Source organism: Mycobacterium timonense (assembly GCF_025821985.1).
In the GTDB taxonomy this organism is placed as follows: domain Bacteria; phylum Actinomycetota; class Actinomycetes; order Mycobacteriales; family Mycobacteriaceae; genus Mycobacterium; species Mycobacterium avium.
In genome coordinates, this window is sequence record NZ_JACKSY010000114.1 from 1 (window position 1) to 57,310 (window position 57,310).

The window sequence follows — 57,310 nt, forward strand, 5'->3', positions numbered from 1 at the left end:
CCTCGACGTTTCATGAATTGGCTGGTGACGCGGGCCCTGTAATGCACGGAAGTGCCTGTCCTGCTTGAGAACATTGACTTGCTGAGGGTCAAGGTTTCATCAAGTGGAAAGGCACTCCGTAGGTGAAGCGTAGCGCGGTGTGTTCGGTGGTGGTGGATTCGGCACGCGATTCGCTGGTGTCGTCGGCCGGCGGGCTCTTGTTGTCCCAGACACTGCGCTGTTCGGGACTGGATAGGGCCATGTCGGCGGCGTTGGCGCCGTGGCGGGCACCACGGTCGGTGCATGATCCGGCCAAGGTGCTGATCGATGTAGCGATCGCGGTGGCCCTCGGTGGCGACTGTGCCGCTGATATCGCGGTGGTGCGGGCCCAGCCTGAGTTGTTCGGGGCGGTGGCCTCCGATGCGACGGTGTCGCGGCTGATCACTACGTTGGCCGCCGACGTGGACGCCGTCCTGGCCGCGATCCGGACCGCACGGGCTGCGGCCCGATCCCGGGTGTGGGCTCGGCGACGGCCCGTCGGCGCGGTGGCGGGCAGTCAAGTGATCGTCGATCTGGATGCCACCCTGCTCACCGCTCATAGCGAGAAGGAAGGTGCGACACCGACATTCAAGTACGGGTACGGCTTTCACCCCATGTTGGCTTTCGTTGACCACGGCGAACACGGATCCGGTGAAGCCCTCGCCGGGCTGCTGCGCCCAGGATCAGCGGGGTCCAACAACGCCGCCGACCACATCGCGGTCCTGGATGCCGCGCTGGCCCAACTCCCCGAACACGAACGAGCCCAGGTGGTGGTGCGTACCGACACCGGCGGTGGGGTCAAAGACTTCCTGCACCACATCACCGACCTGAAACTGCAGTACAGCGTCGGTTTCTACGGCATGCCCCCGATCGTGCAGGCCTTATCGAAAGTGCCGCGGCAGGCCTGGCGCGCTGCCCTCGACGGGGACGGCGCACCCCGTGAGGGCGCCCAGGTGGCCGAGTTGACCCGCTATCTGCCCGACACGCTGAAGGGTTGGCCCGCCGGGATGCGGGTCATCGCCCGCCGCGAACGCCCCCATCCTGGTGCCCAGTTGCGCCTCACCGACGATAACGGGTGGCGGATCACCTGTTTTGCGACCAACACCATCGGATGGTCGATCGCGGATCTGGAAGTGCGCCACCGTCAACGCGCTCGTGCCGAAGACCGAATCCGCAACCTCAAAGACACCGGCCTGACCAACCTGCCGTTCCACCGGTTCGATCAGAATCAGATCTGGCTGCAGATCACCCTGCTCGCCGCTGACCTGCTGGTCTGGACCCAAGTCCTGGCATTCACCAGCGGGCCCGCCAGGCGCTGGGAACCCAAACGACTACGCCTGCGGATCCTGGCGGTGGCCGGACGCATCATCAGCACCGGACGGCGCCACTACCTACGCCTGCCCCGCGGCTGGCCCTGGAGTGACCTGATCGAAACCGGCTGGACCGCACTACGAACCGCTTGACTCACAACCACCACTCCAGCGACCAAGGACCAGGAGCGCCGGCGAGAAGCAACGCCGGAAACCCCTGCCGCCCAACGACTTATCCACCAACCAACGAGCCGCCATCAACCCCAACACCACCCACATGAAAGATNACCACTCCAGCGACCAAGGACCAGGAGCGCCGGCGAGAAGCAACGCCGGAAACCCCTGCCGCCCAACGACTTATCCACCAACCAACGAGCCGCCATCAACCCCAACACCACCCACATGAAAGATCGAGGCTAGTGGGCGACGAACGCCGGCGGCGCGGGTTCGGTGAACTGTAAGTCCAACAACATGCTCCACGAATACGTCGCATCGGCCAACGCCCGCAACGCAACTGGGTTCCGCAACGCCATCGCCGCCTCAGTCGCATACGCCTGCGCCAGCAACCGCCGGCACGCGCCACCCTCGGTGTCGACCTGTCCGACGGGCACATCGCGCACATCCACACGGGCCGCGCGCTCCTGGACGCAGAGCTGGTGATGCTCCTCTTCTAGCTGCTCCCATGGCAACGACGCCACCCACCGCGGATTGTCGATGCGCCGCAACTGATCACGAAAGATCGACAACATCCGCCGCCGAGCCTCCGAAGACCCAGCCTTTTCATCGGCGTTGAAAGCCAACCACAACACCTGCTCGCGCTGCTTCACCGAATCGGTGATGTGCTTGACCGCGCGTCGCCGTTCGGTCGACACCTGCAACTCGAAGCGGGTCACCACCGGCCCGCTAAGCAGCTCGGGATGCGCCCGGTCGGTCCCATCTACCAGCGCCCACGGGACGCCCGCCGCGGCGGCGGGAGCGCTCGAGAATGTCGTCGCCAGCGCAGTCAACTGCGAGTCAGACGCCGCCGCAAACTCGACGATTACACGGGCCGGATCAATCAACCCCTCCCAGCGCGACGAGTCCTCATGCGACCACGGACTCATTACGTCCGCGGGCAAGAAAGACTCGGCGGGGACCCAACCACGGCCGCGATCGGATGTCACCACGACCTGTCGCCGACCACTGCTCACCAACATGCCGGCAGCCCAATGCACGTGCGCCGCACCACCCGCGGCCTCAACCACCGCACGCACCGCTGCCAAATCCTGATCACCAAACGCCACTAGGGGATTCGCCGGCGGGGCGAGCACAGCCGGCACGATCAACGGATCGTTACCCGTGAGCGGCGCAATGATCGGGCCCACTGCACCGCCACCAGAAGGACCAGACGACGAAGGCGCAATCGGATCCTGATTATGCTGCTGCTGCGACGAATTGGACACCGGCGTCGACGACTGCGCCACAGTATGCGCACTCGGAACAGGCCCAGGCGAAGGTGCGTGACTGGGCCCAGGCACAGGAGCCGGCGCAGGCCCCGGTGTCGCCGCCGCTGGCACATTAGCCACGGTCGCAGGCGGAGGTGTGACCATCGTCGGAGGCGGCGGCACAGCACTACTCGGCCCCACTGGCGATAACGCCGAGACCGGCGGAGGAGGAGGCGTTGGCGGAGGAGCAGGAACAGCGCCAGTCGCCGCCGAGGCCAGCGGCGCCGCCGCAGCACTCAACGGAGCAGCAGACAACGGCGCAGACGCCGCCGTGGGCGCAGCAGCAGCCGGCCCGGCGGCACTCGCTGCAACCGGCGCCGCCTCAATCCCCGGCACAGCGGAATGAACACCAGCCGCAGGTACCGCGCCGGGCCCCTGAGCCGCAGGAGCCTGAGCTGACGCATGCGAAATCGGCTCTGCTGTGGGTGTTGGCGAGGCGGGAGTGGCGCTGCCTGCGCCACCACTGTTCGCTCCTGCCGCACCCGTGCCGGACCCGCCTACGTTGGTCCCGGTGCCAGGGGCAGGCGCTCCGGATGTTGCGCCCGAGGGTGCAGTAGTGGTCGGCGTGTGTCCCCCAGCGCCGGGAACTGCATTGCCACCACCTGGCGCGCCGCCCGGCGCGGAGGCCCCGCCCGGCGCGGAGGCTGCATTGGGCACCCCACCCGAATGGGGATTAGCGAGAGCTTGACCGGGCCCGGATGCGCCAGCGCCACCGGTGGTGTGGCCTGCCGGCGAGGCCGTCCGCTGACCAGGTGCCGATGCTCCGCCGCTGCCGTGGGCCGTATGGCTTGTCGGAGAGGCGGCGGGCTGGCCGGGCCCGGATGCGCCACCGCCGCCACGGCCACCTGCGTGGCGTCCTGGAGAGCCTGCGGGCTCGCCAGGCCCAGATGCGCCGCCGCTTCCTTTCCCGGGCGATGCACCTTGACCAGGCCCCGGCATCCCAGGCTTTTGCATGGCACCGGGAACGCTCCCTGCCCAGCTGGGTACCGCGGCGAGTTCGCCCATGGCGGCACCTGAGATTGCCTGTATCTGCGTTTTGGCTTCTTGCTTGACTTGCTCGATCAGCTGGTCGACGTCCACGCCCGCGGCTTCCTCTGCGACACGGGCTGCCTCAAAGGCCTCAATGGCGGATTCGGCCCACGCGACGACTGTGTCCATTTGGGTCAGCATTGCGCCGAGTGTGGTCGCCCATGCACTCAGGCAAGCGGCCGCCTGACCGACCTGAGCGCCGACAACACCCACAGTGAGGAAGTACTTCGTCCAGGTACCCGAGATCACCTCAGCCAGGTCGCCCTGACCATAGTTGAGCAGCCGTACTGCGTCGACCTGACCATCCTGCGCGGCGGCGACGAGCTGACCGGAGAGCTTCGTCATCTCCAGCGAGCGCCGCATCAACTCGCCAGGCTCAAGTGAGTCCTCCCAGTAATTCTGGAGAATCTCAGATGCGTGCGGGGTTGTCGGCTTTGGCGGCAACGGGTCCTACTTTGTCGAGCAGATCTGGTCCAACTGCGCGTAGGCTGCGTTGACCGTGACCGCATCAGCCGAGGTAAAACTCCGATCGGCAAGCATACGAACCTCATCCCGCTTAGCCGCGACGTAACCCCGGGCGGCCGCAGCAACATCTGCAGGAGTATCGGAGATCTTGGGCTCGAACAGGTTGAGCGCCTTGGTGATCGCCGCATTGCGATTTGAGATATACGTGTTGATATTTGGCGTATTCCAGTCCCAGCCATCCGGTAGCGCGGGAATGGCGTCGAGAGCGGGCTTGGTCGATTGCCAGGCCTTGCAAGTCGAGCTGTCGACAGCGACGTTTGCCGGCGCGGGGGCGCTCGCCACCGCGGTTGGGGCGGGGGCTGCAGGGGCGGCGGTGTTGGGACTGCGCGAAAGGACGACGGCGCCGATCACGGCTGCGGCGAGGATGATGGCCGCGACGATGATCGCGACAGGGAGCCACCGCCGTGCCGGCTGGGCAGGCGGGTAGTAGGGCGGCCACGGGGCGGGAGGCTCGGGCGGTGCGCTGACTGGCGGCAGATTTCCCTCCATAGGTGAATGGTAGCTGTCCCAGTTTGCGACGTCACTGGTGAATAGGGCGTCGAGCTGTGCGTTTTGTGCCATTGCGGGCCTCCTCTCAGGGATGGCAGGGCCGGGTAGCGCTACGTCCGCTAGCACAATGCTAGCACGTTGCTAGCATTGTGCAACGGGCGTTGTTTGGGTGCGGTCAGTTCGAGACCTCGGCTTTTGGTGGCACATCGCCGTCGGCGGTCTGGATGGTGCGGGTCAATCGGTCGAGCAAGTCGCATAACTCCTGTTCAACCTCCTGGTCAAGGGCTCGGCGGTCCAGAACGCCGGTGTCGGGCGGCAGGCCGAACTCGAGTCGTATCCAGCGGTCCTCGACGTCGAGGCGCAGGATCTCGCGGTACGCGACGAGGTGATCGGCACGACCGTTGAGGACGCGGGCGTATTCGGTGAGTGTGTCGATGGCCGCGAGGAGATCAGCCCATCCGGTGGGATCGGTGGCACCGACATGCAGATGAGTGTCGGCGTGGGTGCGCCAGAGGCGGTGGGCGGCCGTGACGATCCGCGTGAGGCGGGCATCGACGTCGATGCGGGCGCGGCAGGCGTCGAGCAGTTCGGTTTTCCAGAGTCGGCTGTGACGAGCGGACTCGGCTGATCGGTAGGCCGCGATGACAGCGTTGGGTTCACGCCAGACAAGGGCGGCGGCGCCGCGGTGGGTGTAGTCGCTGTCGCCGAAGCGGGCATCCCACTCGGCCTCGAGAATGTCTGCGTTGGCGTAACTGGCGAGATCTTCGCGTGCGGTCGGCCACGCGATGGTGGCTGCCCGCAGTGCGCGGCGTTCGGATCGGGTGTAGCACCAACCCGGGTGCGTGGTGAAGTGTCGCCAGTCGATCGGCGGATACGTGGTGTGTTGGCGGCCGCGGCTGCGCCGTTTTGCGGCCAGTTGGGTGGGGAGTGCGTCCTCGTCGATGGTGCCGGGCGGGGTGGCAAGGGATAGGAAGTCGGCGGCGTCGTGGTCGCGATATGGCCAGTCGACGTCGAAGTCGGCAATGTTTCGGCGGCGATCTTGTGCCGCGGCTGCGTTCGGCCAGTCCATCGATCCGAGCCTAGGTGTGGGCCGACTGCGTTGCGGTGTGCCAACTCTCGCGAATTCTAGGGACATGTCGTTTGCCCATCTTGCGGGCTGTGTTACTCCGGGCACACCGGTAGCCGCACCCAGGCGGCCCGCCGTCCGTGCAGCTATCGCGCGGTTTACCGATGGAGACCTCGAGCCGCGCTGTTAGCCCATTGTGGGAAAATGGGCTAACGTGGCTTCTGTGAGTGAACCTGCCCTCGTCGAGACCGACGCCCGCAGCCGAGCGGTTCTGCCTGGAAGGCCCAACCAGCGGTTCGTGATGCGTGAAAATCCCGATGGCAGTTTGCTTTTGCAGCCAGCAAGGCTGGTCACGGAGGCCCAGCATGAGTTCGACTCCGATCCAGAACTGCGTGAGCTGTTAGCGCGCGCAGCGGCGTCGCCCACGGTGCGTAGGGCCCGAGCGCGACGCACGTGAGTGTGGAGGGCGACTACTCCGAGGTCGCCGATGCTCAGCTCGACGAGCTTGAAGCGGGCGCCGATGCGGACCTCTACAACGCGGTGCTGGACACGGTGGAGCTGATTTTCCGGCTTCCCGGTCAGGCCCAGTCGCTGTCGACGGCCATTACGACGCCGGCCGGTATCCGAATGCGGCTGCCAGTCATCGGGCATCCGCCTTACAAGGTGTTCTGGTCGACTGATGGCCCGCGTATCGAGGCAATCTTCCCGCATCCGTAGGAGGCCTGGTCGAGGCGGGGCGCTGGTGCCGGCCTCGTCGAACGACGAGGCGGCTGGGCGGATCCGTCAGTTACGGGGGCAAGCAGGGGACCCGTGTTGCATTCTGCTAGCATTGTGCGACATGGGGACGGTGTACCTCCGGAACGTGCCAGCCGACGTGGTCGAACGCCTCGAGCGGCTCGCTGCCCGTGAGCGCGTCTCGGTGAACACCTATGCGGTGCGGGAGCTGGCTGAAGCGGCACGTCGTGCCGACAACGCCGACCTGTTGGCCGCGTTACCCAACCTCAGCGTGGACACTGCCGACATCGTTGCCGCGGTCGATGAAGGCCGTTCGCCGAAGTGATCGTCGTGGACGCCTCCGCTGCGCTGGCCGGGCTGCTCAACGAAGGGCAGGCCCGCAAGGTCTTGGCCGGCGATCGGGTGTGGGCCCCGGACGTGATCGACGTCGAGGTGGTCAACGGGTTGCGCCGCTGCCTGACCGGTGGGCACCTCGACGCCAAAACCGCGCAGGCGGCGGTAAGCACCTGGCGGAATCTTGGGGTCCGGCGGGTCAGCGAGCTCGGACTGCTCTCCCGGGTGTGGGAACTGCGCGAGGTCCTCGACGCCGGCGCGGCAAGCTACGTGGCGCTGGCCGAAGCGCTGGACTGCACGGTCGTGACCGCCGACCCCGCACTCGAAACCGCGGCAGGCATCCAATGTCCAGTGATGGTTGTGGCGAACTGAAGAGAGGTGAGACAAATGCTGCTGAACATACTGCAACGCAACGTGATTCGTGGCTGCCTAGACGATGGGATGAGCCCTGAGGAGATCGCCGACTACCTGGGGCGGGTGAACGACCTGGGCCCGCTGGACGTGGTCACCATCCGGTCGGCCGCCTACGACATGCTCGACGAGCAGACACCGGCAGGGCCGGCCGCCTCGTGTGGAAAACCGATACTGACGCTGATCAGAGGCGGCGCCGCCTGACGTTATCGCCGGCAAGCCTCCCGATAGTTACATAACACGTATAGTACTTTACGAGTTATGAAAACGTCCGCGTTGTTGCCCATCCTGCGGTCACAGCTGCAGGGCGAACTACTGGCGCTCCTGTACCTACACCCCGACATCGAGTACAGCCTCAGCGATGCCGCCCGGCACATCGGTGCGACCGTCCGAGCGGTCCACCATGAGGTCGAGCGCCTGGCCGCCGCAGGCTTCGTCCAGGAGCGCCGTTTCGGGAACATGCGGCTGATCAAAGCGGCCGAAACGCGCTTGGCCCGACCGTTGACTGAATTGCTATCGCTCACCTACGGACCGCTGTCGGTGCTGCCGAATGAACTGGCCCAGGTGGACGGCGTTCTCCAGGCATTCGTGTTCGGTTCCTGGGCGCGGCGCTACGTCGGTGAGCCCGGGCCGCCGCCTGCAGACGTCGACGTGCTGGTCGTGGGCAATGCAGACCTCGACGACCTCGATGAGGCTGCCCGCCGAGCCGAAGAGTTGCTGCACTTTCCAGTGCACATCGCCCGGGTCCTGCCGGATCGCTGGGCGAGTGAAACCCAAGACGACGGCTTCCTTGCTGACGTGCGGAATAAGCCACGAGTACCGATCGAGCTGGACCGCACGGCATGAGGTGGAACCAAGGCCGGAGCAAGATTGACGCGCTGATCGCTGACGGCGCGATCGAGCGCGTACAGCCGGATCGTGCGGCTGCCGACCAGCTGCTCGCCGAGGCTCGCCTGGCGTGCGCCTGCCGAATGAACATCCCTAACCCGATGTGAAGGAGAACCGCTGGTGTACTTCGGGATTCAGGAAGGGCCGTTCTCCTGGAAGCTGAGCGTGGGCCCTTCTCAATCCGGCCAACACCGAGTTCCTCGCCGGCGAGGACATCATCGACCCCGACGATGGTGAGCTGGCCGCCGGCTTGGAGGACTGGCTGTCGCGGGTGCATCACGCAGCCGAACACATTGTCAAGCACTACGACGTCGGCCTGGTGGCCGACTTCAAGAGCGGAACGAAGTTCGAAATCCAGGTCAGTAAGAGCGCAGCCACCCGCTCGGCGTAGCGACAACGGACCGGCGGGAAAGCCGGACGCGTCCTGAGCAGCACCGATGGCACGGCCCCCTTGGCTGGAGTCTCAATTCATCGAAGGCGTGAAAGCCCCCGACCTGGCCTGATGGCAGCGCCCAGTTCCATGCGCCTGAACCGGGCGTGGGCGGACCACAATTGAGCTGGCCCAGATATCCCGCCGGAGGGAAGCAACATGCCCAGTGACGACACGACGCCCGTGTACGGAATGCCGTTGGAGCAAGCGCTGATTCACGTTTGGTTCGACGGATTCACCTCCGGCGCGTCTACGGGCTGCAACCTTTTTCTGCCGGCGGAGACGGCCGACGCGAAGGCCGACGATCTGGTTGCCGCCGCGGTCGGCTCGCCTGAGCTTCAGGCGCAGGTGAGGGTTGAGGTTCGTGAGCGCATGGCGGAGCTGATGCAACAGGTCATGGCCAAAGGTCCGCTCCCTGGTGTCACGAAGGCGGACATCCGCGCCGCGGCCGACGCGGCCGATACGGACGGGGCCAACTGATGGCGCGGCTGATGGAGGTGGCGCACACCGCGCTCCTCGTACGGAACCGAGTCAAGACGGTGACTCGGCGCGCGGGCTGGCAGATGTTGAAGCCCGGAGACCAGCTCACGTTGTGTCCGAAGGTGCGCGGTCGCCGCCCGGGCGAGGAGCTCGAGCGGATCGTCACGGTCGACGTCATCTCAGTGACGCGTGAACGCCTGGGCGCCATCACGGCTGGCGACGTCGCCGACGAAGGCTTCCCGGAGATGACCGTTGCCGAGTTCGTCGAGTTCTTCTGCGCCACCCACAAAGGCGTCACCGCGGACGACCAGGTGACCCGCATCCAGTGGCGGTAACCGCGAATCTGCCGCGGCTGCGGGTGCACCGAATACGCGCTTTCCGGGCCGTGCGCGTGGACGGTCACCTTCGACGACAACACCGGAATGTGCACGGCCTGCCCAGTGCCGGGGCGCTCGATAAGGGCCGGCACCGGGCGATGAGGCAGTGCCGGGCGGAGCTGTGCCCGATGTGGGCCTGGCGACGGATGCACCTGTGTCCTCTTCGGGTTGGATCACAACGCTCTAGCGAGAGATGACACCTTCACGGTCGTCCTCCCCGATCCGGAGTGGGATTAGCGGCGGCGCCGGCGCTCTTCGTCGAGGTCGACGACAGGGCCGGCCATGGGGCCGGGGGCCGGGATGTTGGTGGCGCGGTGCTCGGCGACGGCCACGGCGATCCGGTCGGCCATCGCGCTGATCGTGTCGTCGGTGATGTACATCTTGGCGGCCTGGCGGCCGATGCGCATCAGCCGAGCGACGTGGTCGAGATCGTCGGAAATGTCCTGGCGGGCGGTGTCGAGGCTGACTGTCAGGCCGTGGCGTTCAGCGAGCAGCGTGATGAGCAGGTTGGCGCGGGCGTCGAGCCATGGCGAGGACCGGGCGTTGGTCATGACTAGTGCCGGGGATCCTGCACGGAATCTATTGGCGCGGTTTTAGGCGTAGGCGCAGTGCGTCGGGTTTGAGGGTGAGGGTTTCGGACACCTTGAGGGTGTAGCCGGGTTCGGGTTGCAGGTCGAATTGGTGCAGGACGGCGGCCAGGGTGAGCATGATTTCGTGGAGTGCGAATTGGCGGCCGATGCAGGCGCGGGCTCCGGTGCCGAAGGGCTTGTAGACGTAGCGGGGCAGGCTGCGCAGATTCTCGGGTAGGAAGCGGTCGGGGCGGAACTGATCGGCGTCGGGGCCCCAGGTGTTGGGGTCGCGGTGGGCGGCTAGGAGGAGAACGAAAACCCAGTCGCCCGTTGCGAAGTGGTATTTGCCGTCACCAATGGTGGTGTCGGTCTTGGCTTGGCGGAAGTAGCCGGGGGCCACGGGCCATAGGCGCAGGGTTTCGTCGACGACGCGGCGTAGGTAGCGCAGGCGGGCGACGTCGTCGAAGGCGATGTCGGGGAAGTCGCGGCTGGGCCAGCGTTGGTCGATTTCGGTGCGGGCGGCCGCGGCGATGTCGGGGTGGTGGGCGAGGAAGTGCAGGGCGAATCCGATTGCGTTGGCGGAGGTTTCGCTGCCGGCGACGAGCAGGGTCAGGATTTGGTTGGTGATGTTGGCGTCGTCGAGGTGCTCGCCGCTGTCGGGGTCGGCGGTGTTGAGCATGTAGTCGAGCATGTCGCGGGTCTCGGTGTGGGGGCCGGTGTTGCGGCGGTCGTTGATGATGGTGGCGACCTGCTCGCGTAACCAGGCTTTGTCCTGTTGGTGCTGGCGGCGTTGGGCCTGGCCGAAGAACTTCTCGTAGAACGGGATGGCGTCGGTGCGGCGGTTTGCGTATTTGAGCTCGCGCAGGACGGTGGTGATGAAGGGGTCTTCGTTGGTGTCGTCGAGTTTGTTGAAGGAGTGGCCGATGCCGGCGCGGGCGACGATTTCGGTGGTGAGGCGGTTGGCTTCGGCGGGGATGTCGATCCAGGAGTTGTCGGCGGCCCGCGTGGTCCAGGCGTCTGTGAGTTCGCGAACGGTGGCGGTCATGGTGGGGTGGTAGGACTCCATGGCCGCCTTGGTGAACGCGGGCATGAGGATGTTGTGGGCCTTTTGCCAGTTCGGTTCGTGGTTGTAGGCGGTGAACAGGCCGTCGCCGGCGACGGGGCGAAGTTTGCGCAGCGAGTGGCCGACGTGCTTTTCCCAGGCGGCTTCGTTGTTGACGTCGTCGATGAGGCCGGCGTCGGACAAGACGATGACGGGGACGTCGAAGATGCGTTGTTCGACGATGCCGCCGCGGGCGACGTTGTCTTTGGCCAGGCCTTGGCAGGGGTTGGCGAGGTCGATGGTGAGCAGGTCGCCGATGATCGGCAGGCGCCAGCGGGGGTGGGGGAGCGTGGCAGAAGTGTTGGTAGGCATCGCTATTGGCTCATTTCCGTAGTGCTGCTGTGGGGCTGGGCGTCCTGTTGGGCTTGGGGCCACCAGCGGGCCAGCTGTAGTAGTTCAGCGGTCTCTTCCTCGAGGTTGGTGGATCTGGACTTGAGGATGACGGTGGTGTTGAGGGGGGCGGGGGTGGCGCCGGCGGCCTTGGTTTGGACGGCGTTGGCCAGTTGCAGCGCGGCCAGAGCGGGCTCGCGCTGGCGGGCGGGAATCGAGTAGCGGTGGTAGTAGCGGTCGGCCTGGGCGGGGTCGACGTCGTGGAAGTAGCCGCGCAGCTGCAGGATCGCGTCGCGGATCTGGACGGTGGTTTGGTGCAAGTCCAACGGGGTCTTCTGGCGGCGGGTGCTGGGATGGCCTAGCTCGAACGCGATGGCGGGGACGGCATGGATCATGGCAGCGCGCAGGGGCTGCAGTTGGCGCCAGTGGCGGCTGGTGGCGTCGAGGCCGATGCGTGCGGTGAGGGCTTTGGCGGCCGGGACTGCGGCGATGAAGCTGACGCCCACGGTTTCCCAGAAGATGTTTGAACCGTGCAGGTTCAGCCGGAAGGCGATGGTGTGCATCCAGCCGAGTTGTTCGAGGGTGGCGAGGATGACGGCGTCGATGCTCGTGCTGGCGACAGCGATGCCGATGACGAAGCCGCCGGCGGACAGAAGGCGCTCGCGGGGTTTGGCGTCGGGGCGCAGTAGCTCGCTGATTGCCATGCGCAGCAGGCGGTAGGCCAAGGCGATGAAGATGCTGGTGAGCAACGCCCAGGCAAGCACGCTGGACCAGCCGCCGAACTCTTCGAGGGTCTGTCCGGCGCGGCGGGCGGGGGTGGCGGCGGCGAGGAAGCCGAGGGCCAGTGCCGCGGCGGCGCCACGGTGGCAGCGGTGCCGACGCCGGGTCTGATCCGGGGAGCGGCCCGACCAGAGGGTGACAAAGCCGATGAACTCTGCCGCGGCGAAGATCATGACCGCCAGTGAAAGTTGTTGGGCCGCAGTGATCGACAGGAGGTGGTGGTCGGTGAGGGCTGTCTCGATGACGCGTTCGCGCAGGAGGTTGGAGGTGACCATCAGGGCCAGAGTGTGGTTGAGATAGGTCTCGTAGGCGCTGCTGTTGAAGAACAGGTAGCGAGTCGCGACGACGATGACCATGAAGACCAGCAGCGGCCAGGTCAGGTAGGCCGGGACTGAGGTGGTCACCTCGATCGAAAGAACACGCTGCGCATCATCGACTCGTGATTGGCACGTTCGGCTGCGGCGATCATGAGGATGTTGGCGAACATCTCCGCGTCGCGTTCCTGGTCGCCGGCGAAGTCGGTGCGGCCCAGGACTGCGTTGACCACGGCGGGGTCGATGTTGGGCATCACCAACCGGCATATCTCGATCTCGCGGTCGCGGTCGGCGCCGAAGGCGCGGGTGCGGCCGTGACCGAGCATCATGTGCCCGATCTCGTGGCAGACAATCTGGTCGACGTGGTAGTCGGAGGTGCCGACCTCGTGCAGGATTAGGTCATCCTTGTCGCGGGTGAGCCACAATCCGCAGGGACTGTCGATCAGGGCGGCGGTGTCGGTGGGGATCAGGGTGATCGGGCGGCCGCGCATCTCGGCGATGTTGTCGATGAACAGGTCGCGGTCCCAGGGGACGGGAATGGGAAGCTCGCGCGCCATCGCGAGCATGTCTTCGTTCGAGATCGCCACTATGGCTCCCTGTCCCCGGATACGTCCACAGGCGGCAACCGCTCGAGTTGCCGTGCATGATCGACCATAGCTCGTAGGCTGTCGATGGCCTCAGGGGTGAGCCCGTTGGCGCGTAAGGCGAGGTCACGGATGCCGGCGTCGCGCAGTGCTGCCAGCAGGTCGAGCTGCTCGTCGATCTTGGGGTCGATACCGGGGTCGATCAGGTAGGACGGTGTGACGCCGAAGAACTCGGCGATCGCACGCAGGTGGGCGACGGTGGGGTTGTTCTTGATGCCTTGGCGTAGTTGCCAGAGGTATGCCGCGCTGATCGAGACGCCGGTTTGGCGGGTGATGGCTTCGGCGGCTGCGGCATTAGATAGGGTCGGTTCGGAGGGCTTGCGCATCGTCTGGAAGAGCTTGTTGAGCTTGATCGACAGCTCAGAGGGTTGTTCGGTCACGGGCATCGATTCACTCAATGTACTCTCGTTTCTGTGTCGGGCCCGGGGCGTGTACTGATGTTACTACAGAGTTCGGTTTCCGCTATTGGTGCAGCTAGGGGTGTAGGGGCGCCCCTGGCGAGCGGTGGATGGCGGGCGGGTGGACGGGTGTCAAGCACGCATCCACCGTGCCACATTCACCTGAGTACACGTTGCGCGCTAAGAAGTTTACCGATATAAACAACGGCATGGTCAGTAGAGCGCCGCACCCATCCCTCGCATCGCACCCTGTCGGCCGAGCGATCGGGACCTGTACCCAGCTACCGACGACCGACTCCGACATCGCGTTGGTGCGCGGGTACTCCCGCGAGTTGAAGATCGCATGCGACGAACTGCACGACGACCCGTTCAACCCCAACGCCCGCGCACAGCTGATGCGGCTGATCCTGCACGACAGCAAGAATGCCGACGCGGCCCAGCAGCGCCTGCAGCGGCACCAGGTGCTGCTGGGCCGCCACTAACAGCTCGTCGCCACGCCTCGGGGCGGCTTACAAGCACCATGGGGACGTGGCATCACCGCTGGTGCGGCAACGTTTCACGGACCGCATCCCCGCAGAAGATCACCACCAGTGGAGAAGTTTCTCCTAGCAATACTCAAAAAATGCAGGCAGCGGCCACATTCAGCAACCATTTGCCGAGTTACGATTCGCGGCATGCGAACCCCGCCACCCCCGTCGACGATGGTCTCGACAGCGGCTCCGCTGGCCCGCCGTCCGCGGACAGCCAAGGCAGGTGCGGGCAATGTCCTTGCCGATGTCGGCGTGCGGGCAATCACCGTTCAGCAGCCCTGGGCCTGGGCGATCGTGTCGGCCGACAAGAACGTCGAAAACCGCTCCCAGATGTGGAGCTACCGGGGCCGACTACTCATTCACGCCGGGGCGCGGTGGTCGCAGCGCGGTGACCAGTCGCCGTTGATAAGGCGGGCCGCCCAGGGGCGGTCGCTGGCCAGCGCCGTCGACATGTCGGCCGTCATCGGGACCGCGGTCCTGGTCGACTGCCATCTCGACGTCGGGTGCTGCAAGCCGTGGGGCGAGTCGGCCTACGTCGAGCGCGGTGGCCGAAAGCGGCGCCGCGTCGTGCATCTGGTCCTCGAAGACCGCGAGCCCCTGCCCGAGCCGATCCCTTGCCCCGGAGCGCTCGGATTGTGGATCCCGCCCGTCGACGTCGCGGAACGCGCCGGGGTCGCGCAGTGACCGGCGGCGGCGCCGACACCGCCACGGCGCCTGTGGCTGACCAGTTCGGCATCGGGTCCGGCCGGCATCACAGCCGCGCCGTGATCGTGGGACCCGACGAAAGGAGCTCTCGATGACCCAGCAGCAACACATGGTGCACTTCGATCCGCTCGACCCTCGCCTGGCCGAGCCGTACCACCGCATTAGTGCCCAAATCCGCGACGAGTGCCCGGTCGCGTTCAGCGACGGACACTGGTCCCCGGACAAGACCGGGTTCTGGCTGGTCACCGGGTATCCCGAGACCAATGAGATCGCCCGCGACCCGAGGCGGTTCATCAACGGCGACGGCGCGACGCCGGTGCAGTTCGACCTCGACGTCGTGCGGCTCATCCCGCTCGAAAACGACGAGCCGGTGCACAAACAAATCCGTTTGAAGCTCAACCCATTTTTCACCCCGGCGGCGATCGACAAGGTGGAGGGCGGCGTGCAGCGCATCATCGACGAGATCCTCGAGGATTGCCTCTGGCAGGACCCCTGCGACATGATCGTTGATTTCGCGACCATCCTGCCGCCGCGGGCGTACTTCGAGCTGTTCCTTCATCAACAGCTCGATGACGTGCGGCACATCCTCGAAGCCGTTGACATCATGCAGACACAGCCCGAGCGCGCCACGGAGATCACACCGGTGCTGTTCGAGTGGTGCGCACAGTTGCTGACGGCCGCGCGAGACGAGGGCCGGACGAGTGACATCATCGGCGCCGTCGCACATATGGGGTTGGAGGAGTCGCATGACGGCCTCGCGCTGACCGAGTCCGAACGCATCCAGATGATGTATCTGATGATCGTCGCCGGCATCGACACCACCCAGTCGGCTCTCGGCTGCATGTTCCACGAACTGGCGATCAACCCCTCGCTGCGTACACAGATCCGCGACATGGACGACACCAAGCTGGCCCACGCCGTCGAGGAGCTGTTGCGCTACGTCTCGCCGGTGACACTCGCCGGGCGCACCGTCGGAGAAGACACCGAAGTCGCGGGCTGCCCGATGGCCAAGGGCTCCCGCGTCAACCTGAGCTGGATCGCGGCCAACCGTGACCCGCGCGTGTTCGCCGATCCGGACACAATCGACTTCGATCGACCCAACGCGCGACGCCACGTCGCCTTCGGCGCCGGAATCCACCTTTGCATCGGCAACAATCTGGCCCGCCGCGAACTCCGCCTGGCCCTACGGGCGGTGTCGGGCTTGTCACGCTTTGAGCTCGCCGCCGGCGAGACGCCCGAGTACCGTGCCGGATTCACCCGCGGTCCGATCAGACTGCCGATGCACCTGGCACGCTAGGCGGCGAGGTGCAATGTGCGTCGACGGCAGCGGCCGCCGCCAGACACCTGATGCCGCTACTTCAACCCGAACCGCTGCGCGCCGTCGATGCGGATGGTCTCGCCGTTGACGTAATCGTTGCGCACCAGGAAAGCGACCAGGTCGGCGTACTCGTCGGGTCTGCCCATCCGCTTCGGGAAGGGCACGATACCGCCCCATTTGGCCTGCGCCTCGTCTTCAGGCAGGCCGAACGCCGGTGTGAAGAAGGTGCCGGGCGCGATGGTGTTGACCCGGATTCCGACGGCCGACAAGTCGCGCGCGGCGACCAAACTCAGGCTCACCACGCCGCCCTTGGCCGCCGCATAATCCGATTGACCAACCTGGCCCTCGAATGCGGCGATCGAGGCCGTATTGACGATCAACCCTCGTACGCCCGAGTCCAGGGGCGCGAGTCTGGCCATTGCGGCGGCGCCCTGGCGCATGACATTGAAGGTGCCCGACAGATACACGCGCAGCGTCCGGTCGAACAGCTCCTGCGGCATCGGCGCGCCGTCGCGGCCGACCAAGCGCTGTGAGGCCACGGGCCCGCCGTGCGCGCACACGACGGTACGCAGCTCGCCAAGTTCACCGGCGCGGACCAGTGTCGCAGCCACCGAGGCGTCGTCGGTGACGTCGGTGCGCACATACTCGACCGCGTCACCGAGCTGCTCCACGAGCTCCTGCGCCCGGTCGTCAGCGAGGTCGGCCACGACGACCGTCGCGCCTTCGGTGACCAGCCGCCGCACGGTGGCCTCGCCCAGCCCGCCGGCGCCGCCGGTGACCACACAAACCTTGCCCTTGATATCCATGCGCCCTCTCTGATTACTCGCGGCGCCACTGTGGCGCGCGCTTCTCGACAAATGCACGCGGACCTTCCTGCGCGTCGGCGGTGCGCAGTAGGGTGTCGAACTCGCGGCGGGTCTGGTCCCACAACTGCCGCTCGGAGGTGCGCTCCCCGTCGTGCACGCCGTAGGCAATGCGCTTGGTCGCCTCGACGGCGAGCGGCGCGTTCGCGCTGATCTGGAGGGCCAGGTCACGCGCCGCGGCCAGCGCCCGACCGCCGGGAACCACCTCGTTGATCAACCCCCACCGCAGGGCGTCTGCGGCTGTCATCGACTCACCGGTCAGGAGCAGACGCATGGCTACCCGTCGCGGCAGCTGGTCGAGGAGGCGGAAGACCCCGCCGCCGGCGGGGATCAGCCCGCGTCTGACTTCGGGCAGGCTAAACGTCGCCGCCTCGACAGCCACCACCAGGTCGCACGACAGCGCGAGCTCGGTGCCACCACCGAGCGCGTTGCCGTTAACCGCCGCGATCGTCGGCTTGGAGGTGAAGTGGTTGGCGAATCCGGCGAAGCTCCAGTGCTCCATACCCTTGGGTATGCGCATTTCGCCGCGGGCGATGGCCTTGAGATCGGCGCCGGCGCTGAACGCCTTTTCGCCGGCTCCGGTGACGATGATCGCCCGGACTGCGGGGTCGCGGTCGGCGTCCTCCAGAGCGTTGCCGATCAGCCAGCACACATCGTGGTCGGCGGCGTTGCGCGCCTCGGGCCGGTTAAGCGTGATCGTCAAGACGCCGCCGTCACGCTCGAAGAGCACCTTGGTGTGGTCGACGTGTGCTCCCGGATCGCTCACAGCAGCTCGTAGATGGTGGCGTTGGCCTGCCCACCGCCCTCGCACATCGACTGCAGGCCGTAGCGGATCCCGTTGTCCCGCATGTGATGCACCAGCGTGGTCGCCAGCCGCGCTCCCGAGCCGCCGACCGGGTGACCCAGCGCGATCGCGCCGCCGAGAGGGTTGAGCACCTTGTCGTCGGCCTGCAGCTCGGACATCCAGACCAGTGGCACCGGCGCGAACGCTTCGTTGATCTCGAACGCGCCGAAGTCGGCGAGTTTCAGGCCGGAGCGGGCCAGCGCTTTTTTGGTGGCTGCGATGGGGCCGGCGAGCATGATGATCGGGTCGTCGCCGACGACCACGGCGGTGTGCACGCGCGCGATCGGTCTCCAGCCTTGGCTGTTCGCGAACTCACTGGTCGTAATGAGCAGCGCGGCAGCCCCGTCGGAGATCTGCGAGGCATTGGCCGCGGTGATCACACCGTCCTCTCGAAAGACGGTCTTGAGCGCGCCCAGCGACTCGAGGTTGCCACCGCGGCGGATGCCCGCGTCGCGGTCGAACGATCCGTCGGGCGTCCTAATCGGCACGATCTGCGCGTCGAAGGCGCCGCTGTCCTGCGCGAGCGCCGCGCGTTCGTGCGAGCGCAGCGAGTATTCGTCGAGCTGGGCGCGGCTAAGGTTCCAGCGTTGCGCCATCATCTCCGCACCCTGGCCTTGGTCGGGGTCAATTCCGTGGAAGCGCGTGCTGAAGCCCTGACCGCCGTAGGGGTTGCCGCCGATCGTGAACGACAGGCCCATCGGGATGCGCGACATGTTCTCCACGCCACCGGCCACCACGACGTCGGCCTGCCCAGAGGCGACAACGGCGGCCGCAAAGCTGATCGCCTGCTGCGACGAGCCGCACGCTCGGTCGACGCTCACCCCGGGCACAGTCTGCGGCCAGCCGGCCGACAAGGCGGTGGTGCGGCCGATGTCGCCGGCCTGCTCACCGACCTGTCCGACGCAGCCCCAGATCACATCATCGACGATCATCGGGTCGAAACCCACCCGGTCGACCAGTGCGGTCAGCGTCTGGGCGCCGAGGTCCGCGGGGTGTACTGCAGCCAGTGCGCCGCCACGCTTGCCCAGTGGGGACCGGACGGCTTCGACAATGACGGCGTCACGCATAAACAGGACACTACAATATGGTCATTGGTGACGCCAAACACTGGAAGATTCACAGGCCCATGTTCCTGGCGATAATCACCTTCATGACTTCGTTCGAGCCGGCGTAGATGCGTGAGACCCGGGCGTCGACGTATGCCTTCGCGATCGGATATTCGAGCATGTAGCCATATCCGCCGTGCAGCTGCAGGCAGCGGTCGACGACCCGGCCCTGCAGTTCGGTGCAGTAGAGCTTGACCACTGCGGCGTCGGCCGGAGTGAGTGTGCCGGCCTCGTGAGCGAGCAGCGCGTTGTCGAGAAGGGCCTGGCCGGCATCGGTCTCGGCGCGGCACGCCGCCAGCTCGAACTTGGTGTTCTGGAACCCGGACACCGTCGTCCCGAAGGCGGTCCGGTTGGACGCGTAGTCCAGCGTGGTGCGGATCGCCGCCTCCGCGGCAGCCTGGCTGTTGACGGCGATCGACAGTCTTTCCTGCCCTAGATTGGCGGTGAGCTGACCGAACCCGGCGCCCTCCTCGCCGAGACGGTTTGCGACGGGCACCCGCACGTTGTCGAAGTAAAGATCGCACAAGTCCTGCGCCTTGAGCCCGATTTTGTCCATGTTGGTACCCCGGGCCAGGCCGGGGGAGTCGCCCTCGATCACCAGCAGACTTAGCCCATCGCGTCCCGCGTCCGGGTCGGTCTTGACTGCGGTGACGATGAGGTCGGCCGCCGACCCGTTGGAGATGAACGTCTTCGTGCCTGTGACGAGGTAGGAGTCGCCGTCGCGCACGGCTCGCGTCGTGAAGGCCTTGACGTCTGAACCCGCCCCCGGCTCAGACATCGCAAGCGCCGCCACGGCCTCGCCGCTCACCAGATGCGACACCCACCTCGCCCGTTGGTCCTCCGTTGCCAGCCTGAGGAAGTAGGGCATGCAGATATCGGTGTGCACGCGCAGCCCACCGAGTGCCAGGCCGGCGAACTGTGCCTCCTCGGTCATGATCGCATTGAACAAGAAGCTCGTCATGCCGCCCCCGCCGCACTCCTCGGGTGCGGTCACGCCCAGCAGCCCGAGCTCCCCGGCGCGCTTCCAGAAGTGTCGCGGCGGTGCGCCGGTGAGTTCCCACTGCCGGTACTCGGGCACAATCTCGCGGTGGTAGAAGCCGCGGACAAGCGAGCGGAACTGTTCCTGTTCGGGGGTGAAGGTCACGAGCCGGCGCACAATTTCTCCTAGACCACTCCCGCTTATCCCGCACGACGGACGCTAATCTAGTACACCATATTGCAAAGACAAGGTCTGCGTTAGGAGACGAGATGGACTTCAGGGCCACCGAGCACCATGAGGCGTTGCGGTCGCTGAGCCGCGTTCTCGATGAGGCGCAGGGTCAAGCCACGGTTCGCCGCGAAACCGTCGCCCGCACGCTCACGGCCTGACGTGGCCGGCCACGTCATTTCTCGGCGCGTCGACCTACCGGCGGTCGGCGTCATGCTCGCCGCCGACCTCTGGGAGCCGGCGACCCACCCGCGCGGCACGGTGGTGCTGATGCACGGCGGCGGGCAGACTCGACACTCGTGGAACCGCACGGGTGAACGGCTCGTCCGGCACGGTTTCCGCGCGCTGTCGGTGGACGCGCGCGGGCACGGCGAAAGTCAATGGGCGCCCGACGGTGACTACAGCACCGATGTGATGGTCGCCGACCTGCTCGCGATCGTGGGCCGGCTGGACCAGCGGCCGGTGCTCGTCGGGGCATCGATGGGCGGCGTCACGAGCCTCGTCGCGCTCGGCGAGCATGGGCCGTTCGCGCGAGGTCTTGTCCTCGTCGACGTCGTGGCAAACATGAGGCCGGAGGGTGTGCAGCGGGTGCGCGACTTCATGCTGGGCGCGCCCGACGGCTTCGACTCGCTGGAGGAGGTCGCCGCGGCCGTGCGGTCCTACACCCCCCATCGCCGCCGGGCGGTTGATCTCGACGGGCTGCGCAAGAACGTCCGGCGGCGCCAGAACGGGAGATGGTACTGGCACTGGGACCCTGCCTGGGGCGGCCCCGACGGGATGCCCGACATCGACGCCCTACGTCGGCGCATGGAGGCCGCGGCGCGCTCCGTGCACGTGCCCACGCTGGTCGTGCGGGGCCTGCGTTCCGACGTCACCGACGACATCGGCGTGCGCGAACTCGTCGACACGATCCCTGACGCCCGGACGATCGGCGTCGCCGACGCCGGCCACATGCTCGCAGGCGACGACAACGACATCTTCACCGCCACCTTGCAGGCCTTCCTCGATGATCTGCCAGCCGAGCCGTCCTAGGAGATACATGCAGCTGAAAGGCATATGCGCGCTGGTCACCGGTGGGGCATCCGGCCTAGGCATGGCCACCGCCCAGACGCTTGCAGAGGCCGGCGCTTCGGTCACGATCCTGGATCTGCCATCCTCGCCGGGCTCCGAGGTCGCGACGCGACTCGGAGCCCGGTTCGCCGACGCCGACGTCACCGAGTCTGACCAGGTCGATGCGGCAATGGATATCGCCGAGCGGGACGGCCCGCTGCGGGTGCTCGTGCACTGCGCCGGCCGCGGTGGACCGTTGCGGCTCGTCGACAAGGAAGGTAACCCGGGCTCGTTCGAGCACTTTGAACGCATCGTACGGATCAACCTCATCGGTAGCTTCAACGTGCTGCGGCTCGCCGCGGCTCGTATGGTCGCAGCCGAGCCAGTCGACGGTGAGCGCGGCGTGTGCGTGCTCACCGCGTCGGTTGCGGCGTGGGAGGGCCAAATCGGCCAGTTGCCGTACGCCTCCTCGAAGGCCGGCATCGTCGGTATGACGCTGGTCGCCGCGCGTGACCTGGCGGGCAGGCAGGTCCGGATCTGCTCGATCGCACCGGGCCTGTTCGACACCCCGCTGCTGCCCGAGCGCTCACGGGAGGCGTTGGCCCAGAAGGTGCCACACCCGCGCAGGCTCGGGATGCCGCACGAGTACGCGGCCCTGGCCCGACACATCGTCGAGAACCCGATGCTCAACGGCGAGACGGTCCGGCTAGACGGCGCTCTACGGATGGGCCCGGTTTGACCTGGGGCCACGGTCGGACAGGAACTCTTGGCGCGGGCGGGACACGCGGCGGGGGTCTCCGCCGGAAGCCCTGGTGTGAAGCGGTGTTATCCGCGGTGTCGGACGGCCCGCGGTCGCCTGGCACGGGTACATCGGCAGCCCTGCAATCTCCGCTGAAGACCTATCGCGGTTGGCACCTGCTGCCCGGTCCGAATGGCGGATACTGATTAACGACACGGCGCACGTTAACGACACGGCGCACGGTAGCCTAGTTCAACGCCGAGTGGATATCAGTGTCCGAGATAGACGCACGGCACCGCCTGACTGGAGTACGCGCGCGGACAGCCGCACAGACCGCTAGGAACAAGCCGTTAAGCCGTACGGACACGGGACCGGGACGGAGGGATGTGCGCTCCATGGCAGCCAGGACGGACCCAAGCACAACGGAGCAGATCGACGCCGTCAACGGCGCCGGCGGCAAGAAGCGCGGCGCACTGCTCGCCGCGCAGATCGAGCAGGAGATTATTGAGCTCGGCTGGCCCACGGGGCGGATGCTCGGGAGCGAGCACGACCTTCTCCCGCGCTACCGGGTCAGCCGCGCCGTTTTCCGGGAGGCCGTCCGGCTCCTGGAACACCACCAGGTCGCAGAAATGCGAAAAGGTCGCCATGGTGGGTTATTCGTCATGGCCCCCGACCCGGCAGCCGTTGTCAACGCGGTGTCAATTTACCTTCGCTACCGCGGCGTGACCGACCGGAACCTGTTCGACGTCAGGCAAATTCTCGAGATCACCTCAGCACGGCTTGCCGCGGTGAATGCCTCGGAAGAGGCCGCGGATCAGATCGGCGCTCTGACTGACATCCCGGAGGGCGCAAACGCAGGCGAAATCGCTTCCCGAGCGGCTGATTTCCACCTCGCAGTCGCGGCGCTGAGCGGCAATCCGGTCGTCGAGCTCTTCGTGCAGGTATTAGTCGAACTCACTAAGGCGTTGGTCGACCATTCCCCGGCGAGACCTGTGGTGGAGGACGTGCATCACGCACACGCCGCGATTGCCGAGGCGATCAGGGCCGCCGATCCCGCACTTGCCCAGCGCCGAATGCTCCGACACTGGGAGGCCATGGCATCGGTCGGGTTTCCCGTCGACGGCACGCCGGCCCGCGCCGAGAACGGTGAGCCAACGCCCTCCAGCGTCTAGCCCGTCATCGATCGCCAGTCTCTTCGGATCCTTAAAATAGGATACGATTATCGGCGCCGGTGACCGGTGTGGGTGACCGTTATTTTTGCGAAGCGAGGTTCCGATGATCGGGCTGCTCAGTGGAATCCGTGTTCTCGAGTGCGCCGTGTTGCCGAGTGGGGACCAGGCCGGGCGACTGATGGGCGACCTCGGCGCCGAGGTAACCAAAGTCGAGCAACCCGGTGCCGGTGATTACATCCGCGAGCTCGGCGGCCTGCTGGCGCCGCACAATAGCCCGACTCACCTGCTGCTCAACCGGAACAAGCGCAGCCTTACGCTGAACCTGCGCACCGACGAGGGCCGAGAGATCTTCTACCGCCTGCTCGCAGACACCGACGTTGTCGTCAACGGGTTCGCCGGCGATGCCTGCGATCGATTGGGTATCGGCTACGAGGATCTGCGAAAGGCGAAGCCGGACATCGTCTACTGCCAAGTGAGCGGCTACGGCCGACGCGGACCGTACGGCCAGATTCCGGTGCATGGTTATATGATGTCGGCGGTCGCTGGCGTGCCCCATCTCGAAATACAGCCGGACGGCATCGTCCAAGAGGTCCTCACCGCCGGCGACCGCTATTTCCCGGGGTTCGTCGACGGCCCGATGATGGGCGGTACCTATGGCGCCCTGACCGCGATCGCGGCGCTGGTGTACCGTGCGGCCACCGGCCAGGGCGCCTACATTGACGCGTCAGGCACCGATGCCACCATCGCCGCCCAGGCGCAGGACGCTGTTGCCATGTGGAACCTCGTCAACACCACTAACCGCGACAACTTGCCGCCGTTCGTTGGCAGCGAAGCGCGGGAGCGGCCGAAGTACGGGTACTACCTCACCAAGGACGATAAGTTCGTCATGCTCGCGGCGATCGAGCACAAGTTCTGGGACAACTTCTGCCGCGTCGTTGACCGCCCCGACCTCGCCGAGGCGAAGTACCTCGACTCGCCAGTCGACTTTCACACCGGCGGCCGCAAGACGCTCGCCGACGAGCTGGTGCCGATCATGCGCTCGAAGACTCAGGCCGAGTGGATGCAGATCGCGATCGACCACGACATCCCGATCAGCCCGTCTAACTCGGTCCTGCAGACAGTGACCGACCCGCACCTGCGCGCCCGCGAGATCATCTACGAGTCGGTGCATCCGCAGGCGGGCCCGTTTGTAAACGTCGGCTGGCCTGCCCCTGTCGAAGGTCAGCCCTTCGCCATCGAGCGCGAGGCACCGTGGCTCGGCCAGCACACCGACGAGATCCTCGGCGAGCTGGGGATGTCCGCAGGCGAGGTCGCCGCCCTGCGGCAGCGCGGCGTGGTATGAGTGCCCGCCACGAGGCCCGCCTGCGGAACCGGGAGCTGATCCGGTTGCGGCCTTTGGCCGGCCGCAAGTAGCCCTCGACCCACGCGTTGCTTGCCAAGCCCGGCAGTCTGCCACAGGACGGCACCGGGCCAGGTTTCAAGCTCCCTGCACCTGACCTGATCGATCGAGAGTTCTCTCACTATTGGATGGATGGAGGCACTGAAATGAGTTGGGACTCGCGCATCGCCCCCCGGTTACAGGCAAACCTGAACTGGGCGAATCGGATCGTTCATAGCGAGGTCGAGGCGGCATGATGCGAACCGAATCCGCGGTGATCATCGATGCTGTCCGTTCCCCGATGGGTAAGGGGAAGCCGGGCGGCGCGTTGTCGTCAATGCATGCAGTGGAGTTGCTGGCGCAGGTGTTGCAAGGCCTGATGGGCCGCCAAGATCTGGACCCGGCCCTGGTCGATGATGTGCTGATCGGATGCGTCAGCCAAGCGGCTGATCAGGCTGCGACGCCGGGCCGGTGGGCCTGGCTGGCGGCCGGGCTGCCCGAGCACGTACCGGCAGTGACGATCGACCGGCGTTGCGGATCGAGCCAACAGGCGCTCCATTTCGCAGCGCAGGGGGTGATCGCGGGCGAGTACGACGTGGTGGTCGCGGGTGGGATCGAGTCGATGAGCCGGGTGCCAATGGGCTCGGCGCGGATGGGGGTGGACCCGTTCGGTCCGGCGCATGACCGCTACTTGCCGGGGCTGGTGTCGCAGGGGATTTCGGCGGAGCTGGTGGCGGCGAAGTGGAAGCTGACCCGCGAACAGCTGGACGAGTATGCGGCCCGGTCGCACGCTCGCGCGGCGGCGGTGGCCGCAGCGGGCGAGTTCGCCAACGAGATCGTGCCGATCACCGTGGGGGATGGGGTGGTCTGCGCCGATGAGACGATCCGGCCCAGTACCACCGTTGAGAGGCTGAGCACGCTGCCCCCTTCGTTCGAGCAGGAGGCGATGAGCCGTCGGTTCCCGCAGATTCAGTGGCACATCACCGCGGGGAATTCCTCGCAGCTCGCCGACGGGGCGAGCGCGGTGCTGGTGACCAGTGAGCGGCGGGCGGAGGAGCTGGGGTTGCGGCCGCGGGCCCGGTTCCATGCCTTCGCGCTGGCCTGTGACGACCCGATCACGATGTTGAGTGCGCCGATCCCGGCGACGCGGAAGGTGCTGCAGAGGGCGGGACTGCGGGCCTCGGAGATCGATCATTTCGAGGTGAACGAGGCGTTCGCGTCGGTGCCGCTGGCCTGGCAGGCCGAGCTTGACGTCGATCCAAATCTGCTCAACCCGCGCGGTGGCGCAATCGCTTTCGGCCATCCGCTGGGCGCCTCGGGAGCGCGGTTGATGGCCACCATGTTGGGCGCGCTGGAGGCTACCAGCGGCCGCTACGGCCTGCAGACCATGTGCGAGGGTGGCGGGATGGCCAACGCGACCATCATCGAGCGGCTCTGACCGTCCGGAACAGATCAGACGCGGTAATCTGCCCGGCAATGGCGCTCATCACTCGGGTGCGACCGCCGGTTGCGTCCTGATGGATCTAATGTGACAAGCGACAATCATCGGGCACGACTTAGGTTTGTGGAGGTCTCTGGAGCGGCACGGCTCGTATCTGACAAAGGTTCCTTTGTCGGTGATGGTTGCGGCCCCGGATTTCGTTGCCGCCCGGTGCCTTCGTTTGGGCATGGGTGACCCCAAATGAGTGCACTCCTATCTTGCATCTCTGTCGTTCATTGCCGGTGGGACGGGGCCATAGTCGGCAGGGGTTGTGGCTGTGCAGCTCGAGGGCAAGGTAGCGATCGTGACGGGTGGCGGCCGGGGCATCGGACGGTCTGAGTCGCTGGCGCTGGCGGCGGCGGGCGCCGGAGTGGTAGTGAACGACCTCGGCACTGCGGCAGACGGCACCGGCGCTGATCGAAGGCCTGCCGACGACGTCGTCGCCGCCATCTTTGAGGCAGGCGGCGAGTATGGCGACGTCTCGCAGCTGTCAACCGGTGCTGAGCTGGTGAGCCAGGCGCTGGACGCCTACGGACGCCTCGACATCTTGGTGAACAACGCGGGGATCCTGAGGCCGACGCCCCCCTCGATCTGACCGAGGAGGACTGGAATGTCCTGATTGCGACGCACCTGCGCGGCGACTTCAGCGTGGCGCAGGCGGCCGCGAGGATCTTCGTCAATCAGTCGTACCGGCGCTTGTCAACACCTCTTCCGAGGCGGGACTAGGCATGCCGCTGTTTGCGAACTACGGCTCGGCCAAGGAGGGAATCACGGGGCTGACCCGGACCCTCACCCTCGAGCTCGCGCCTTACCACGTAACCGTCAATCAAATCCGTCCGCGCTCGTCCAATACCCGCATGTACCCGATCTCCGTCGAGAGCGGTCAACGGATGGGCGCCGCTCTCACCGAGACCCTTCCAGGAGCAACGGACCAGGGGCCTTTTTACCCGACCCGAGGACTTCCACACCGACCGCGTCGCGTCGCTGGTCGTATTCCTGTGCAGCGACGCCGCGGCAGACATCACTACGGCGACTTCATCGTTGGCGGGGGCGAGGTAACCGTCCTGACCCATCCCGAACCGGTGGCCACGATCGACTGGTCCGCTGAGGACGCGCCGGCGAGGCTGCTCGCGGCCCTAGGAGTCTGAGCCGGCAGGCGACGCCGGCCGAGTCGTGCACCGGACCACCAGGGCGTTGCGCCTAAAAACGGTGCACTGGATCGGTTCGGCGTGCGCCTAGCTGCCCCCGTCGGCCTACGTTACAGACAGGCCCTGCGCGTCGGCGGTGGATGCTCGGTCTGACTCAGCCGTTCAGTGGACAGGCTTCTCAGAGGTTCATTGCTTTGGCCACCACATCCTGGTGGTAACTGACGCCACCTAGCAATGCCTCGGAGGCCTTGGCCCGCTTGAGATACAGGTGCGCGTCGTGTTCCCAGGTGTAGCCGACACCGCCATGGATCTGGATCATGGCGCTGGCCGCCCGGGAAAAGGCCTGCGAGCAGTGCGCATAGGCCAGCGACGATGCCAGCGCCGCATCGGTATCGTCGGCAACCGAGGTCATCGCGTAATAGGCGGCGGAGCGAGCCGACTCCACGTCGAGCAGCATGTCAGCGCACCGATGCTTGATAGCCTGAAAACTGCCGATGGGCCGCTCAAATTGAGTGCGGATCTGGGCGTATTCGACCGATGCGTCCAGGCAGTGCGCAGCGCCGCCGACCTGTTCAGCGGCCAGGCACACCGCCGCGCGCTGCAGGGTGCGCTGCAACGTCGCCGCGCCGTCATCCTCTAGGCCACCTAGCAGCCGTGCCGGCGTCTCATCGAAGTGCAGTTCGGCGAGCTTCCGGGTCTGATCCAGCGTGGGCAGGGCCCTGCGCTGCAGGCCCCGCGCGTCGGAGGTGTCCACAATGAACAACGAGACCGCCGCGGAGCCGGCCAGCCGCGCCGAGACGACGATCAACTGCGCGGTGTGACCATCGACAACCAGGGTCTTCGTCCCGCGCAGGCGGTAGTCGGCACCGTCAGCCGTTGCCTCGGTGGCTACCTCGAACGGCGCCCAGGCGTCGGTCCGCTCGGCAAAGGCGAGCGCGGCGCGCACCTCGCCGGAGGCGATGCTGGGAAGCAGGCGGTGGCGCTGCTCGTCGGTGCCGCCGAGCAGGATCGCGTTGGCGCATAGGGCGATTGACGACAGGAATGGCGCGCACAGCAGGGCGCGGCCCATTTCCTCCAATACCAGGCACAGTTCCACCAAGGTGTAGCCGGCGCCGCCGAAGCGCTCCGGGATGGCCAACGACTGCAGGCCCAGCTCACTGCCGAGCTGGTTCCACACCGCGGCGTCGAATCCGTCTTCGGTGTCCATCAGCCGTCGCACCTCGGTGATCGGCGATTTGGCCTCGCAGAACTTGCGCACCAGCTCCTGAAGTTGGCGCTGCTCGTCGGTGAGCGCGAATGTCAAAAGTCTTCTCCCGGGCTTGACGTCCATCTAATTTAGCACAGACTACTATGTTCCTCTAAGGCTGTGACCGTTGACTAACTACCAAAATCTGTGTAGAAAAATACTTTAGCCGTCGGTGTTGAGCCGAGGGGTTGGGCGATTGTGGAGAGGCGGTTTTTCGGTGCCTGGGCAGCACAACGTAGAGGTGGTGCGCAGATTTACCGAAGGTCTGCGGTGCGGGGACATTGGCACCTGCGCCGCCTTGCTCGACGACGCGAACGTCTTCTCCGAGGCCGCCAGCCTGCCGTTCGGCGGTGACTATGTCGGTGTCGAAGGGTTTCGCCGAATGCTGGGTGCCGTGAGCCGCGAGTTCCGGGTTGCACTGGATCCGCCCGAGATCGCCGGGACTGACGATTGGGTCGCAGTCGTGGTACGCGGCACGTTCACCTCGCGGCGCACGGGGCGCAGCATGCCCATCGAGTGCGTCGACGTATACCGACTGCGTAACGGCAAGATCGTGCGCGTCGACGTGCACTACAAGGAACCGGGCGCGCTGGCTGAGCTTTGTCGCGACCCTGTCGACCCCGACTTGGCCCCGGCCTCGCCCGGGAAGCCCCAATCCACCATTTCCAACGATCGAGGTGAGCTCCCGTGAGCGAGGAACAACCCGGGAAACGCACAGGCGTTTGCACCGCGCTGCAGGCCCTGGGTCACGAGTATGACCACTATGACCCGCAGTTCGCGCTGGACCCGCACGCCGATTACGCCGCGCTACGCAGGGCATGTCCGGTGGCGCATACGGAGAACTACGGCGGCTTCTACGTGATGACGAAGTTCGACGACATCGCCGCGGTCCTGCACAACGCGCAGACCTTCTCGTCGTGGCCGGCGGACACGCCGCCCACTCCGGGCCATACTCGCGCGCTGATCCCGCTGGAGGTTGATGCGCCTGAGCATCGCCGGTACCGCACGATCGTGGATCCCCTGTTTCGCCCCAAGGCCATCGAGCACATCGCGGACTCGGTGCGCGAGTACGCGATCCAACTCGTCGACACCATGTTGGACAAGCGTGAGTTCGATTTCATGGCCGAATTCGCCCAGCCCTTCCCCAGTGCGGTGTTCTTGCGCTTGGTCGGCCTCGACTTCAGTGTGCAGCAGCGCGATCAGCTGTGTAGCTGGGCGGGCACCATCCTTCACACCACCACCAACGGCGCTTCGCACGGCGACGTCGAGGCGCAGACTGCGGCCCGACTGGCGGCCGGCAAGGCGCTGAACAACTTCTTGCGTGAATTACTGGACGAGCGGCTGAAAAATCCCGGCGACGACATCATTTCGTATCTGACCACCGCCGAGATGCCCGGCCAACGCAAGCTGGACTATCGGGAAATCCTCAACTTCGCCTATGTGCTGGTGCTGGCCGGCCTGGACACGGTGACGACCGCGATCGGCTTCAGTTTCTTGCATCTGGCCCGGCGCCCCGATCTGCAAGACCGGCTTGCCGCGGATCCGGCGCTGATCCCCGCAGCCGTGGAAGAACTGCTGCGCTACGAGCCGATCGTGCATGCGAGCAGGACGGTGACCGAGCCCACGGTGATCAACGGGGTCCAACTGCAGCCCGGTGACCGAGTGGTGGTGCCGCTAGCGTCGGCGCACCGCGACGAAGACGCCTACCCGCAGGCGGATCAGATCCTCCTCGACCGTCCGCCGCAGCAGTCCATGGTGTTTGGCGCCGGCAGCCACCGCTGCTTGGGGTCTCACCTGGCGCGCCTGGAGTTGACGATCGCGTTCGAGGAGATCCTGCGCCGGATTCCCCGCTTCTCGCTGCCGGAGAACGCCCAGCTCGCCGCGTATGGCGGTCAGACCCGAAGCCTGGCAGTGCTGCCCTTTAGGACCTGGCGTGACTGAGGCACTCGAGCTGGCGCCCCCTCGCGGGCACGTTGCCAAACGGTTTCTGGAGCCATCGTCGGTGGCCATCGTTGGGGTCTCCACCAGCAGCGGGCAGGCCTACAAGGCGGGTGGCCGGGCGGTACTTGAGCATCTGCGGGTCTACGGCTACGCCGGCGAGGTGATGGTGATTCATCCCAGCGCCACGGATGTTGACGGCTACCCGGCGCTACGGTCGCTGAGCGATGCGGCGACGGTGCCCGACGTGGTGGTCATCGCGGTGCCCGCGGACGCGGTGTTGGGGGTGTTGGAGCAATGCGCCGCCGTCGGCGCCCGTCAGGCGCTGATTCTCACCGCCGGCTTCGCCGACATGGGCGCGGCCGGACACGCCTTGGAGCGCACACTGCTGGACTACGCCAAGCAGAACGGCATCAACGTCGTCGGACCCAACAGCACCGGTCTGGTCAACGTCCGCACCGGCCTGGCCATGAGCATGACCTCGGTGCTCACCGAAGGGGTACCCATCACCGCCGGCGGGATCGCGGTGATCGCGCAGAGCGGCGCGATCGGCAGCACCGTCGTCGAACGGGCCCGCGACGCCGGGGTGGGCATCTCTCACATCGTCAGCACTGGTAATCAGCGCGACATGGACATCCCCGACTTCATCTCTTATTTCGCGGACCTGCCCGAAGTCCACACGGTCGCGCTGTACATGGAATCCATCCGTGACGGCCGCCGGTTCGCCGCTGCGGTCGAGCAACTGCACGACGCGGGCAAACGGCTGATCACCTATCTGGGCGGGCGCACCGCGGCCGGCGAACAGGCCGCGGCCAGCCACACCGGCAAGATCATCGGTCGCGGCGCACTGGAGCTGGCGCTGTTGCGGGCATTAGACGTCACCGTGGTCGACGACCCCGACGACCTGTGGGTACTGGGCGCCATGACCGCACCACCACGGCGGCAGTTCCCGCGGCGCTGGGGCATGGTCGCCTACTCCGGCGGCATGGCAGTGCTGGCCACCGAGCAGCTGGCCGGCGCCGGGGTGGTATTCCCGCCGCTGGGGACGTCGACGACCCAACACCTCAAGGCACTGTTGCCGAGCTTCGCCGCCATTCCCAATCCGCTCGATGTCGGACCGGGCTCGATGCCCAGGCACTTCGGCGGTTATCTCGCCGCGGTGGCCGAGGATCCGGCCGTGGAGGCGGTGTGCGTGCCGCTGCCGATGGGCGCCCGGGGGTGGAACACCCAAAGCGTTGCCGACATCCTGGCGGTGCGCCGTGCCACCGGTAAACCCTGCGTCGTGTTGTGGTATGGGGGCCGCGCGGTCGACCCCTATATCAAAGAGCTGCGTGAGGCTGGGGTGTTGGTGGCCCAGAGCCCATCAGACCTGGGCCGGCTGGTACGAGCGCTGCTCGGTCCGCAACGGGTGCTGGACGACTCGACTCCCACCTTCGCCGGCGAGCCCGCCACCCGTGCGGGGACGATCGGCGGCGCCCAGGCATTACAGTTGCTGGCTGACTACGGCCTGGACGTCGCGGCGATGACGGTATGCGACAGCGGCTCGGCGGCAGCGGCGGCCGAGGCGCTTGGCTACCCCGTGGTGGTGAAGTCCGCCGACGAGGACATCGCGCACCGCACTGAGCGGGGGCTCGTAGCGGTCAACCTGTCCGATGCCGCCAAGGTCGAGGACGCGGTGGCGCGGATGGCCGCGGGCAGCCCGGGAGCCAACCCGACCTGGCTGGTGCAGAAGATGGTGACTGGCGGAGTGGAGCTGATCCTGACCGTGCGCACCGCTGACGACCTCGGGGTGTTCGGCACGGTGGGAGTCGGCGGCGCGGCCGTCGAGGTGCACCGCGATGTCGAGCACGTCCCGCTGCCCTGCGACGCGGCCACCCTGCACAAAGCACTGACCCGGCTGCGGCTAGCCGAATTGATTTTCGGTTTCCGCGGCAGCGAACCCGTCGATGAGGCCTGGATCGGCGACACGCTCAACCGGATGGCTGTTCTGCTGGCCGAGCAGAACCTCGCCGAGGTCGAGGTGAATCCTGCCATTGCCGACAAAAACGGCGGAACGATCGTCGATGCTCTGTGTGTTCGTGCCGCCGCGCCGGCCCTTGTCGATTCACCAAATTCTTAGTAGATTTAGAATAGTAAATCCCAGCGTTACGGCTGTTCTGCCGCGCTGAGACAGACACCCCGCAAGACCTGTCAACGTTTGGAGGACCACGTGACTGGCACCGACCTTCTTCCCGTGCTCGACGTCGATCAGCACTACTACGAGCCTCTGGACGCCTTCACCCGGCACCGTCCCAAGGAGTGGCGCGAGCGCACCGTGCAAACCGCGGTCATCGATGGTCGCACCCGCCAGATCGTGGGCGGCAAGATCGACCACACCGTCACAAACCCGACCTTCGACCCCATCGTGAAGCCGGGGGCGATGGCCGACTACTTCCGCGGTAATCCGCAGAAGCGCTCGCTGTTGGACATCCTTTCCGAGCGCGAGCCGATTCCTAGCCACTACCGCAACCGCGACGACCGACTGGCCAAGATGGACGAGCAGGGCCTGCAGGCGGTATGGATGCTGCCGTCGCTGGCGATGGGCTACGAAGAGGCGCTGCAGTACGACCCGCCCGCTGCCGGACAGGCGTTCAAGGCCTTCAACCGCTGGCTGCTCGATGACTGGGGCTACAACTACAAGGACCGGATATTCAGTTCGCCCTACTTGGCTTTCGGCGACATCCCGAACGCGGTCGCCGAAGTCGAGCACGGCCTGGCCAACGGCGCCCGGATTTTCGTGGTGCGCGCCCAGGCCAGCTACACCGACGGCGGCTGGCGCTCGCCAGGTGATGCGATCTTCGACCCGATCTGGGCGCGGGTGCAGGAGGCCGGGGCAGTCGTAGTGGTTCATGTCGGTGAGGTCGGCGGCGCCGGCCTGGACAAATACGTCGAACACCGCGGCAACATCATCGGCGACATCGCCTCACCGCTGCAGATTGCCGTCGGACACGAGCGGGCGATCGCCAACTATTTGGCTGCGGTGACCTGCGACAAGCTCTTCGAACGTTTCCCTGATCTGAAGATCGCCTCGGTGGAAAACGGAGCGGAGTTCCTGCCGCTGCTGATCTCCGGGCTCAACCGCGCCGGCTTCCAACGCCCCGGCTACTTCGCCTCAGATCCCGTCGAGCAGTTCCGCGAGCATGTGTGGGTGTCTCCATTCTGGGAGGACAACTTGCTGGATGTGGTCGAGCATCTGGGCGTCGACCAGGTGCTGTTCGGGTCGGATTATCCGCACCCGGAGGGCCTCGCCGAACCCCGCCAGTACGAGAAGGTGGCCGCCGAGCTCAACGATCCCCTCGCGGAACGCAAAGTCATGTGGGACAACGCGGCGAAACTCACGAAGCTGACCTAGGCCCGTGGAACCCGCAGGCAAAGTCATCGTCGTCACCGGCGGCGCCGCAGGCATGGGGGAGGCGATGTGTCGCCGGTTCGCCGCATTAGGCGCCTCGGTCGTTGTCGCCGACATCGACGCGCCGCGCACCGAGGTCGTCGCCGAGGACATCGGCGCCCTCGGCGTTGTCACCGATGTCGCCGAAGAAGCCCAGATCATCCGTCTGGTCGACGCCACGCTGGCCGAATTCGGACGCATCGACGTATTCGTGTCCAACGCCGGGGTGCTGTGGGGTGAGCCACACGACGGCGTCACAGCGCTGCATGAGCGCGGAAACCCGTGGGCCTCCAACGAGGCGTGGCAGCGGGTCTGGGATGTCAATGTCATGCCCCAGGTCTACGCCGCCCGGGCGGTGCTGCCGCACATGCTCGAACGCGGATCAGGCTATCTGATCCAAAACGCTTCCGCGGCCGGCCTTTTGACCGCGCTCGGCAACGCGCCGTATGCCACTAGCAAGCACGCCGTGCTCGGGCTCACCGAATGGTTGTCGATTCACTACGGCGGCAACGGAATTCGGGTGTCCTGCATCGTCGCCGAGGGCGTCCGCACCGCGATGCTGCGCGGTGCCCAGGGCGAATGGTTCGCGGTCGCGGGCGCGATCGAACCCGACGAAGCGGCCAACTGCATCGTCGACGGCATGAACAAAGAGCAGTTCTTGATCCTCACTCATCCGTTGGTGGAGAAGTACTTCCGCGGCAAAGCCGCCGACTACGACGAATGGATCGCCAAGATGCGCAAATTGCACGCCAAAACCCCGGGACTGAAATCATGAGCAGCTACGACCGCCGGCACGTTTACATCGACGGCAGCTGGAGAGGCTCCGCCGGCGGCCTCATCGAGGTCGACTCAGCCATCACCGGTGAGGTCATCGGCACGATCCCCGACGGCACGGTCGATGATGTCGAGGCGGCCGTGGCCGCCGCGCGCGCGGCGTTCCCGGCCTGGTCACAGACACCCTTAGGGGTTCGGCTCGACTTCCTGGCGCAGCTGACCAAAAAGCTCGACGAGCGCGCCGACGAACTTACCCGGCTCATCACCACCGAGGTGGGTACCCCGCTGCGGGTGTCCACGGCGGTGCAGGTGGGTCAGCCGCGTCGCGTTCTCGACAGCTACCGCGATCTGATGGCCGACTTTGCGTTGGAGGAGCAGATCGGCGACTCGCTGGTGCTGCGGGAACCCATCGGCGTCGTTGCCGCGATCACAGCATGGAATTTCCCCCTACAGCAGGTGATCGGCAAAGTGGGCGCCGCGCTGGCGACCGGCTGCACCGTGGTACTCAAGCCGTCCGAAGTGGCGCCGCTGAGCGCCTTCGTCGTCGCCGACATAATCGACGAGATCGGTCTGCCACCAGGGGTGTTCAACCTGGTGTCCGGTACCGGAGCAGTCGTCGGCGAAGCTTTGGTCGCCCACCCCGATGTCGACATGATCACCTTCACCGGTTCGACAGCGGCGGGGCGCCGGATCGGCGAGGTTGCGGCACGGACGGTCAAACGGGTGGCCCTCGAGCTGGGTGGCAAGTCGGCCAACGTCATTCTCGATGACGCCGACTTGGCGCGGGCGGTCAAGGTCGGGGTGGCCAACTGCTTCACCAATACCGGCCAGGTGTGCACCGCCTGGACACGGATGGTGGTTCCCCGGGAGCGCCTCGCCGAGGTAGAGGATCTCGTGCGCGCTCGCCTGGAGACCTATACCCTCGGTGATCCGCTGGATCCGGCCACCACCATGGGCCCCCTCGCGACATCGGCGCAGCGCCAAAAGGTCTGGGACTATGTCAACCTTGGAATCAGCGAGGGCGCGTCGCTCATTTATGGGGGCGCCGAGCCACCGACCGATGTGCCGCCCGGCCACTTCGTCACGCCGACGGCGTTCTCCGACGTCCGCCGGGACATGCGGATTGCCCGTGAGGAGATCTTCGGGCCGGTGCTGTCGATCTTGTCCTACGACACCGAGGACGACGCCGTTGACATCGCCAACGACAGCCAGTACGGACTGGCGGGCGCCGTATGGTCGGCCGACCGGGAGCGCGCGTTGAGTGTCGCAAAGCGGTTGCGCACTGGAGCGGTCGACATCAACGGCTCGTTCTTCAACATGCTCGCGCCGTTCGGCGGCTACAAGCAGTCTGGCAACGGCCGCGAGCTGGGCCATCACGGGCTGGCCGAATTCTACGAGCTCAAAGCGGTCCAGCAAGCGCCTGTGGGCTCATGATCGGAAAGGCGTGTACGGGTGGATTTTTCAGACGACACTGACCTGACCCTGATTCGCGAGGGTGTACGGGCCGTCTGCACGAAGTTCGATGACGAGTATTGGGCCGAACGCGATAGCCGCCACGAGTTTCCGTGGGATTTCTACCGGGCATTGGCCGAGGGCGGCTGGATCGGCATCGCAATACCCGAAGCCTACGGCGGCAGCGGCCGCGGCCTGTTGGAGGCCTCAGTCATCCTGCAGGAGGTCGCCGCGTCCGGCGCAGCAATGAACGGATGCAGCGCCATCCACCTGTCAATCTTCGGCATGCATCCGCTCATCCTGCACGGTTCGGAGGACATCAAGCAGCGGTACCTGCCCCGGGTCGCCTCCGGTGAGCTGCATGTCGCGTTCGGGGTGACCGAACCCGACGCGGGTACCGAGACGCTGGCGATCAAGACCCGGGCCGTCCGCGACGGCGACTCGTATGTTATTCGGGGCCAAAAGGTCTGGACCTCCAAAGCTCAGGACGCCGACCGGGTGCTGCTGCTGGCGCGCACCACACCGGTCGAGGAGTGTGCGCGTCGCACCGACGGGCTGACGCTGTTCATGGTCGACCTACACGACCCCGCCGTCACCATCACCCCTATCGCCAAGGCCGGCCGCAACGCGGTGTCCTCGTGCGAGACGGTCTACGACGACGTAGTGGTACCGGCAGCCGACCGCGTCGGCGAGCAGGATAAGGGCTTCTACTACCTGCTGGACGGGCTTAACGCCGAACGCGTGCTGATCGCGTCGGAGGCCATCGGCACCGGTCAGGCTGCGCTGCGCCGCGCGGTCGGCTATGCCAATCAGCGCGTGGTGTACGGCCGACCCATCGGCCAGAATCAGGGTGTCGCGTTTCCACTGGCCGAGGCCCACGCCAGGCTCGCGGCTGCCGAGCTGATCACCCGGCGCGCCGGGTGGATGCTCGACCGCGGCCTGCCCAGCGGGCCTGAGGCGAACATGGCCAAGTTCTTAGCCGCCGACGCCGGCTTCCAGGCCGCCGACACGGCTATGCAGATCCACGGCGGGTTCGGCTACGCCGAGGAATACCACGTCGCCCGGTACTGGCGCGAAGCGCGACTGATGAAGATCGCACCAATCCCCCAGGAGCTGATCTTGGCCTATATCGGCCAGCACGTCCTCGGCCTGCCCAAAAGCTACTAGGCCTCAGCGCAATCATGGAGGGTAACCCACAGGTGACTAAGAGCAGTGAAACCTTCGACTACGTCGTCGTCGGCGGAGGCTCCTCGGGGTCAGTGGTGGCGGCGCGGCTGGCACAGGCCGGCGCCGACGTACTGCTGCTGGAAGCCGGTGTCAGCGACCGGCGTATCGATGTGCGGATCCCCGCCGCGGTCGGTATCGCCTACCAGAAAGTCAACTGGAAATACCCCGCCGAACCGGACCCGTCGCGCACCGGCAATCCCGAATCGTGGATGGCCGGCAAGGTGATGGGCGGCGGCGGCTCGATCAATTCGTGCGTATTTGTCCGCGGCAACCGGGCCGACTACGACGGCTGGGCCAAAAACGGCTGCACCGGCTGGGACTACGACTCGGTGCTGCCCGCGTTCAAACGCATGGAGACCTGGGAAGGCGGCGCCAGCGAGCTGCGCGGCGGTTCCGGTCCGATTTCGGTGAACGTGCAAACCAACCACGGCCAGGCCAACATGGCATATCTGCAGGCCTGTCTGCAGGCGGGCTACCCATCCAACCCTGACTACAACGGGGCCCATCAGGACGGCGTCGGACTGGCCCAGGTGAACCATCGCCGCGGGACTCGCTCCCAAGCATCCCGCGAGTACCTGCGCCGCGTGGCACCCAAGGGCAAGGTGTCGGTCCGCACCCACAGTTACGTCTACCGCATCCTGGTCGAGCACGGTACGGCAGTGGGCGTGGCATATCGGCATGACGGGGCCGTGAAACAGGCGCGAGCCCGCGATGAGGTCGTGATCAGCGCGGGCTCGATTGGGTCGCCGCGGTTGCTGCAGCTATCCGGGATCGGGGGTCAGCGGGCGCTGTCGGATGCCGGCGTGGAGACGGTGCTGCACCTTCCGGGGGTTGGCCAGAACCTGCACGACCATCCGTACCTGATGCAGCGGTGGCGGGCAACGATTCCCACCATCAACAAGATGCGCATCGGTACCGCGGTCAAAGGGCTGGTCGATTACGTGCGCAACGGCAGCGGCCTGCTGGCCATGACGATGGTGCAGGTGCAGTGCATGGCGCGCAGCGATCCTGGCTTGGAGGCGCCCGACCTGCAGCTGCAGTTCGTCCCTTTTGCTATCACCCGGGCGGTCGACGAGAACGGGATGTTTAACGTGCAGCAGGCCAAGGAAGAAGGGTTCCTGGCGTCATCGACTTTTCTGCGGCCCCGCACCCGCGGCTCGATCACGCTGCGCGACTCGGCGCCGGACTCGATGCCCCGCATCTCCTATCAGTTCCTGGCAGATCCCGAAGATATGCGTGACTGTCTGCGCGGCCTGCGTACCGTGCAGCGGGTGATGGCCCAGCCGGCGATGGCCGCGATCACCGACGGGCAGCTCGAACCCGAGGCGCACTGTTCCACTGAAGCCGACTGGGAGCAGTACGTGCGTGGCGCGGTGACACCGTCGTATCACCCGGTGGGGACCTGCAAAATGGGCATCGATGACCTCGCAGTGGTCGATCCTGAACTGCGGGTACACGGCATCGCCAACCTGCGCGTCGCCGACGCCAGCATCATGCCCACCATCACCACCGGCAACACCAATGCCCCGTCGATGATGATCGGCGAACGGGCCGCCGAGCTGATCCTCGGCGCGCGGCGCAACCCGACTGGAGTGACCAATGGCTCGCGATGATCACCGGCCCGGCCGGACCCTCGGCGCATGGCTGCGCGAGGAAGCTGCGCTGGACCCGGGCCGGCCTTTCATCCAATGCGACAGCGACTGGGTCACGCTTGGCGATCTGGACCAGCAGTCCGATCGCGTCGCGGCGGCGTTACAGGCGGCGGGCGTGCGCAAGGGCGACCGGGTCGCGATCAATCTCTGCAACCGCCTCGAGTACATCGTGCTCATCTACGCCGTTGCCAAAGCCGGAGCCATCCAGGTGCCGCTCAACACCTACCTGCGTGGGGACTTCCTGCGCCATCAACTGGTTCAGACCACCCCCAAGGTCTACATCGGCGACAGCGCGGCGATGGAAATGCTGGCGCCGATCCTGGCGACCCTGACCGAGCGGCCTCAGCTGGTGCTGGTCGGGGAGCCCGCCCAGGACGCGACATTGCAGCCTGACCTGCGCTACACGCAGCTGCAGGACTCTTCCCCGGATCTAGCTGAGCCCGACATCGAACCCATCGATGTGTGCGCGATCATCTACACCTCGGGCACTACGGGGCCGTCGAAGGGCTGCACCATCACCCACGGCTACTACTGCAACCTGATCAACGTATTCGTCGAACACGGCTGGTATGAAAAGGGTGATGTCATCTTCGGGGCCAATCCGCTGTTCCACTTCAGCGGTCAAACCTGGCTAGTCGCCGCGGCATTGGCGGTGCGCGGATCCGCCATCGTGGAACCGGCGTTCCACGCCAGTACCTACATGGCACGCATTCGCGAGACCGGTGCCACCGTCGCACTGGGCATGGGGGCGATGGGGATGGCGATCATGGCGCAGCCGCCCAACGACGACGATCGCAACCACAAGCTGCGCCACATCACCTTCATGCCCTCAACCGCGGAGTTCATCGAGCAGTTCGAGAATCGCTTCGGTATCGCACCTTATGCCGAGGTGTTCGGGCAGTCGGAATGTTGGCCCGTGCTCTTGGGCGATCCACGCGAGAAGCGCCACCCAGGCAGCATGGGCAAGCTGACCCGAGGGCTACAGGTGAAGATCGTCGACGATCACGACCGCGAGGTCGCGGTGGGGGAGTCCGGCGAGATTGTGGTGCGGCCCGATGAACCGTTCCGCCTGTTCTCCGGATATTGGAGCGACGACGCCGCGACCGTGCAGACATTCCGGAATCTGTGGCATCACACCGGTGACCGCGGCCGCGTCGATCACAACGGGTACTTCTGGTTCGCCGACCGCAAAAAGGACTCGTTGCGCCGCCGCGGCGAGAACGTGTCCTCGATCGAACTGGAGCAGGCCATCATGGCACACCCCTCGATCGCGCAGGCAGCCGTGCACGCCGTTCCCTCCGATCTCAGCGAGGACGACGTCAAGGTCTGTCTGGTGTTGGCTCCGGGAAGCGACATTGACCCACAGGAACTATTCGAATTCTTCCGAAAATCGATGCCCTACTACGCGATCCCGCGCTACGTCGAGCTGCTCGAATCGTTGCCAGCCAACGTCAACGGCCGGGTACAAAAGTACAAGCTACGCGAACGCGGTATCACCCAGACCACTCTCGACTTCGAGGAACTCGGTCTTGTGGTCGCCCGCAATGATCGCCGCAAACGCTGACACATGCCACATTCGGGTGTCGTCAGGCACACGAATCATCGGGCGTTAGGACCCCGGCAGCGCAGCGCGTCAGGACCCATTCCGAAGCCTGCGATCGGCTTGGTCGCGGCCGCGATCTGTCTCGCGATGGGAGACGTAGTGGCCGGCGAATTTTGCCGCGTCAAGATGCCGTTGGTTGATACCAGTAGACGACCGGTTGGCTGCGCGATTCATTCGGCCGCAAGGCGGATCGCATTGAGGGTGCCGATCAGGTTGACGTTGATGACTCGGTGAAGTCGAGGAGCGGGAAGGGGGACTCGTATCGGCCACCGTCTTGATGCCGTTGCCTATTCCGGCGCAGCTCACCACAATCCGCAGCGGGCCCAGATGAGGCTGTCTCGCTGAGCACGGCGGCTAACTCCGACTCGCTCGTGACGTCAGCGGCGGCGAACGCGACTTTCTCTCAGCTCTTCTTTGCGAGGATCCGGCCGGTCTACGAGGGCAGGTCGAGGGTGATCACATTGGGTGCCGCGATCGCGCAGCTCGCGCGCGGTCGCCAGGCCTACACCCGAGGGACCCCGTAACCAACGCGACGCTGTCCCGGATATCCATCCAATAGCGTATCGCGGGTCGTCTATCCCGTCACCGAACCTCGTTCGGTGACGGTCCTTTGGGCCCAAGCCGACAATTTTCGAGGCTTCAGCAGCCCATTCGCGCGCTTCCCGCTTTTAACGCACGCTAAATAGCCGCCATGATTTAGATCTCAGCCGGCCACCCGCGGCGCCGGCGCGCGATGGTCGCTGGCGACAGGATCGGCGATACGGTGGGCTGCGATATGCGCGCGCAGGTCGAAATCGGGGTCGCAGGCCTGTTCAGGGGTCAGACAACTATCCAGAGCAAGCAGTTTGCGCGCCGCCATGTGGTCGCCGGGGCGGTTGAGAGACTCGACGCTACGCAGCACCCCGTCGTGGAAGCAAAAAACCGAAAACCGCCCGCTGTCAACGTCACCGCGCAGTACCGCATGGCAGGATTGCACGCCCAGGCCGGCGATCTGCAGCTTGAGGTCGCCCTGATCGCTCCAGAACCACGGCACGCTGTCGTAGGGTTCGGGCCGTCCGACGAGTCGGGCGGCCAGCGCGCGGGGCTGCGCGGTGGCGTTGTGCACCGACTCCAGCCGCACCCGCGCTCCGCCGGCGAACCTGTTCGGGCACGACGTGCAGTCGCCGACCGCGGAGATCTGCGCGTCCTCGGTAGCAAGGTATTCGTCGACAATGATCCCGTTGTCGACCCGAAGGCCGGCATTCTCGGCCAGGCTGGTGTTGGGTGCCGCTCCGATGCCGACGAGCACCATGTCGGCGGGGAACTCGCGGCCGTCCACCGTCGTCACGGCACTGACCCGGCCTGCGGTGCCGGTCAAGCCGGCCACGCTCGTGCCGAGTTCAACACGCAACCCCCGGGCCCGGTGTGCGTCTAGGACGAAGCCGGCCATCTGGGCAGATAGCACCCGGCCCATTAGCTGGTCGGCGATCTCGACAACAACCGCCTCCAAGCCGAGCTTGACCGCTGTCGCGGCGACCTCCAGTCCGATGAAGCCGCCACCCACCACCACAACGTGGCGCGCACGCCCCGACAACCGATCGCGGATGTCGTCGGCGTCGGCGAGATTGCGCAGACCGACGACGCCGTCGAGTTCGGTCCCGTCCAGCGGCAAGGTTCGGTTGCGGGCACCAAGTGCGAGTACCAGATGGTCGTAGCCGAGGATCTCGCCGCCGTCCAGCTCGACCCGGCTGCTGGCACGGTCGATCTGGTTGACCCGTGTGGACAGGCGCAATTCGATGTCGTGATGGTCGTAGAACGTCGGGGCGTGCAGCCATAGGTTGTCGCGGGCAGCCGCTCCGGTGAGGTGGCCTTTGGATAGCGGCGGCCGTTGATAGGGGAGGTGGGGTTCGTCGCCGACGAGCACCACACGACCCTCGAACCCCAGCTCGCGCAGGGAGGCGGCGGTCTGGGAACCGGCCTGCCCTGCGCCGGCAATGACGATGGTGGGAGTCGACATCAGTACTGTGTCGGCGGCAATCGCACGACCAGGCCGTCCAGTTCGGGTCCGGCAATGATTTGGCAGCTGAGCCGGGAATTGGGCTGGCGCGCAGACGCGGTGTAATCGAGCATTTCCTCCTCGTCGGTGCTGGGCGCGCTAAGGCGGTCCAGGCCGTCCTGGTCGACGTAGACATGACAGGTGGCGCACGCCAGGGTGCCGCCGCATTCGGCGACGATCTCGGAAATGTCATTAGCCAGGGCCGCCTGCATGACCGACGTTCCCTCGGTTACCTCCACGATGACCTGTTCACCGTCGGGTCGCACGTAGGTTACTTTCGCCACGCTGCGCTCCTCCCGCCACTCTGCTCCATTGAGTCTAAACCATAACCGAATCTTGCGCATCAACGAAGGTCTGAGCGTCCACCTCGCGCATGCTCGTGAAGCCACTGGAGGTGGATACATCCTGGTAAAACGACCTCTAACTGTGACGTCCTTGACATTGGAGGGGTCTCAAGATAGAAACGTCGTAGTTCTAATACGACGCAGGATTTAGATCTAACACGACGCAGAATTCTGTTCGGGAACAACGGCGCCAGGCGAGTGTGTAGCGGGCGATCGGTCGAGTGCCCACGCGGATGGCCAGTGCATTGAGACAGGAGTTCAACCATGAGTGATCACGACAGCGCGGGATCGGCATCGGTGGATACGTCCCCCCGCGAAGTCGACTTCAATCCGCTCGACCCTGAGCTGGCTGACGACTTCTGGCCGCGCATCAACGGGTTGCGCGATACGTGTCCGGTTGCCCGCAGCACCGCGCACTGGAGCGCCGAGAACACGGGATTCTGGGTGCTCAACTCCTATCAGGACGTCATGGACGCGGCAGTCAACTGGAACACCTACAGCAGCGCCGACGGCGCGACGCCGGTCCAATTCGACCTCAACATCTTGCGTATGGTGCCACTGGAGACCGACCCGCCCCTGCATCGCGGCGTGCGCCGAGCGTTGAACCCGTTCTTCACTCCTGAGGCACTCACCGCGGCCGAGCCCAGCATCCGCGCCACCGTCGACGGCCTTATCGACACGTGCGTCGAACACAGCCCTGTCGACTTTGTCGGGGCCTTCACCTCGCAGCTGCCGCCGATCGTGTTCTTCGAGACCTTCCTGGACCAGAAGGCCTCCGACATCGGCTGGGTGCTCGACGTCCTCGACATTTTATTGACGCAGCCCGAGAAGGCCTTGGAAGCGGCGCCCAAGCTGTTCGGCTTCTGCGCTGAACTGCTGCAGGCACGCCGCGCCGAAGGCCGCACCGACGACCTCGCGGGGGTGATTGCGCACCTGGGTACGGGCGAGTTCGACGACGGACTCGAGCTTGACGACCGGGCCCGGATGGAGACGCTGAACATGACCATCATGGCCGGCATGGAAACCACCATGGGCGGCCTGGCGAGCATCGCCCGGATCCTGGGAACCGACAATGCGCTGCGCGAGAGCCTGCGCGACGCTGACGCCAAGACACTCGATAAACACGTGGAGGAGTTCCTTCGGTTCGAGACGCCGGTTCCAACCGCCGGTCGCACCCTGACCGCCGACACCGAGCTCCGCGGCTGCCCAATGCACAAGGGCGATCGCATCCTGCTCAACTGGGCCGCGGCCAATCACGATCCAGAAAAATTCCCGGACCCCGAAGCGCTGAACTTCGAGCGCCCCAATGCTTCGGCGCACTTGGCGTTCGGCGCCGGTATCCACCGGTGCCTGGGCAACCATCTGGCCCGCCGCGAGATCAAGGCGGCAATCCGCGCAATCAGCGAGTTGCGTGTTTTCGAACTCGAACCCGGTTACCACGTCAAATACCGGCCGTCCTTCGCCCGGGGTCCCATCGCCCTGCCGATCCGTTTGGAGCGCTGATACATGGGAAGCTTGAACGGACGCGTAGCCATCATTACCGGCGGCGGACGTGGAATCGGCGGCGCGGTGGCCAAACTGTTCGCCCGCGAGGGTGCGACCGTGGTCGTCAACGACATCGGTGCGTCGCTCAATGGGTTGCACAACGAGGGCAGTCCCGCGGCCGAACTGGTCCGTGAGATCGAGGCGGCCGGGGGAACCGCGGTGACCAATGGGGCCGACATCTCCGATCATGAGGCCGCGCGCGATCTGGTGGAGTCGACCATTGCGCGGTTCGGCCAACTCGATGTCCTGGTCAACGTGGCGGGCATTCTGCGTGACCGGATGATCTTCAACATGGACGAAGAGGACTGGGACGCCGTCATCCGGGTTCACCTCAAGGGGCACTTCAATACCATCAAGCCTGCAGCTGCGCACTGGCGCAAGATCGGTGATCCTGACGCCCACAACCGGATCATCAACTACACCTCCCGCGCTGGGCTGCACGGCGCCCCCGGGCAACCGAACTACTCTGCGGCCAAGATGGGCATCGTAGGGCTGACCTACTCGTGCGCTGTGGCACTGCGCAAGTACGGCGTGACCACCAATGCCGTATCTCCGGCTGCGGCGACCCGCATGACCGCCACGTTTAAGGACGCCGAAGCCTACACTTCGGGCGCCGAGGAACTGTCCCCCGACAGCATCGCCCCGATCGCGGCCTATTTGGCCTCAGAGCAATCCGGATGGTGCAACGGCCACGTGATTCACGCCCGTGGCTACGAAGTGAGCCTTTACAGCGACCCGCAACCCCTGGTCACCGCACGATCGGATGGCCCATGGGACCTGGGGCAGCTGGCTAAAGAGGTGGAGGCGCAGTTCCGTCCGCTCACCGATGCCGCACCGCCCAACCCGTTCGTGTGATGTCGATCAGGGGAAAGGCATTCATCGCCGGGGCGTATGAGCACCCGGGACGTAACTTGCCGGACAAGTCGATTCCGCAGATCCACGCCGAGGTGGCACTGGGCGCGTTGGCTGACGCTGGCCTTGATTTGGCCGACGTGGATGGTTATTTCTGCGGTGGGGACGCGCCGGGGCTGGGCGGGCTCGCGATGGCCGACTACCTCGGGCTGAACCTGCGCTTTATGGACAGCTCGGACATGGGCGGATCGGTCTACATGTCCCATGTCGGGCACGCCGCGGCGGCGATCGCCGCCGGCAAATGTCGGGTTGCGTTGATCACCCTGGGCGGCCGGCCCCGAACCACCTCGTTGCGCGCGCCCGGCCAACTGATGGGTGAGCCTCCCGAGAAGTCCTTCGAGCCCATCTTCGGCACGAATGTCAGCGCGCTGTACGCCCTGGCAGCCCAACGCCACATGTACCAGTACGGGACGACCAGCGAGCAGCTGGCCGAGATCAAAGTGGCCGCCTCCACGCACGCCCAGCACAATGCCCACGCGATGCTGCCCAAGGTCGTGACGGTCGAGGACGTGGTGAACTCCCCGATGGTGTCCTCGCCGCTGCATCGCCTGGATTGCTGCGTGATCACCGACGGTGGCGGGGCGCTTGTGGTCGTCGCCGAAGACGTGGCCGCCACGCTGGAGCGCGATTGCGTGAAGGTGCTGGGGCACGGAGAGGCCGTCGAACACACCCGCGGCGGCTGGCAAGACATCACCGTGACCGCCGGGGTGCGCTCGGGCGCCGATGCGTTCGCCGAGGCCGGTGTGCGGCCCGCCGACATCGATTACGTCGGTTTGTACGACTCTTTCACTATCACCGTTTTGCTGGCCCTGGAAGATCTGGGATTTTGCGCTAAAGGTGAGGGCGGCAAGTTCGTCTTGGAGGGCGCCCTGCAGGCCCCAAACGGCCGATTGCCGTTCAACACCGACGGCGGCTCGCTGTGTAACAACCACCCGGCCAACCGGGGCGGAATGACCAAGATCATCGAGGCGGTCCGCCAGCTGCGCGGTGAGGCGCATCCGGCCGTGCAGGTTCCCGACTGCACCTTGGCACTGGCTCACGGTACCGGCGGCTGGCTGTCCACCCGGATGGGCAACGCGACACTCATTCTGGGTCGGGAGGACGCGTGAGCACGGCCCAATTGCCCTCGCCGCCACCGGATGTCACGCCCGAGACCGCGACGTTTTGGGCCGCGACCCTCGATGGCAAACTGCTGCTGCAGCGCTGCTCGAATTGCGGACGGGCGGGGTACTACCCGCGTTATGTGTGCGCGCACTGTCATAGCACCGATCTGGTCGATACCGAAGCCAGCGGCCGGGGCAGCATCTACAGCTACACCGTCACAACCCGCGGGATTCTTGAGTACGCAAACGCCGGCTCCTACGTGCTGGCGATGGTCGAACTCGACGAGGGACCCAAGATGATCACCAACATCATCGACTGCGATCCCAACGCCTTGTCGATCGGGCAGCGTGTCGAGGTGGTCTTCTGCGACACCGGCGGAGATGGCGCGCTGCCCCGTTTCCGCCCTGCGGACCCTGGGCTGTGATGGGCGCCTATGCTTTCGACATCGAAGCGGGCCATGTCCTGGCATTTGCACGCGCCGTCGGTGACGAGCAACTCGCGCAAGACGTTCCTGTACCCGGGACGCCGGTGCCGGTGACGTTCCCCGCCGCGGCAGTGCAATTCGATCCGACGCACATGCGCGGACTGCGTCCGTCCGGGGCACTTGCCGCGGCCAGCTCAACGGCCGGCGGCAGCGTCCTGCACGCCGAGCAGGAGTTCGAATACTTCGCCCCCGTACGTGTCGGCGACAGCCTTACTGTCACCGAGCACGAGGGCGCGAGCTGGCGCAAACAGAGTCGCCGCGCGGGCACCCTGACCTTTCACGAGATCGTCAGGGACTACCGCGATGCAGCAGGCGCCCTGGTGCTGCGCTCACGCATGGTGTTGGTGGACACCGAGGTGGCGGTCTCTGGTGCCGGTGGTGGGTCGTGAACGCTCAAACGCGCAGTGCCGCCGAGTTCACGGTCGGCGACAGCCGCGAACACACGGTCATCCCCGAGGTGACCCGCACCCAGATCGTGCAGTTCGCCGGCGCCTCGGGCGACTATAGCCCCCTGCACACCGACGAGCCCCACGCGGTGCGCGCCGGCTACCCCAGCGTGATGGCCCACGGAATGCTCGCGATGGGTGCCACGGAACGGCTCCTGGCCGGGTGGGTGGGCCGTGAGCGTTTGGTGCGTTACCGGGTTCGTTTCGTCAGCCCGGTGTGGCCCGGCGACTCGCTACACGCGGTCGCGACCGTGCTCGACGTGCGCGAGAGCCCGCAGGGCCGCTACGTCGACCTCGATGTCCGCACCGTCAACCAGCACGGTGTCACTGTCCTGTCGGGCGGCGCGACGGCCCGCATCTGACTCATGGGGAAGGAAACGATGGCTGAGCATCCCAACGCGCTCCTGGTGCGCCGCCTGATGGCGGCGCTGTCGGAACAGAACCGGGCCGAGATCGAGGCCGTCCTCGACGAGGACTGCGTCTGGCGGGTGCCCGGCGCCAACGTGCTCTCCGGCGTCTACGAAGGCCGCCGAGCGATCTTGTCGCTGTTTGGCAAGATGAAGCGAATCTTCACCGGGCCAGCGCGATTCGACGTCATCGACATCACCACCAGCCCCGGATATGCCGCCGCCTACCAATACGGCATCGTTGAAGTTGCCGGGACGACGGTGCGGCTCCGCGAGTGTTTGGTGTATCGAATCAACGACGGACGCGTCGTCGAAGTCGACGAATTCCAGTCCGACGAACGGGCATTCGACAACGCGTTCTCCCAGTCGGCTGTCGAGGCCGCGGTCCGCCTGCGATGAGCGGCGTCACCGCCCCCACGATGGACCCAGTCGCCGCACTGACGCTGGCCGGCGACGGTGCCCACCTGGTCGCCGGGCCCGGCTGCGGCGCCCCCACCACCTTGTTGCACGCGATCAACAAGGAAGCCGCAGGCCGCGGGTGGACCCTGAGCTCGGGACTGCTGCTCGGCGACTATCCGTTCCTCGATGCCGTCCGCGCAGGGGACCTTCGCTACCGGACCTGGCATGTCATGGCACCGGTCGCCGATCTGGTGGCCGACGGGGTTGCGGCATTCCTACCGGCTCGCGCGTCGCGGATCGCAGCGCTGCTGCAGGCGCGGGGTGTGGACGTCGCGCTGGTGCGGGTGACTCCGCCGGATCGGCACGGTTACCGCTCGCTGGGTCCCTCCGCCGGCTACAGCCTCGACGCGTTGCGGTTGGCCCGGGTGCGCATCGGCGAGGTCGATCCCGACCTGCCATGGACCTTCGGCAATACCACCGTGCACGACTCGATGTTTGATGCGCTCATCGACAGCGCCGACGAGACGCCACAGTACGCCTCGGCCAAGCCCAGCGCAGTCAGCAACAGGATTGCCGAACACATCGTGGATCTGTTACCCCGAAATCCGACGCTGCAGATCGGGATCGGCTCCATCCCGGAGGCTGTGGTGAACGCGCTGAGCGACGCCGATCTCGGGGAGGTGCGGTTCACCGGCATGGCCACCGACGAGATGGTGGAGCTGTTCGAACGCGGCGTTATTCCCGCCGACGGCGCTGCCGGGGCGATCTTGTCCCCGGAATTGATGGGCACCCAGCGACTGATGCGTTTCGCCGACCGCAACCCGGCCCTGGCCGTCCATCCGTCCTCGACGGCCCACAACGCCGCTGTCTTAGGCCGCACGCCCCGGCTGGTGTCGATCAACACCGCCATCGACGTCGATGTCAGCGGCCAGGTCAACAGCGAGGTGCTGCGGGGGCGGCAGATATCAGGTGTAGGGGGCAGCCTCGACTTCGTCGACGCCGCAAGCCGATCAGCCGGAGGTTTGCGCGTGATCGCGCTGCCCTCGGCCACCCCGGACGGCTCGCGCTCCCGGATAGTGTCGTCGATTGCCACGGTCACCGTTCCCCGGTCAATGGTCGACGCCGTGGTGACCGAGTACGGTGTGGCACGCCTGGATGGTCGTAGTGTGACCGAGCGACAACAGGCACTGATCGCTATCGCCCACCCCGAGCACCGGGCCGCGCTGGCATCTGCGGCGGACGCAACGCCATGACCGTCCACCACCGACGCGGGAAAAACCTCGACGAACTCATCGTCGGCGACGTCTACGTGCACCGACCGGGCCGCACGGTGACCGAGGCCGACAACGTCCTGTTCACCACGCTCACCATGAACACCCAGAGCCTGCACTTGGACGCGGTGTTCGCCCAAACTCAAGAATTCGGCCAACGTCTTGTCAATAGCTTGTTCACTATGTCGACGGTGGTAGGCCTCAGCGTCGCCGACCTCACTGAAGGAACCACAGTCGCCAACCTGGGCTTCTCCGAAATCCGTTTTCCCGCACCGGTCTTCATTGGTGACACCTTGACGGCCGAAACCGAGGTCATCGACAAACGTTTGTCCGCCTCCCGACCCGGACAGGGCGTGGTGACGTTTGAACACCGCGGCCGAAACCAGCGCGGGGAAACCGTGTGCACCGCACGGCGGGCCGCCCTGGTGCGGTGCGCCAGCCCAGCCGCCAGCAGCGGCTAGCCCAGGCGTCCACAGCAGAGGAGTGAAAATGGCCACAGCAGAAGCCGCTCACCGGTCCGAAGACGCCGGCGTCGCCGGCCACAAGGGTGCCCTCATTGAGGTCCGCTGTCCCGCCGACGGGCGGCTCGTCGGGCACGTTCCCGACATGGGACCCACCGGAGTGGCCGCCGCTGCCGCGCGACTACGCGCCGAGCAGCCCGCGTGGGAAGAGCTCGGCCCGACTGGGCGTGCAACCCATATGCGCAATTTTCTCGATTGGATCCTGGACAACACAGACCGTCTGGTCGGCATTATGCAAGAGGAAACAGGCAAGTCGTGGGGTGACGCCGCGCTGGAAATCTCGATGGCGGTGGACCTGATCAACTACTACAGCGGACACGCCGCCGAATTCCTCGCCGACCGCAAGGTCGCCAGTTGGGGAGCCGCTGGCCTCACCAAGAGGCTGCGAGTCTTCGCCCGCCCCTATCAGCTCGTGGGGATGATCACTCCGTGGAATGGCCCGCTGGGCGGTCCGATGCTCGACGGTGTGGCAGCGTTGATGGCTGGAGCCGCAGTGCTTTTCAAGCCGTCGGAATTCACCCCGCTGACGTGGGCGGAGGCCAGCAGGGGCTGGCTCGAGGACATCGGGGCGCCCGCGGTCTTGGCCAACGTGACCGGCGGTCCCGAAACCGGTGCAGCCGTGGTCGAGGAAGTCGACATGATTATGTTCACCGGCTCGACCCGCACGGGTCGCCGAATCGCCGCGCGGGCCGGTGAGCGACTGATTCCCTGCAGCCTGGAACTGGGCGGCAAGGATCCGATGATCGTCCTGTCCGACGCCGACATCGACCGTGCCTCCAGCGCCGCAGCGTGGGGCGCCATGTGGAACTCCGGCCAGATCTGCATCTCGGTCGAACGCGCCTATGTCGAAGCTGGCGTCTACGACGAGTTCGTCGCGAAGGTGACCGACAAGGTGAAAAACCTGCGCCAGGGTATGGACCCGGACGGCAGCTTCAGCACCGACGTCGGGGCGATGTGCACACCTGCGCAACTCGACATCGTCGAAAACCATGTCAACGATGCGGTGGCCAAGGGCGCGCGGATACTCACCGGCGGTAAACGCGGCCAAGGCGGGCAGTTCTTCGAGCCCACCGTGCTCGTCGAGGTGGACCACAGCATGGCGTGCATGCGCGAGGAGACCTTCGGTCCCACACTGCCGATCATGAAGGTCGCCGACGAAGCCGAGGCCATCCGGCTGGCCAACGACTCGCGTTACGGACTGAGCGCCAGCGTGTGGACCCGCGACTCCCAACGTGCCGATCGGATCACCCGCCAGCTCGAGGCCGGCGCCGTCAACCAGAACAACGTCATGATGAGCACCTTCCAGCTCACCGTTCCGATGAGCGGCTGGAAGGAATCCGGTGTGGGCAGCCGCTCCGGCGGGGCCGCCGGCATCCTCAAGTTCTGCCGGCAGCAGTCGGTGGTGTCTGAGCGGATCCGCCTCAGTTCCGAGCCGCACTGGTACCCGTATGTGCCCAAGAAGAGCAAATTCCAGGCCCGGCTGGTGCGGCTGCTCGGCGCCCACGACTGGCGCCGCCGATTGGGACGCTCACCGCGGCGCTGAGCATAGGATCGGCCGCCGCGCCAGGGCGTCGCACCGCTCGACCTCGGCCCGACTACAGATAGATTTTCTGTATCTGATTCGCCTCAGTGAGGCGCCAGTTGTGAGAGAAACCACCAGTTCAAAACCCGTATCAGCTCACTGACAAGTTGTTGTCCATTTGTAGATCAGCCATAATATCTAATATAGTTTAGAGAGCCTCCTGAGGCCGTCGATCTGGCCCAGGCATTTAGAGGAGAAGGCGTGCCATGTCGATGACGAAGCCGGATCGCCCAATCGACGAAGCACGCCTGAAGCAGGCTCTGCGGGTCGCCAATATGCCCACCTTGACGATGGTGCTGTTTCAGCTGACCGGGGATCAGCGTTGGCTCAACGATCCCTATCGCCCGCAACGCGCCTCGGGTCTGGGTCCCAATGACTCGGGCGGCTTCCCCGCGGAGGTGGCTGAGGACATCCGTCGGTGCGCCGCATCGGCGATCATGGCTTGGTCGCACGGCCGACCCGCGGCGGTACCGATACCGGATCCTGAGCTGCTGCGCCGCATGCTGAGCATCTGCATGGCCGAAGAGATCCCCGCCGAATATGAACGGGTGATGCGCGAGGAGATGGGGCTGGTCCCGCCAGAGCCGCCCGAGCCGTTGCACACCAACGACTTCCGCGTGGCGATCATCGGTGCGGGAATATCGGGGATCATCGCCGCGGTGCGGCTGCGCGAACTGGGCGTGCCGTTTGTCATCCTCGAACGCAATCATGAGGTCGGCGGCGTCTGGCTCACCAACACCTACCCCGGCGCCGGCGTGGACACCCCCAGCTACCTCTACTCTTTCTCGTTCTTCCCGCGACACTGGTCGACACACTTCGGCAAGCGTGACGAGATGGTGACCTACCTGGCAGAAGCTGTCGATCACTTTGATCTGCGCCGCCACATCATTTTCGGCACCGAAGTCGACAACGCGGTGTACGACGAAGCCACACAGACGTGGACGGTCTCATCCCGCGACAGCGACGGGTCACCCCGCGCGGTGACAGCCAACGTCGTCATCAGTGCTGTCGGACTGTTCAATAAGCCGAAGATCCCCGACATCGCCGGAATGGACCGCTTCACTGGCCCGATGTTTCACACGGCGCAGTGGCCCGAGGACCTCGACGTCACCGGGAAGCGCGTGGCCGTGATCGGAACCGGGGCCAGCGCGATGCAGGTGGTTCCGGCGATCGCGGGGAAAGTCGGGCAGGTGACCGTCTTCCAGCGCTCCCCCCAATGGATTGGGCCGTGCGCTGAGTATTTCGCACCGGTACCCGAGGATGTGCACTTTCTGATGGATCATGTGCCCTACTACCAGGCCTGGTACCGATTCCGACTGGCCTGGGTTTTCAACGATCGGGTTCATCCGTCGTTGCAGATCGATCCGCAATGGGGCGATCCGGCCCGCTCGCTTAACGCCGTCAACGACGGTCATCGCCGCTACTTCACCCGCTACCTCGTCAGCCAGCTTGAGGGCAGGCCCGACCTGATCGAGAAGTGCCTTCCGGATTACCCGCCGTTCGGCAAGCGGATGCTGCTCGACAACGGTTGGTTCGCCGCGCTCAAGCGCGACAACGTCCGGCTGGTCACCGAGGGGGTCGACAGCATCACCGAGCGCGGTGTGTGCAGCAGCGGCGGCGACGAAGTCGAGGCCGACGTGGTGGTGTTCTCCACCGGCTTCGAGACGACGCGCTACCTGCAGCCCATCGAGTTCGTCGGACGAGGTGGCAAGCGGTTACGCGACATCTGGGGTGACGATGACGCCACCGCCTATCTCGGCATCACCGTGCCGGGGTTTCCGAACCTGTTTTTGATGTATGGGCCCAACACGAATTCCGGTGCCGGCGGATCGTACTTTTTCATCGGTGAGTCGCAGTGCCGCTACATCGTCGATGTGATCACCAAGATGGTCCGCGGCGGCATCGGTGCGGTGGAATGTCGCACCGAGGCGCATGACGCCTGGGTGGCGCAGGTCGACGCGGCGCATTCGACGATGGTGTGGAGCCACCCAGGGATGACGACCTTCTACCGCAATAAGCGGGGGCGGGTAGTTAACAATTCGCCCTACCGCGTCGTCGACTACTGGTTGATGACCCACAACGCGGACTTGGCGGACTTCATCACCGAGTCGGCGTTGCGCCCCCAAACGGAGGCAAGAGGCTGACCCGATGAGCGCCACCCACATCGGCCAAGCCGAGATCGCCAATGTGGTAGTCGAGCTCGAAGTCGGGTGTTTTCCTGCCAATATCGGTGATGCCGTTTCAGTGGGATGTCGATGAATCGATAGTGACTGGGTTCAAGGCAAGGGCAGGCGAGTGTGAAAGGCGCGGCGGAACAAGTCATCGTCGAATTCGCCGCCCGCCACGACGACTCAGCGAATACGGCTGCCTTCAGCGTGTGCATATCGATATGAGGTATTGGGCTGGACAGCATTCCAACCGCCCAGCGGTTTCAGTTCTCACCGCCGTGCTCCGCTCAATTCCTCTTAGTCGTTAAAGACGAGCGCGGTGCCGGTTAGTGCACGGACCTGCGCCACGGTTACGCCCGGCGCCAGTTCGCGAACGACCAGGCCCTCCTGGGGGTCGACATCAAAGACCCCGAGATTGGTGATGATGCGGTTCACGACTGCCTTGCCGGTCAACGGAAGGGTGCATCGCTCCACAATTTTAGCGGCGCCGTCTCGGTCGGTGTGTTCCATCACCACGATGACGCGCCGGGCGCCGTGGACCAGATCCATCGCGCCGCCCATACCCTTGACCATTTTTCCCGGCACCATCCAGTTCGCCAGATCGCCGGCACGTGAAACCTGCATGCCGCCTAAGATGGCGGTGTCGATGTGGGAGCCGCGGATCATGCCGAACGACAGCGATGAATCGAAATACGCGGCACCGGGATTGACCGTAACCGTCTCTTTGCCGGCGTTGATGAGATCGGGGTCGACGTCTTCGTCGCTGGGGTAGGGGCCGGTGCCCAGGATGCCGTTCTCCGAGTGCAGCACCACCTCGACGCCACGGGGCAAATAATCCGGAATCAACGTTGGCAGCCCGATCCCCAGGTTGACATATTCACCGTCACGCAGCTCGGCTGCCGCTCGTGCGGCCATTTGGCGCCGACTCCAACCCGCCGGTGCTGAAGGCTCCGCGGCGGGGATGCTGGCGCTGCGCACGGTGCGCTTCTCGATACGTTTGTCCGCAGTGGGGATGTGCACGACGCGTTGGATGAACACCCCGGGCAGGTGGACATGGGCCGGATTGAGCTCGCCGGGCTGGACAAGCCGTTCGACTTCGGCGATGGTGACGCGTCCGGCCATGGCGGCCAGCGGGTTGAAGTTCATCGCGGACTTGCCGAAGAAGAGATTGCCTTGGGTATCACCGATTTCGGCGTGCACCAGTGCATAATCTGCAACGATCGCACGCTCCAGTACGTAGCGTCGGCCGTCGATGACGCGGGTTTCTTTTGGGGGAGATGCCAGCGCTACCGAGCCATCGGGATGATGGCGCCATGGCACCCCGCCCTCGCAGACAAGGGTCTCGACGCCAGCGCGGGTGAAGAACGCCGGGATCCCGACCCCGCCGGCGCGCAGCCGTTCGGCCAGCGTGCCCTGCGGGATCAGTTCGACTTCCAGTTCTCCCGATAAGTACTGCCGCGCGAACTCCTTGTTCTCACCCACATAGGACGCGGTAATGCGACGAATCTGTTTGGATGCCAGCAGAATTCCCAATCCCCAGTCGTCGACTCCGCAATTGTTGGAGAAGACTTCCAGGTCGCGCACGCCTCGATTGGCCAGGCTGTTGATCAGCTCTGACGGAATACCGCACAGGCCGAACCCGCCTACCGCCAGTGAGGCGCCGTTTTCGATGTCGGCGACCGCCTCGGCGGCCGAAGAGAAGACCTTGCTGGTGATGTTGGCCTCCGGTTTTCGTGGGGACATGTGAGTAGATTGCGTTTGCCGCCGGTTTGGCGAAACGCGCTCAGGTTATGCGGTGCGCCGGAGACCCAAAGGGCGGCAACGCTGTTGGCGCGTTGGCGCTGTCGATCGGTCCTGTTTCGGCTCGACGGTCGCGCACTTGTGCACCGATGGCGTGCAGCGTGACCACGGCGGTGACGACGATCCAGGCGAAAAAGGCTACTAGCGACAGCCACCACGAGAACAGACCGTTCCAGGCGAGCGGCCCGTCCTTGAAGAACACGTCCAGACTTGCCGGGCAGTACAGCAGTGCCGTCCAAAGACAAAAGTAGCCGTACCACCGCGGGTACACGGGCTCGCTCCGCTGATCAGAGAACACAGCGACAGCGATGACGAGGTTTTGAACGAAGATGGCGTAGATGATTCCGGTGAAAGGAAGCCAGCCCATGTCGTTAAGCATCTGGATCGCCTCTTGGGCTCTATCGGGCCGGTATGCCGCCACTTGGAAGTAGTAGAGCGCCGGAAAGAACGCGACAGGAAGCGTGCAGCCGATGCCGAGTTGGGCGTAGGTGAGTGGCGTGTGCTCGCCTTCGATCCGCTTGAGCTGCACCGAGATTGCGCCAGTAAAGGGAACAAAGAACACCAGCGCGTACATGCTGAGGATCATTCCGGTGCGTATGGCGTTGGCGTTGTCGCGGTAGAACGACGCGACGTCGGCTGCTGGTCGTGTCGCGGCGGGGGGTGGTATGTAACGGGCGATTATCCCGAAGCCGAGGAAGAACAAAACGGCGAAGAGAACACCGCTCCACACGCATAGACGCTGCGACCAGGTATTACGCACGCAAACCTTCCGTCTTCCAACCCATGTGGCAGACATATTCTAGTTAGAATTTGAACTCAGTCGCAAGGGTCTCGGAGCTGCCGGGCTTGGTCGGCAGGCCCTAGAGGCCAGCGCGACAAGGGGCGCGCGGCGCTAGCGAAACCACGATCCTGATCCTATTCCAGCATCTTGCCTCTAATCTGTATTAGGTTATGATTTAATCTGACCTGCCATCGTGCCGAGGGGGTTGTAAGCGCAGATGATCAACCTTGCGCGGTGGGCGGCCTGGAGTCCCGGGGCACCGGACCGAGCTACCGCAACTCCTTGCGGGGCCATTGTGTGCGAGTGTTCGTGTCCGAGAAGCGATGACCGGCGGGGATGGCACCGCAGCGAAGGAGCACCGCTGATGGTGGCGCGCAAATGGGAGGCAAGTGTTTTCGGCACGGCGCTGGCCGTTGGGGTATTGGCGTTAACTAGCATGGTAACGGCTGCCCCGTCGCGAGCTGACACCGATTCTTATCTGAACAAACTGCACAACGCCGGTGTCAACCTCCCCCGCGGGGACAACGAAATGAAGGAGTGGGGCTGGGAGATCTGCGCACTGCTTGCAAGTGGCGTCAAGCCAGACAAGGTGAGGGACCAGGCGGTGTACAACTCGGGCTCCCGCCCACAGTATGGGATGACCGTTGAGCAGGCCAATGACTTCGTGGAGTTCGCCGCGACGGATCTGTGCCCATTCCCTGACGGCAGATACACCAGCGGTGGGCGGGAGCTGCCCTGACTTCCATCGTTTTTTCCGGCAGCGTTCGAATTACTCGACTTTCGCAGTTGCGCGGCGCTGCGGGCGCCGGCCAATTCGTAGTCAGGATTCGGTAGGGGTCGGCTCGGCCTGGGTGATAGTTCCGGACGGGTCGCGATACTGGTCGTCGCCAGCTCAATCTCGTGCGTCAGCTCGGACACCCCGCCGGTGTTGAAGCTTCCT

57 protein-coding genes are annotated in these 57,310 nt (G+C 65.6%); 40 read left to right on the forward strand and 17 right to left on the reverse strand.

Features of this window, described 5'->3' with window-relative positions; translation table 11 throughout:
- Positions 1-122 precede the first annotated feature (122 nt).
- On the forward strand, positions 123-1,481 hold the full coding sequence (locus H7I87_RS27295; protein WP_062886410.1) for an IS1380 family transposase: 1,359 nt from the start codon (positions 123-125) through the stop codon (positions 1,479-1,481).
- 263 nt (positions 1,482-1,744) lie between these two features.
- Here H7I87_RS27295 and H7I87_RS27300 read toward each other — a convergent pair whose 3' ends face one another.
- Positions 1,745-2,770: an EspK C-terminal domain-containing protein gene (locus tag H7I87_RS27300; protein WP_139800094.1), complete on the reverse strand. Its 1,026-nt coding sequence runs from the start codon at positions 2,768-2,770 to the stop codon at positions 1,745-1,747.
- 1,095 nt (positions 2,771-3,865) lie between these two features.
- On the opposite strand from H7I87_RS27300, the gene H7I87_RS27305 reads away from it, so the two are divergent.
- A complete protein-coding gene (locus H7I87_RS27305) occupies positions 3,866-4,225 on the forward strand; it encodes a hypothetical protein (RefSeq protein WP_139800093.1) in 360 nt (119 codons plus the stop codon).
- 66 nt (positions 4,226-4,291) lie between these two features.
- Here H7I87_RS27305 and H7I87_RS27310 read toward each other — a convergent pair whose 3' ends face one another.
- Positions 4,292-4,927 (reverse strand): hypothetical protein, encoded by a 636-nt coding sequence (locus H7I87_RS27310; protein WP_139800092.1) that lies wholly within the window; start codon positions 4,925-4,927, stop codon positions 4,292-4,294.
- A gap of 103 nt (positions 4,928-5,030) precedes the next feature.
- Positions 5,031-5,924, reverse strand: a complete 894-nt coding sequence (locus tag H7I87_RS27315) for a hypothetical protein (RefSeq protein ID WP_062886406.1) — start codon at positions 5,922-5,924, stop codon at positions 5,031-5,033.
- Positions 5,925-6,380: 456 nt separating this feature from the next.
- Between H7I87_RS27315 and H7I87_RS27320 the strand changes: the two genes are divergently transcribed.
- The 7 genes from H7I87_RS27320 (at position 6,381) to H7I87_RS27350 (ending at position 9,533) form a co-directional block, all read left to right on the forward strand.
- Positions 6,381-6,638: a hypothetical protein gene (locus H7I87_RS27320; RefSeq protein ID WP_244179102.1), complete on the forward strand. Its 258-nt coding sequence runs from the start codon at positions 6,381-6,383 to the stop codon at positions 6,636-6,638.
- Positions 6,639-6,759: 121 nt separating this feature from the next.
- On the forward strand, positions 6,760-6,981 hold the full coding sequence (locus H7I87_RS27325; RefSeq protein ID WP_062886405.1) for a hypothetical protein: 222 nt from the start codon (positions 6,760-6,762) through the stop codon (positions 6,979-6,981).
- Between the two features lie 5 nt (positions 6,982-6,986).
- On the forward strand, positions 6,987-7,361 hold the full coding sequence (locus H7I87_RS27330) for a type II toxin-antitoxin system VapC family toxin (protein WP_231102388.1): 375 nt from the start codon (positions 6,987-6,989) through the stop codon (positions 7,359-7,361).
- Positions 7,362-7,376: 15 nt separating this feature from the next.
- Positions 7,377-7,604, forward strand: coding sequence for a hypothetical protein (locus H7I87_RS27335; protein WP_062886403.1), 228 nt, complete (start codon positions 7,377-7,379; stop codon positions 7,602-7,604).
- Positions 7,605-7,661: 57 nt separating this feature from the next.
- Positions 7,662-8,246, forward strand: coding sequence for a hypothetical protein (locus H7I87_RS27340; RefSeq protein ID WP_062886402.1), 585 nt, complete (start codon positions 7,662-7,664; stop codon positions 8,244-8,246).
- A 631-nt stretch (positions 8,247-8,877) separates the two neighbouring features.
- Positions 8,878-9,198 (forward strand): hypothetical protein, encoded by a 321-nt coding sequence (locus H7I87_RS27345; RefSeq protein WP_062886401.1) that lies wholly within the window; start codon positions 8,878-8,880, stop codon positions 9,196-9,198.
- A complete protein-coding gene (locus H7I87_RS27350; protein ID WP_231102389.1) occupies positions 9,198-9,533 on the forward strand; it encodes an ASCH domain-containing protein in 336 nt (111 codons plus the stop codon). Before H7I87_RS27345 ends, H7I87_RS27350 begins: the two co-directional genes overlap by 1 nt.
- Before the next feature lie 275 nt (positions 9,534-9,808).
- On the opposite strand, the gene H7I87_RS27355 is transcribed toward H7I87_RS27350, so the two are convergent.
- From H7I87_RS27355 to H7I87_RS27375, 5 genes are read right to left on the reverse strand one after another with little or no spacing between them, the layout of a single operon-like run.
- A complete protein-coding gene (locus H7I87_RS27355) occupies positions 9,809-10,126 on the reverse strand; it encodes a hypothetical protein (protein WP_062886400.1) in 318 nt (105 codons plus the stop codon).
- A 28-nt stretch (positions 10,127-10,154) separates the two neighbouring features.
- Positions 10,155-11,558, reverse strand: a complete 1,404-nt coding sequence (locus H7I87_RS27360; protein ID WP_081216165.1) for a cytochrome P450 — start codon at positions 11,556-11,558, stop codon at positions 10,155-10,157.
- A gap of 2 nt (positions 11,559-11,560) precedes the next feature.
- Positions 11,561-12,760 carry a DUF6545 domain-containing protein gene (locus tag H7I87_RS27365; protein ID WP_062886399.1) on the reverse strand — a complete coding sequence of 400 codons (1,200 nt, stop codon included), beginning with the start codon at positions 12,758-12,760 and terminating at the stop codon, positions 11,561-11,563.
- Complete coding sequence (locus H7I87_RS27370) at positions 12,757-13,257, reverse strand: hypothetical protein (protein WP_083071401.1); 501 nt, start codon at positions 13,255-13,257, stop codon at positions 12,757-12,759. The genes H7I87_RS27365 and H7I87_RS27370 overlap by 4 nt, the downstream gene beginning before the upstream one ends.
- Complete coding sequence (locus H7I87_RS27375; RefSeq protein WP_062886397.1) at positions 13,257-13,700, reverse strand: helix-turn-helix domain-containing protein; 444 nt, start codon at positions 13,698-13,700, stop codon at positions 13,257-13,259. The genes H7I87_RS27370 and H7I87_RS27375 overlap by 1 nt, the downstream gene beginning before the upstream one ends.
- Positions 13,701-14,044: 344 nt before the next feature.
- Here H7I87_RS27375 and H7I87_RS27380 point away from each other — a divergent pair, with 344 nt between their 5' ends.
- From H7I87_RS27380 to H7I87_RS27390, 3 genes are all read left to right on the forward strand, one after another.
- Positions 14,045-14,194: a hypothetical protein gene (locus tag H7I87_RS27380; RefSeq protein ID WP_155727149.1), complete on the forward strand. Its 150-nt coding sequence runs from the start codon at positions 14,045-14,047 to the stop codon at positions 14,192-14,194.
- Positions 14,195-14,386: 192 nt separating this feature from the next.
- Complete coding sequence (locus tag H7I87_RS27385; protein ID WP_139800091.1) at positions 14,387-14,926, forward strand: ASCH domain-containing protein; 540 nt, start codon at positions 14,387-14,389, stop codon at positions 14,924-14,926.
- A gap of 112 nt (positions 14,927-15,038) precedes the next feature.
- Complete coding sequence (locus H7I87_RS27390; RefSeq protein WP_083071400.1) at positions 15,039-16,244, forward strand: cytochrome P450; 1,206 nt, start codon at positions 15,039-15,041, stop codon at positions 16,242-16,244.
- A gap of 56 nt (positions 16,245-16,300) precedes the next feature.
- Here the strand turns inward: H7I87_RS27390 and H7I87_RS27395 are convergent, their stop codons facing one another.
- From H7I87_RS27395 to H7I87_RS27410, 4 genes are read right to left on the reverse strand one after another with little or no spacing between them, the layout of a single operon-like run.
- Positions 16,301-17,071: an SDR family oxidoreductase gene (locus H7I87_RS27395; RefSeq protein WP_083071399.1), complete on the reverse strand. Its 771-nt coding sequence runs from the start codon at positions 17,069-17,071 to the stop codon at positions 16,301-16,303.
- A gap of 13 nt (positions 17,072-17,084) precedes the next feature.
- Positions 17,085-17,894, reverse strand: coding sequence for an enoyl-CoA hydratase-related protein (locus H7I87_RS27400; protein WP_244179101.1), 810 nt, complete (start codon positions 17,892-17,894; stop codon positions 17,085-17,087).
- Positions 17,891-19,039, reverse strand: coding sequence for a thiolase family protein (locus H7I87_RS27405; protein ID WP_083071397.1), 1,149 nt, complete (start codon positions 19,037-19,039; stop codon positions 17,891-17,893). The genes H7I87_RS27400 and H7I87_RS27405 overlap by 4 nt, the downstream gene beginning before the upstream one ends.
- A 49-nt stretch (positions 19,040-19,088) precedes the next feature.
- Positions 19,089-20,234, reverse strand: coding sequence for an acyl-CoA dehydrogenase family protein (locus tag H7I87_RS27410; protein ID WP_083071396.1), 1,146 nt, complete (start codon positions 20,232-20,234; stop codon positions 19,089-19,091).
- A 264-nt stretch (positions 20,235-20,498) separates the two neighbouring features.
- Here H7I87_RS27410 and H7I87_RS27415 point away from each other — a divergent pair, with 264 nt between their 5' ends.
- The 7 genes from H7I87_RS27415 (at position 20,499) to H7I87_RS27445 (ending at position 27,252) form a co-directional block, all read left to right on the forward strand.
- Complete coding sequence (locus H7I87_RS27415) at positions 20,499-21,317, forward strand: alpha/beta fold hydrolase (protein WP_244179099.1); 819 nt, start codon at positions 20,499-20,501, stop codon at positions 21,315-21,317.
- 7 nt (positions 21,318-21,324) lie between these two features.
- Complete coding sequence (locus H7I87_RS27420) at positions 21,325-22,074, forward strand: SDR family NAD(P)-dependent oxidoreductase (RefSeq protein ID WP_083071394.1); 750 nt, start codon at positions 21,325-21,327, stop codon at positions 22,072-22,074.
- A 395-nt stretch (positions 22,075-22,469) separates the two neighbouring features.
- Complete coding sequence (locus H7I87_RS27425; protein ID WP_139800090.1) at positions 22,470-23,246, forward strand: FadR/GntR family transcriptional regulator; 777 nt, start codon at positions 22,470-22,472, stop codon at positions 23,244-23,246.
- Between the two features lie 103 nt (positions 23,247-23,349).
- Positions 23,350-24,588, forward strand: coding sequence for a CaiB/BaiF CoA transferase family protein (locus H7I87_RS27430; RefSeq protein WP_083071392.1), 1,239 nt, complete (start codon positions 23,350-23,352; stop codon positions 24,586-24,588).
- Between the two features lie 292 nt (positions 24,589-24,880).
- On the forward strand, positions 24,881-26,062 hold the full coding sequence (locus H7I87_RS27435) for a thiolase family protein (protein ID WP_083071404.1): 1,182 nt from the start codon (positions 24,881-24,883) through the stop codon (positions 26,060-26,062).
- A gap of 319 nt (positions 26,063-26,381) precedes the next feature.
- Entirely contained in the window at positions 26,382-26,699 is a 318-nt protein-coding gene (locus tag H7I87_RS27440) for an SDR family NAD(P)-dependent oxidoreductase (RefSeq protein ID WP_167380285.1), read from the forward strand.
- A gap of 10 nt (positions 26,700-26,709) precedes the next feature.
- Positions 26,710-27,252, forward strand: coding sequence for an SDR family NAD(P)-dependent oxidoreductase (locus tag H7I87_RS27445; RefSeq protein ID WP_264002959.1), 543 nt, complete (start codon positions 26,710-26,712; stop codon positions 27,250-27,252).
- 178 nt (positions 27,253-27,430) lie between these two features.
- Here H7I87_RS27445 and H7I87_RS27450 read toward each other — a convergent pair whose 3' ends face one another.
- A complete protein-coding gene (locus H7I87_RS27450; RefSeq protein ID WP_083071389.1) occupies positions 27,431-28,582 on the reverse strand; it encodes an acyl-CoA dehydrogenase family protein in 1,152 nt (383 codons plus the stop codon).
- Positions 28,583-28,742: 160 nt separating this feature from the next.
- On the opposite strand from H7I87_RS27450, the gene H7I87_RS27455 reads away from it, so the two are divergent.
- The 9 genes from H7I87_RS27455 (at position 28,743) to H7I87_RS27495 (ending at position 40,532) form a co-directional block, all read left to right on the forward strand.
- On the forward strand, positions 28,743-29,189 hold the full coding sequence (locus H7I87_RS27455) for a nuclear transport factor 2 family protein (protein WP_225342594.1): 447 nt from the start codon (positions 28,743-28,745) through the stop codon (positions 29,187-29,189).
- Positions 29,186-30,439, forward strand: a complete 1,254-nt coding sequence (locus H7I87_RS27460; RefSeq protein ID WP_083071387.1) for a cytochrome P450 — start codon at positions 29,186-29,188, stop codon at positions 30,437-30,439. The genes H7I87_RS27455 and H7I87_RS27460 overlap by 4 nt, the downstream gene beginning before the upstream one ends.
- On the forward strand, positions 30,432-32,555 hold the full coding sequence (locus tag H7I87_RS27465) for an acetate--CoA ligase family protein (RefSeq protein ID WP_202377866.1): 2,124 nt from the start codon (positions 30,432-30,434) through the stop codon (positions 32,553-32,555). Before H7I87_RS27460 ends, H7I87_RS27465 begins: the two co-directional genes overlap by 8 nt.
- A gap of 90 nt (positions 32,556-32,645) precedes the next feature.
- Complete coding sequence (locus H7I87_RS27470) at positions 32,646-33,827, forward strand: amidohydrolase family protein (protein WP_083071403.1); 1,182 nt, start codon at positions 32,646-32,648, stop codon at positions 33,825-33,827.
- Positions 33,828-33,831: 4 nt separating this feature from the next.
- Positions 33,832-34,638, forward strand: coding sequence for an SDR family oxidoreductase (locus H7I87_RS27475; protein ID WP_052742699.1), 807 nt, complete (start codon positions 33,832-33,834; stop codon positions 34,636-34,638).
- Complete coding sequence (locus H7I87_RS27480; protein WP_083071385.1) at positions 34,635-36,071, forward strand: aldehyde dehydrogenase family protein; 1,437 nt, start codon at positions 34,635-34,637, stop codon at positions 36,069-36,071. The genes H7I87_RS27475 and H7I87_RS27480 overlap by 4 nt, the downstream gene beginning before the upstream one ends.
- A gap of 18 nt (positions 36,072-36,089) precedes the next feature.
- The gene (locus H7I87_RS27485; RefSeq protein WP_046181962.1) at positions 36,090-37,256 is read left to right on the forward strand and encodes an acyl-CoA dehydrogenase family protein; all 1,167 of its coding nucleotides are present in this window, start codon (positions 36,090-36,092) and stop codon (positions 37,254-37,256) included.
- Between the two features lie 32 nt (positions 37,257-37,288).
- A complete protein-coding gene (locus H7I87_RS27490; protein WP_244179097.1) occupies positions 37,289-38,929 on the forward strand; it encodes a GMC family oxidoreductase in 1,641 nt (546 codons plus the stop codon).
- Positions 38,916-40,532, forward strand: a complete 1,617-nt coding sequence (locus H7I87_RS27495; RefSeq protein ID WP_083071383.1) for an AMP-binding protein — start codon at positions 38,916-38,918, stop codon at positions 40,530-40,532. The genes H7I87_RS27490 and H7I87_RS27495 overlap by 14 nt, the downstream gene beginning before the upstream one ends.
- Positions 40,533-41,274: 742 nt before the next feature.
- On the opposite strand, the gene H7I87_RS27500 is transcribed toward H7I87_RS27495, so the two are convergent.
- Together H7I87_RS27500 and H7I87_RS27505 are read right to left on the reverse strand one after the other, a co-directional pair.
- Positions 41,275-42,567, reverse strand: a complete 1,293-nt coding sequence (locus H7I87_RS27500) for an NAD(P)/FAD-dependent oxidoreductase (RefSeq protein WP_083071382.1) — start codon at positions 42,565-42,567, stop codon at positions 41,275-41,277.
- The gene (locus tag H7I87_RS27505) at positions 42,567-42,890 is read right to left on the reverse strand and encodes a 2Fe-2S iron-sulfur cluster-binding protein (protein WP_083071381.1); all 324 of its coding nucleotides are present in this window, start codon (positions 42,888-42,890) and stop codon (positions 42,567-42,569) included. The genes H7I87_RS27500 and H7I87_RS27505 overlap by 1 nt, the downstream gene beginning before the upstream one ends.
- Positions 42,891-43,214: 324 nt before the next feature.
- On the opposite strand from H7I87_RS27505, the gene H7I87_RS27510 reads away from it, so the two are divergent.
- The 11 genes from H7I87_RS27510 to H7I87_RS27560 all read left to right on the forward strand — a co-directional run bounded on the left by H7I87_RS27510 (position 43,215) and on the right by H7I87_RS27560 (position 53,765).
- Entirely contained in the window at positions 43,215-44,453 is a 1,239-nt protein-coding gene (locus H7I87_RS27510; protein ID WP_083071380.1) for a cytochrome P450, read from the forward strand.
- A gap of 3 nt (positions 44,454-44,456) precedes the next feature.
- The gene (locus H7I87_RS27515; protein ID WP_083071379.1) at positions 44,457-45,350 is read left to right on the forward strand and encodes an SDR family NAD(P)-dependent oxidoreductase; all 894 of its coding nucleotides are present in this window, start codon (positions 44,457-44,459) and stop codon (positions 45,348-45,350) included.
- The gene (locus H7I87_RS27520) at positions 45,350-46,516 is read left to right on the forward strand and encodes a thiolase family protein (RefSeq protein WP_083071378.1); all 1,167 of its coding nucleotides are present in this window, start codon (positions 45,350-45,352) and stop codon (positions 46,514-46,516) included. The genes H7I87_RS27515 and H7I87_RS27520 overlap by 1 nt, the downstream gene beginning before the upstream one ends.
- On the forward strand, positions 46,513-46,935 hold the full coding sequence (locus H7I87_RS27525; protein WP_083071377.1) for a Zn-ribbon domain-containing OB-fold protein: 423 nt from the start codon (positions 46,513-46,515) through the stop codon (positions 46,933-46,935). The genes H7I87_RS27520 and H7I87_RS27525 overlap by 4 nt, the downstream gene beginning before the upstream one ends.
- Positions 46,935-47,384 carry an FAS1-like dehydratase domain-containing protein gene (locus H7I87_RS27530; protein ID WP_083071376.1) on the forward strand — a complete coding sequence of 150 codons (450 nt, stop codon included), beginning with the start codon at positions 46,935-46,937 and terminating at the stop codon, positions 47,382-47,384. The genes H7I87_RS27525 and H7I87_RS27530 overlap by 1 nt, the downstream gene beginning before the upstream one ends.
- Positions 47,381-47,803, forward strand: a complete 423-nt coding sequence (locus H7I87_RS27535; protein WP_083071375.1) for a MaoC family dehydratase — start codon at positions 47,381-47,383, stop codon at positions 47,801-47,803. The genes H7I87_RS27530 and H7I87_RS27535 overlap by 4 nt, the downstream gene beginning before the upstream one ends.
- Positions 47,804-47,821: 18 nt before the next feature.
- On the forward strand, positions 47,822-48,247 hold the full coding sequence (locus H7I87_RS27540; RefSeq protein ID WP_158084985.1) for a nuclear transport factor 2 family protein: 426 nt from the start codon (positions 47,822-47,824) through the stop codon (positions 48,245-48,247).
- The gene (locus H7I87_RS27545) at positions 48,244-49,500 is read left to right on the forward strand and encodes an acetyl-CoA hydrolase/transferase family protein (protein ID WP_083071373.1); all 1,257 of its coding nucleotides are present in this window, start codon (positions 48,244-48,246) and stop codon (positions 49,498-49,500) included. Before H7I87_RS27540 ends, H7I87_RS27545 begins: the two co-directional genes overlap by 4 nt.
- Positions 49,497-49,979, forward strand: a complete 483-nt coding sequence (locus H7I87_RS27550; RefSeq protein ID WP_083071372.1) for a MaoC family dehydratase — start codon at positions 49,497-49,499, stop codon at positions 49,977-49,979. Before H7I87_RS27545 ends, H7I87_RS27550 begins: the two co-directional genes overlap by 4 nt.
- A gap of 28 nt (positions 49,980-50,007) precedes the next feature.
- Positions 50,008-51,582, forward strand: a complete 1,575-nt coding sequence (locus H7I87_RS27555) for an aldehyde dehydrogenase family protein (protein ID WP_083071371.1) — start codon at positions 50,008-50,010, stop codon at positions 51,580-51,582.
- 251 nt (positions 51,583-51,833) lie between these two features.
- On the forward strand, positions 51,834-53,765 hold the full coding sequence (locus H7I87_RS27560) for a flavin-containing monooxygenase (RefSeq protein WP_372512358.1): 1,932 nt from the start codon (positions 51,834-51,836) through the stop codon (positions 53,763-53,765).
- Positions 53,766-54,086: 321 nt separating this feature from the next.
- On the opposite strand, the gene H7I87_RS27565 is transcribed toward H7I87_RS27560, so the two are convergent.
- Positions 54,087-55,532 (reverse strand): 3-oxoacid CoA-transferase, encoded by a 1,446-nt coding sequence (locus H7I87_RS27565; protein ID WP_167380284.1) that lies wholly within the window; start codon positions 55,530-55,532, stop codon positions 54,087-54,089.
- A 40-nt stretch (positions 55,533-55,572) separates the two neighbouring features.
- On the reverse strand, positions 55,573-56,349 hold the full coding sequence (locus H7I87_RS27570) for a hypothetical protein (protein WP_139800089.1): 777 nt from the start codon (positions 56,347-56,349) through the stop codon (positions 55,573-55,575).
- A 385-nt stretch (positions 56,350-56,734) separates the two neighbouring features.
- Between H7I87_RS27570 and H7I87_RS27575 the strand changes: the two genes are divergently transcribed.
- On the forward strand, positions 56,735-57,109 hold the full coding sequence (locus H7I87_RS27575; protein WP_158085011.1) for a DUF732 domain-containing protein: 375 nt from the start codon (positions 56,735-56,737) through the stop codon (positions 57,107-57,109).
- The last annotated feature ends 201 nt before the right edge of the window (positions 57,110-57,310 follow it).

What these genes read in the sequence shown, in the direction of transcription:
- H7I87_RS27575 (WP_158085011.1), top strand. Translation starts at nt 56,735, where the DNA reads ATGGTGGCGCGCAAATGGGAGGCAAGTGTTTTCGGCACGGCGCTGGCC.
- H7I87_RS27480 (WP_083071385.1), top strand. Translation starts at nt 34,635, where the DNA reads ATGAGCAGCTACGACCGCCGGCACGTTTACATCGACGGCAGCTGGAGA.
- H7I87_RS27550 (WP_083071372.1), top strand. Translation starts at nt 49,497, where the DNA reads ATGACCGTCCACCACCGACGCGGGAAAAACCTCGACGAACTCATCGTC.
- H7I87_RS27500 (WP_083071382.1), bottom strand. Translation starts at nt 42,567, where the DNA reads ATGTCGACTCCCACCATCGTCATTGCCGGCGCAGGGCAGGCCGGTTCC.
- H7I87_RS27515 (WP_083071379.1), top strand. Translation starts at nt 44,457, where the DNA reads ATGGGAAGCTTGAACGGACGCGTAGCCATCATTACCGGCGGCGGACGT.
- H7I87_RS27450 (WP_083071389.1), bottom strand. Translation starts at nt 28,582, where the DNA reads ATGGACGTCAAGCCCGGGAGAAGACTTTTGACATTCGCGCTCACCGAC.
- H7I87_RS27345 (WP_062886401.1), top strand. Translation starts at nt 8,878, where the DNA reads ATGCCCAGTGACGACACGACGCCCGTGTACGGAATGCCGTTGGAGCAA.
- H7I87_RS27335 (WP_062886403.1), top strand. Translation starts at nt 7,377, where the DNA reads ATGCTGCTGAACATACTGCAACGCAACGTGATTCGTGGCTGCCTAGAC.
- H7I87_RS27430 (WP_083071392.1), top strand. Translation starts at nt 23,350, where the DNA reads ATGATCGGGCTGCTCAGTGGAATCCGTGTTCTCGAGTGCGCCGTGTTG.
- H7I87_RS27405 (WP_083071397.1), bottom strand. Translation starts at nt 19,039, where the DNA reads ATGCGTGACGCCGTCATTGTCGAAGCCGTCCGGTCCCCACTGGGCAAG.
- H7I87_RS27545 (WP_083071373.1), top strand. Translation starts at nt 48,244, where the DNA reads ATGAGCGGCGTCACCGCCCCCACGATGGACCCAGTCGCCGCACTGACG.
- H7I87_RS27385 (WP_139800091.1), top strand. Translation starts at nt 14,387, where the DNA reads ATGCGAACCCCGCCACCCCCGTCGACGATGGTCTCGACAGCGGCTCCG.
- H7I87_RS27510 (WP_083071380.1), top strand. Translation starts at nt 43,215, where the DNA reads ATGAGTGATCACGACAGCGCGGGATCGGCATCGGTGGATACGTCCCCC.
- H7I87_RS27555 (WP_083071371.1), top strand. Translation starts at nt 50,008, where the DNA reads ATGGCCACAGCAGAAGCCGCTCACCGGTCCGAAGACGCCGGCGTCGCC.
- H7I87_RS27540 (WP_158084985.1), top strand. Translation starts at nt 47,822, where the DNA reads ATGGCTGAGCATCCCAACGCGCTCCTGGTGCGCCGCCTGATGGCGGCG.
- H7I87_RS27565 (WP_167380284.1), bottom strand. Translation starts at nt 55,532, where the DNA reads ATGTCCCCACGAAAACCGGAGGCCAACATCACCAGCAAGGTCTTCTCT.
- H7I87_RS27315 (WP_062886406.1), bottom strand. Translation starts at nt 5,924, where the DNA reads ATGGACTGGCCGAACGCAGCCGCGGCACAAGATCGCCGCCGAAACATT.
- H7I87_RS27495 (WP_083071383.1), top strand. Translation starts at nt 38,916, where the DNA reads ATGGCTCGCGATGATCACCGGCCCGGCCGGACCCTCGGCGCATGGCTG.
- H7I87_RS27375 (WP_062886397.1), bottom strand. Translation starts at nt 13,700, where the DNA reads ATGCCCGTGACCGAACAACCCTCTGAGCTGTCGATCAAGCTCAACAAG.
- H7I87_RS27310 (WP_139800092.1), bottom strand. Translation starts at nt 4,927, where the DNA reads ATGGCACAAAACGCACAGCTCGACGCCCTATTCACCAGTGACGTCGCA.
- H7I87_RS27360 (WP_081216165.1), bottom strand. Translation starts at nt 11,558, where the DNA reads ATGCCTACCAACACTTCTGCCACGCTCCCCCACCCCCGCTGGCGCCTG.
- H7I87_RS27390 (WP_083071400.1), top strand. Translation starts at nt 15,039, where the DNA reads ATGACCCAGCAGCAACACATGGTGCACTTCGATCCGCTCGACCCTCGC.
- H7I87_RS27350 (WP_231102389.1), top strand. Translation starts at nt 9,198, where the DNA reads ATGGCGCGGCTGATGGAGGTGGCGCACACCGCGCTCCTCGTACGGAAC.
- H7I87_RS27520 (WP_083071378.1), top strand. Translation starts at nt 45,350, where the DNA reads ATGTCGATCAGGGGAAAGGCATTCATCGCCGGGGCGTATGAGCACCCG.
- H7I87_RS27425 (WP_139800090.1), top strand. Translation starts at nt 22,470, where the DNA reads ATGGCAGCCAGGACGGACCCAAGCACAACGGAGCAGATCGACGCCGTC.
- H7I87_RS27435 (WP_083071404.1), top strand. Translation starts at nt 24,881, where the DNA reads ATGCGAACCGAATCCGCGGTGATCATCGATGCTGTCCGTTCCCCGATG.
- H7I87_RS27420 (WP_083071394.1), top strand. Translation starts at nt 21,325, where the DNA reads ATGCAGCTGAAAGGCATATGCGCGCTGGTCACCGGTGGGGCATCCGGC.
- H7I87_RS27325 (WP_062886405.1), top strand. Translation starts at nt 6,760, where the DNA reads ATGGGGACGGTGTACCTCCGGAACGTGCCAGCCGACGTGGTCGAACGC.
- H7I87_RS27530 (WP_083071376.1), top strand. Translation starts at nt 46,935, where the DNA reads ATGGGCGCCTATGCTTTCGACATCGAAGCGGGCCATGTCCTGGCATTT.
- H7I87_RS27340 (WP_062886402.1), top strand. Translation starts at nt 7,662, where the DNA reads ATGAAAACGTCCGCGTTGTTGCCCATCCTGCGGTCACAGCTGCAGGGC.
- H7I87_RS27415 (WP_244179099.1), top strand. Translation starts at nt 20,499, where the DNA reads ATGCTCGCCGCCGACCTCTGGGAGCCGGCGACCCACCCGCGCGGCACG.
- H7I87_RS27395 (WP_083071399.1), bottom strand. Translation starts at nt 17,071, where the DNA reads ATGGATATCAAGGGCAAGGTTTGTGTGGTCACCGGCGGCGCCGGCGGG.
- H7I87_RS27355 (WP_062886400.1), bottom strand. Translation starts at nt 10,126, where the DNA reads ATGACCAACGCCCGGTCCTCGCCATGGCTCGACGCCCGCGCCAACCTG.
- H7I87_RS27560 (WP_372512358.1), top strand. Translation starts at nt 51,834, where the DNA reads ATGACGAAGCCGGATCGCCCAATCGACGAAGCACGCCTGAAGCAGGCT.